A 57,671-nucleotide genomic window follows, 5' to 3' on the forward strand; every position below is an offset into this window, starting at 1 on the left:
AGTCGGCGGGATACTGGACGAATAGCCAGTTTCTATAAATCGCTCACCGCCAGCTAGTTAGCACATGTGCTAACTAGCTGGCGGTGAGGCCAAAAGCGATAACTCCCAAACTAATTATTAGTGCCATCACCAAAAGGCCCAAAAGGCCTAGTACAGATCTTTTGCCGAGCAATGGGGTGGGCTCGGACAGGCGGCGGCGTTTGCGGCGCGAAACATACGGCCGTTGAGAGGAAACAGTAGCAGTAGGCACAGGCGGGAGAGAAAAATGCAGGCACCAATTTATATATTTTTTTATATAAACTAAAAAATCTTGCAAGCTTGTAGTAAGCCGTTCATTTTCCATTAAATTGTTTCTATAAGTACTTGTTTAATAACTATTTCTGCCGATTATTCAAACAGCAGGTTGAGTTGCAGAGGCCGCGAGTATAGCAAACGTCCTACTTCGTAAGTTTCTACTTTCCCAGGCTTACCGTCGGCGGCATATACCATCCAGTTGCCAAACCAATAGAAACGCAGACCATCAGACTCGTTGACGTAACGCGCCCGCCCACGACGCGCAATTTGTCCGCTGGGATGGTAGTAGGTGATCGTGACAAAGCCAGGCCTTAGTTTGTGGAAACGCTCCACTTGCTCCAGCCCCGCGCCGGGTGTGAAGTAGCGCCAGCGGCCTACCATGCGGCCGTGCTTAAAGCGCCCTTTCGAGGTTAATAGCTGGTTGTTAGTATCGTAATAGCTGTACCACGGCCCATGGCGTTCGCCTGCTCGGTCGTGCCGGTTGCGCGACCAGAAACCGATTTTGCCATGCGTCGCGGAACAACAAGTAAGAATCCCTAGCATCACGGCCAATAAGATTGCTTTTAGACCCATGAACACTCATATAAAAGCTTAAAAGCCGCTCCCACATGAATTGGGGGTGGCTTTTAAGATGTAACTAAGTTTTTAGTTATACTACTGCTTTCTCTACCTCCTGCAGGACTTCTTCAACAATCTCGCGTGAGTTGCTCAAGCGCGGCACTTTGTGCTGGCCTCCTAATTTGCCTTTGCCAGCCAGCCAGCGCTCAAATGTTCCGGGGGCCGCGACCGTGACTACGGGCGGAGCCAAGGCAATGTCGCGGTGGCGCTTGGCATCGTAATCGGAGTTGAGTCGGCGCAGCGTTTGGTCCAGCACTTCGGCGAAGCGTGTTTGGTCAGTGGGGGCTTTGGTGAACTCGATAATCCATTGATGGCCCCCGCGTGAGGCATCGGAATTGTCGAAATAGATGGGGGCTGCGGTGAAGTCGCGGACGGTCGTGCCGGTGGCGCTACAAGCGGCTGCAATTGCAGCATCGGCGTTTTCGATGACCACTTCTTCGCCGAAAGCATTCAAAAAGTGCTTGGTGCGGCCGCTGATACGAATGCGGTACGGTGCCAAACTGGTAAACCGCACTGTATCGCCGATTTTATAGCGCCACAACCCGGCATTAGTACTCAGCACCAGCGCGTAGTTTTTGCCCAGCTCGACTTCTTCCAGCTGCAACGTCTGTGGCTGTTCGGCGTCGAACTGGTCGGCCGGGATGAACTCGTAGTAGATGCCGTGGTTGAGCAGCAGCAACAAGTCTTCGCTATCGGGCTGGTCCTGCACAGCCAAGTAGCCTTCGGAAGCATTGTAAATCTCGAGGTACTGCATGTGCTCGCTCGGAACGAGCTGCCGGAACAGGTCGCGGTATGGCCCGAAAGCTACGGCGCCGTGCAGAAACAGGCGCAGATTCGGCCATACCTCTGTAATATTCTCAGCACCAGCCAGTTCTGTAACGCGCCGCAGCAGCACGATCATCCAGGTAGGTACGCCGGCCAGCACGGCAACATCTATGTGCTGCACATGGCGGGCGATCCGTTCAATTTTCTCTTCCCACTCGTCGAGCAAAGCCAACTCCAGGGGCGGCGTGCGCAGGTATTCGGCCCAGGCGGGCAGATTTTGCATAATCACAGCCGACACGTCGCCGACCCGCGACTCGGCGTCGTCGAGGCGGAACGGGTTAGGCGCGTGCGTACCGCCCAGCGAAAGCGTTTTGCCGGACAGGATGCGCGCTTCCGGATACAACGACGTGGCCAGAGCCGTCATGTCGCGGCCTGCGCGGTAGTGGCAGTCATGCAATGATTCGCGCGTAACCGGAATGAATTTGCTGCGCGCATTGGTGGTGCCGCTGGACTTGGCAAACCACGTCACGCGGCCGGGCCACAGCACGTCTTGCTCACCGCGCAGCACCCGCTCAAATTCTGGGTACAGCTCTTCGTAGCTGCTCACCGGCACCCGCTGCGCAAATTCCCGCGCGCTGAACCCGTCGCCAAACCCGTAGCGCATGCCCCAATCTGTGCCGCGCGCTGTGCTTAGCAGCTCTTGTAACACTTGCTGCTGCACCTCGTGGGGGTGATTGCGGAAGTGCTCGATGCTGGTTAAGCGCCGCTGAACGGCCCAGGTTAGTATTTCATTTATCATGTACCGAGTACCAAGTAACCCCTCTGCTGTGGCTAAATACGGGAAAACGACGGTCGCGTATGGTTTTTGCGCTTTATTTTGCTGGCCCCGTGCTTACATATAAGTGTTTGAAAATCAATTGATTATATTTTACGCTTATATTCAAAGTGTTTCCCTAAGTACACGCGGCGCACCGTTTCGTCGGCAGCTAGCTCCTCGGCGGTGCCGGCCTTCAACAGTTTACCTTCAAAAAGCAAGTAAGCACGATCCACGATCGAGAGCGTTTCGTTCACGTTGTGGTCGGTGATAAGGATGCCGATGTTCTTGTGCTTGAGCTTAGCCACAATGCCCTGAATTTCTTCTACCGCAATGGGGTCGACGCCGGCAAAGGGCTCATCAAGCAGCACAAACTTCGGATCGACGGCCAGGGCACGGGCGATTTCGGTGCGGCGCCGCTCGCCGCCGCTGAGCACGCGGCCCAGGTTTTTGCGCACGTGGGTGAGGCTGAACTCGTGTAGCAGTTCCTCAACTTTATCGCGCTGGGCCTGCCGGGGTAAGTTGGTCATTTCCAGCACCGAAAGAATGTTTTCCTCTACCGTCAAGTCGCGAAATACGGATGCTTCCTGCGCCAGATAGCCCACGCCGCGCTGCGCTCGCTGAAACATAGGCAAGCCGGTAATGTCTTCTTTGTCGAGAAAAATATGGCCTTCGTTAGGCTTTACCATGCCCACGATCATGTAAAAGCAGGTGGTTTTGCCCGCGCCGTTGGGCCCCAGCAACCCCACGATTTCCCCTTGCTCCACGGTCACCGACATGTCGTTGACGACGGTACGGGCCTTGTATTTTTTGATTAAATGCTCAGCTTTCAGAATCATCGCGGGCAAAGGTAATGGGTTATAAGAAGTGCGTCATCCCGGCGCGGAAGCGGTCTCTACGGGCGCTACTTACGCACCGCAGAGTCAGTTCCGGCGCCGGGATGACGCAACTTGATTTTTGAGTTGTTAGGCAAGCGGCTTCAGCACCTGATCGCGCAGGGCTTGCTGAGCAGGCGTAGGCGTGGGCGCGGTTTCCACCACGTTTTTCAGCTCCACCTCAAACTCCTGGGGCGTGGCCTGCCGCTCTTGGGGCACGGCTTTGGCACCGGATTGAAACCGGAGCTTCACCGCGGCCCGCGTCGTGGGCTCGACTAGCGGCCGGAGCAGCTTTTCGGCGTTGGCCATGCTCAGGCTGGTGCCGTTCACGGCTAATACGGCATCGCCTTCTTTCAGGCCGAAAGCATTTTGCTCGGGAGTCGTTTCCAGCACTTTAAACTGCTGCTTTTCAGCGTCGTACCCAAAGCCCAAGCGCCCAAAAGCCAGTATTTTGTCGGGCGCGACGGCGGCGTAGTTCCACCCAATTTTGCTTAAATACTCGGCGTATGGAAGTGATTGATTACCAATTACATACTGATCGAAGAATTGCTGAATCGCCGGATTGGTCAAGGCTACAATCTCCGGGATGAGTTCGCTGTCTTCAAACGAGCGGTTGGGGCCGTACTTTTCGCGCAGAGCCAAGAGCACGTCGCGCAGACTCTGACGACCCTGGCTGAGCTCCTGAATGCGAATATCAAGCAACAGGCCGATGAGCGCGCCTTTTTCGTACACGTTCTGGTACATGTCTTTGTAGGGCGGCACCAGAATGTTGCGGCTCATCTCGGTGAAAGACACGGTCTTATACTTCTCCGAATTGTCGATTTTGTCCTTCATCCGCTTCCGGAATTCTTCGGGCGTAATCAGGCCGCCGCGCACTTGTACCAACTGGGCGATGTACTCCGTGACGCCTTCGTAGAGCCACAAATGCTGCGACATTTTGGGGTTGCGGAAGTCAAACTCCCCTATTTCGCGGCTGTGGATGTTGAGCGGCGCCAGCATGTGCAGAAACTCGTGCGAGGCCACTTCCTGCACCATGCTTTGCAAGCGGTCGGCATCCGGCATTTCGGGCAGGAAATACACCGACGAATACGAGTGTTCCATGGCGCCGTAACCGCCGTTTTTGCTTGCCAACGGCGAACCGATGCCCGGGAAATACATGATGAAATGATATTCGGGCACGGGCATTTTGCCGAAAAACTTGGTCAGCGCTTCCGCCATCGGCCGCATTACCTCTTTGATCTGCGCGGCCTTCACCAGTCCGTTTTCCGACATCACCGATACCGAAATACGGGCGCCGCCCGTCGCGAAGCTCGCCGTATCGGGGCGGCTGTATAGGATGGGCGCATCAGCCAGTGTTACGTAGCTCGACGCGGTGAATACGTCCTGCGTAGGCGACTTACGCTCGGTCGCCAACGAGGTAGCGCCGTAGAGTTCCGCGGGTTTGGCCACGGTCACTTGGTAGGGCTGCATTTTGTAGCCTTCGAGGTAGCCGTAGAAACCGTAGTGATTGAGCATGAAGCTCTTACCCGCGTCGATGTTGGTGCCGCCAGGTTGGAAAATAAACTCATCGTCTTGCTTGGCATCCCAGGTATCGTCGACGAGGTATTCGATGCGGGCCAGTTTATCGGCTTTGTCGATCACGAACAGGTCCGGGCCGTCTTGCTTGACTTTCAGGGATTTGCCCTTTTTATCCAGTGCTTTAAAATTGGTCACGAAGCGGCCGTAATCTTTCTTGGAGTACGATCCCGGCACGACGGATGGCATCACGTAGATGGCTTGTGCTTCCTTAATCGGCGGCGTGTCGATGGTGACGCGCACCTGATCGTTGGTAACGTGCTGTAAATCAAGAGTAATTTGATAACCCGCAGCCGGTGATTGAGCGTGTGCAGAACCAGCGGCGGCTAGTCCCAGCCCAAGGGCCAGATAAAGCGTTTTCATCATGAAAAAAGGATAGGAAGAGAGCTTTAAAACGAATGACCAAGGTACACATTGCCCGCAAGCTTACCCTAACACGCAGGTGGGGCCGGCTGGTTCTGTTACCTTGTTGCTTTGCATATTCTGACTGGTCCGATGGCGCGTTTGAAATCCTTGGGTTTGTATGTATTGGCGGTTGTGTTTGTGGGCGCGGGCTTGTTGCATTTTCTGATGCCCGAGCCATACCTGCGCATCATGCCGCCGTATCTGCCCGCCCATTTGCTGTTGGTATACGCAAGTGGCGCTGCCGAAATCGGGCTGGGGTTGCTGCTGCTGCCTAAGCACACGCGCCGTTGGGGCGCCTGGGGGTTGGTAGCGCTGCTAATTGCCGTATTTCCTGCCAACCTGTACATGGCCCAGCATAATGAGGCGCTGTTTCAGCTGCCTGCGTGGGCCGTTTGGGGACGTTTGCCGGTACAAGGCGTCCTGATTTGGTGGGCGTGGCAGTACACCCGCGTGTAGGCAATGGGCTGTTTGGTTTTATAGGCGTGCGCTCTATATTCGCCGCTATTTTAACCTCAACAGTAATGCTTATTCGGTTTATTTCAACGGCTGCTTTTCTGCTGACTGCTTCGCTCACGGCCCAGGCACAACTGGCCAGCGATCCGGCGCGCTTTGCGCAAGGCTACGCCGCCCTTCAGCACGATGCCGCCGCAGTCCGTAATCACATCGACTCGCTCTCTACCGCCTTCACAGCCAGCCCTAAGCTGAGCAAGCGCAGCACCAATAAGTTGCGCAGCTATGTGCTCAACGGTGCCAGCCAAAAAGTCCGCGCCAAAGAATACTTCAGCAAGATTTTTCGGCGGGGTGGCGAAGTAACCCTCGTTCGGTATTACGACCCCGTTGGCCGCTTGGTGTTGGCCGAGCGCTACAACAACGGCCAACTGATTCGATTGGAGCTAAACGAATACAACAGATGGGCTCTGAGGCCAAACAAACCTTACCGCACCAGCCTCTTTGTGCGCGGCGACTATATTTCACGAGTAATCAAGCAGGCGCCTCCAGCAGGTAACGCGACCGAAACCCGGCCCGTCAAACAATATTTTTACAAGAATATCTACCAGCAATAGCGCCCTAGCGTCACTCTAAATAAAGAATAGCTATATCATAAGCTATTGATTATCAATAGCTTATGATATAGCTATTCTTCCCAACGAATATCTTTTACCCGCAGCTGCAGTGATTTCACACCGCGGTATTCGTTGATTTCGATGGTGTAGCACACGTTGAAGGGCAGGCCTTTGGCAATGCGCTCGTGGTATTCGGCCAGGCCAAACCCGATGGCGTCGACGGTATGGTGGCCGTCTTGCGTCAGGGTGAGCTTCAGGTGGGAGTTGCCCACGATTCGGGCCGAATCCGGCGAGGCGTACACGCACTCCGACTCGAAGACCGGGTTAGCGTTGCCAGGCCCAAAAGGCTCCATCTGACGAAGTAGCTTGTAGAAACTGTCGGTGATCTCGTTGAGCCGCAGCAAGCTATCGATTTCGACAGGCGGAATGAGCTGCTCGGGCCGAATCCGGCCGGCCACAATGCGCTCAAATTTTTCGCGGAAAGCCGGCACATTTTCTACGGGCAGCGTCAGGCCGGCGGCGTACATGTGTCCGCCATACTGGTCCAGCAGATCGGCGCATTCACTGATGGCTTCGTGTACGTCGAAGCCCACCACGGAGCGGGCCGAGCCAGTAGCTTTGCCGTTGCTTTCGGTCAGGATGATGGTGGGGCGGTAATACTTATCCAAGCAACGCGAGGCCACAATGCCGACCACTCCCTTGTGCCAGGTTTCTTTGTAGAGCACCGTGGTACTGGCGTTGCGCAGCAGCAGATCGTCCTCGATCATTTGCAGCGCTTCCTTGGTAATGCTGGTATCGAAGCCGCGGCGCTCCTGGTTGGTTTTGTCGACGACGCTGGCTTTGTCGAAGGCTTCTTCCTTGGTTTGAGCCAGCAACATCGCTACCGAACGCTTAGCGTCGCCCATGCGGCCGGCTGCGTTGATGCGGGGCGAAAAGCCAAACACTAAGCTACTGATATTCAATTCACTGTGTAGGCCCGCCAGGTCGCGCAGGGCGTCGAGGCCAGGGCGCTGCGGACGAGTCGGGTCGTTGAGCAGTCGCAGCCCATGATAGGCCAACGTGCGGTTTTCACCTGTAATGGGCACAATATCCGCGGCAATACTAACTACCACTAAATCAAGCAGTTGATAAAGCGGTGCATCATCCAAGCCTAAGTGCTGACTAAACGCCTGCATCAGCTTGAAACCCACGCCGCACCCCGAAAGCTCCTTGAACGGATACTCGCAATCGGCGCGCTTGGGGTCGAGCACAGCCACGGCTTGTGGCAATACAGAACCCGGCAAGTGGTGATCGCAAATGATAAAATCGACGTTCCGCTCGTTGGCATAAGCAATCATCTCAACGGCTTTCACGCCGCAGTCGAGCGCGATGATGAGCGCGTAGCCTTGCTCAGCTGCATAGTCAATGCCGGCCACCGAGATGCCGTAGCCTTCCTTATAGCGATCCGGAATGTAGTAGTCGATGCGCTCGGGGCCGAAGAAGCGCAACAGGTACGAATACACCACCGCCACCGAAGTAGTACCGTCGACGTCGTAGTCGCCATAGACCAGCACCCGCTCGCCTTCGTGCAGGGCATGTTGCAGACGATCTACGGCGCGATCCATGTCACGCATGCGCAGCGGATCGGGTAACTCGCTGAGTACGGGGCGGAAGTAAGCGCGGGCTTCTTCGAAGTCGCACACGTTGCGTTGGCAGAGCAAAGAAATAATAGTCTCGTTGACGCGCAGGGCGTCGGCCAGATGCCGGACTTTGACTGCGTCAGGCGCGGGCTTGCGAATCCATCTTTTTTCCATACTCGGCGGGTACCCGTAGCGGGCGATACCTTCAAAAGTAAGAAGAAAACCGCGCCTGACCCACTCCGGTCCCATCGAAGCGCTCGCAAAAACGTATTTTTACCGGCTCTTTCAGCCTTTCGGTGTCATGAAGAAACTCCGCGCTTTTTACGACAAATACAAGCAATACATCCTCACGGATGCACTTATGTATTTGGCTTTTATCCTGGCGTTGGCGCTGATGTTTCTCTTTTTCGGATAGAAATAAAAGCTGAACGGTACCATTCCGTTCTATAGCGAGTTAGTTGAGCACATCGCCGCGCAGCTTGCGGAAGCGCTTGCGGGCTTCGGCTACGTAAATGCTACCAGGATATTTTACTAACAGATTGTTATACAACTCTTTAGCCTTCTCACGATCCTGTAGGTTTTCTTCCAGAATGCTGGCCGTGAGAAACAGGGCGTCGTCGCTGAGTACGTCGTACTTGGGGTTGCTGGTAATGCGCGCCAACGTGGTGATGGCGCCGTTGTAGTCGCCGGTGCGGCGCTGTAGCTGGCCTTTCAGGTACCAAGCTTCGTCGGTGAGGGCGTGGCCGGGGTACTTTTGCAGCAAATTATCCAAACCCTTTATCGCCTCCGGCAGCTTGTTCTGAAAGACCAATAGCTCAACGGCAGCGTAGTCGCGCAGGGCCACGCCGGCCGTATCCATGGCCGTGTTGTCGGAGATGAGCAAGCTGAGCTGCATGGCATCGTTGGCGATTTCGCGGCTGGTGGCTTGCTTCAGAATATCGAGGTGGCTCTGAGCCAGCTTAAAATCGCCGGCAAAGTAGCTGAGGCGCGCGTTGCGCAGCTTGGCCTCATATCCTACCGGCGAGTCTTTATGCGACTTCTCTACCTGCGAATACAGCAGCGTAGCCTCCCAAGGCTCACCGCGCAGCAGGTAGATATCCGCGAGGTTGATCTTGGCATCGTCGACTACATCGAGGCTGGCCCGGGGCATGTCGATTACTTCTTGTAGCAGCGCCATCGCTTTGTCTTTCTCATCGAGTTGGAAAGCATAAAGCGCGGCCATATTGCGCAATACTGACGCCGTTTCGGGCTTTTTCCCCAGCTCCGTCAGTACCTGCTGGTACTCCCCAATCAGGCCCCGGATTTTGGCCGGGTCGACGGGATATGTGTTGCGCACCTGTTCTTCGCGAGTCTGGACCAGCCGCTGTCGCGCCAACCCGTAAAATGGCCCCGTTCGGTATTCCCGAATGACATACTCGTAGCCCGCGATGGCACTTTCATAATCATTGTTCTGCTGCGCGATGGCGGCCAAATCCATTACCCGGCTGCCTTGGGCGCGCGCACGGCGGTCGAGGGCTTTGGCTTGCACCAATGCGCCCGTGAAATCGTGGCGTTGCAACTGTAGCCACAGCAGCAACTCGCTATAGACCTCCTGCTCCGGATACTTCTGCACGTTGCTGAGCAGTTGCTTTTCCAGCGCGTCGAAGTCTTTTTCTTCGTGCAGGCTGTTTTGGAGCATGTTGCGCACGAAAGGAAGCTGCTGGTTGTCGGTTTGCACGAGGCGCAGCGTTTCGGCCATCAGGTTTTCGTTCTGGCCCGTGCGGGTATAGAGCTGAATGAGTTGCGGAGAAAATTCGGTGTCGTTCTTGGCCAACTCGCGGCCTTTCAGAAACACTTTTTCCGCCAACTCAGGCTGGTTGCGCTTCATAAACTCGGTGGCCACTGGCACCACTTGCACCGGTTTCAACTGGCTAATCACCCGCTCATATTGCTTGGTCATGGCCGCTTGGTCGCCGGCCGCAGCATACACGCCCCCGAGCGCTACACCGTACGAGGCTTCTTCCGGAAACTGCCGCATCCCTTTCTTGACCAGCTTCTCAGCGTCCTTGAATTGCTTCAAGCCCAACAGCGAACTCAGGTAATCAGGCAAAATATTGGGCGCCAGTTGTTCGTCGGGTCGTAAGCGACTGAAGAGGAAAGCGGCTTTTTCGTTTTCGCCTTTGCGGGCATATTCCTTGGCCAGCGCAATGTCGCCGCCTTCGTTTTGGGCCTGAAGCGGACAGCTCGCACCTAGCCATAAACTAAACAGCAGGAATAAGAACACACAACGATTGCGCGGGGAGGGCTTGAGTAACGGACGCATAGCAAAGAGAATCCGGTGAGGGTAGCTTTCGATAAACCGGCGGCGGAGCAGTTTCATTTCATCTTACGCGAAAAACCTTGGCTCCTCTTCTGCTTCCACAGACAGGTAAAAAGCAAAAGGGCCGCACCCTAAGGTACGGCCCTTTTGCAAGGATCAGGACGGAGCGGTTAGAAGAACTTCGTGCGCTCGTCTTTGATGTTGGCTTTGTCTTTCACGGCCTCGTAAATGGCACCATCAAGGCGCGCGCTACGCTGGGTGGTGAGTTGCTTGCGCACAGCGGCAACGTCAGTTTTGGCAGCAGACTTCTGCACGCTTACCGGCTCGACGATCAGCACGCCTTGCTCGCCTTGGAACGGCGCAGATTTCTGCCCTGGCTTCAGGCCGAACGCTTTGCCTACTGCCACTGGCTCGGCACCTAATCCCTGAATTACGCCAGAGCCCAGTGTCACGTTCTCAGCTGTTTTCACTTGAGCAGTAGGACCGTAAGCAGCAGCGATTTGCTCCAGCGTGCCCTTCTTGCTCTGCAGCTTATCAATTATCTGCTTGGCTTTCAATTCGTTACGAACCAATGCTGTGAGTTCCGGCTTAATGCTGGCTACATCGGCAAAGCCCTTCTCGCGCTGGCCGGTGAGCACGGCAATTACGTATTGGTCGCCAATTTCGAATACTTCCGATACGTCGCCCACTTCGGTTTTCTTACCGCCTTGGCCAGCTCCGTAAGCCCAACGCACCAATTCGCGAGCGTTTTGCAGGTTGTTTACAGCGCGGTCGCCGCGGCCGAGGCCTTTGGCTTCTTGCTTCTGCAAAGACTTGTCCTTCGCAACGGCCTTGCGGAATGAATCGAGATCTGTGGCTTCGCCTTTCAGCTCCTGCGCCTTCTGGTAGGCGGCTTCGCGGGTAGCATCCGTGGGCGTAATCTTCTTCTGCACAGCAGCTATCTGATACGTCTGGGTGGTTTTAGGAGCCGTTACCTTGATGATGTGGTAGCCAAACGAAGTCTCAACGGGGTTGGGCAACAAGCCAGCCGAAGTGGCGGCGAATACCGCCTTCTCAAACTCCGGCACCATGCGGCCTTGCGTAAACCAACCCAAGTCGCCGCCGGTGGCAGTGGTACCATCGGTGCCGTATTGGCGTGCCATAGCAGCAAAATCAGCCCCGCCTTTGATCTTCGCCAGAATATCTTTGGCTTTGGCCAGGGCCGCGGCTTTCGCTTCTGGCGTAGTGCCTTCCGGCTTGATGAGGATGTGGCTGGCCCGAGCAGCAGGCTGCGTACCGGCCTTCTGACCTGTTACTTTGAAGATGGAATACACGCCGTTTTCGGCATAAGGGCCATACACTTTGCCTACTTGCAGTGGCAATTGCTGGCGGAGCTTCTCCGGCATGTCGGCCGGCGAGAGGTAAGCCGGGTTGTAAGGGAAATCCGGATCAGAGTTCAGCTTGGCAAACAGCGAATCGTTGGGAGCCGTGCTGAATTGGGTAGTCAGTACATCGATGTCTTTGCGAACCGCAGCGCTATCGCTGTTGGATGCCGTTACCGGAACGACCACGTATTCTATGTTGCGGCCTTCTTCTACTTTATAACGGCTTTTGTGCGCGTCAAGGTAGGCTTGCAACTGCTCGTCGGTCACTTTCACGGCCGAGTCCGAAACGGAGAAGTATGGCACGATCAGGTAGCGGAGGCTCGCTTGCGAAGTCTGCGCTTCGTCGTAGCGCTTGGCTTCCGCTGTCGTCACGTAGGTCGACAGCTTGATGAGGTTGTTGTACTTGTTCGACAAGCGCTCTGGTCCGAGGTTGTTCTCGAAGTTCATGAACGCGTCACGAGCTTGTGGCGGCAGCTTGTCGAGGTTTTGCAGGTAGCTCAGCAGCTTGTTGCGGTCTAGCTGACCCGTTTTTGGATCGCTAAACGCCTGGCGGATGCTGGGGTTGATGTTTTTGCCCTGCACCATATCCGTTAGCTCGTCGTCGGTTACTTTCAGGCCCAGCTTATCGAATTCCTTTTTGAAGGCGATGCGATAAATGCTCAGGTTCCAGGCTTGGTCGCGCAGGTACCCCATCGTGGCCTCGTCGGGCTGACGGCCTTGCTGGGCGATGAAAGCCTGCTTAGTTTGCTCCAGCGTATTCTGGAAATCATTGTAGTCCACCTTCTCGCCGGCGACTTCGCCTACCGAGTTATCATTGCGGTTGAACAGGCGGTTTTTGCCCCCGATCAGATCGCCGCCTACCATGAAGAGCAGCAGTCCGATTACGATGGCGCCGACGGCCCAGCCCGATTTTTCCCGAATCGTGTTGATTAATGCCATTTACTTGAAAAAAAGCGCAGTAAGAAAAGTGGAAAGAGGCGCAAAATAACCAGAATCCGCCGGACATTCAAAGTTGCCCGCAGATTCACTGGCTTTGACGGATATTGCTGATTGGCAGAAGGTAGGGCAAGTTTGCCCGATACTCACGCAGGGCGGTTCCGGACTCTAGCGTTGTTTGTTGCGAAGCACAGCCTTGCCCGGTTTGGTAGTAGCTGTGCGCTTGCCGGAAGCGGCTGGTTTGGGTTTGGCAACTGGCAGCGGCGCTTTATCCTCGTCGCGGCCGAGGTAACGGAACACCATCATGCAGACGAACGAGATCATGAACAGCCAATAGTTGTCCATTACCGCGTTCTTATCGCCTTGCAACACAGTTTGGTACACACCGATTACCAGCGCCACCACCGCCAGCGAAAACAAAATAGTGCGCCACAAGGCTCTATCGAAACGCATTGATAATCAATTACTTATTTTTTAGCAGCTCGGACCGAATCTGAAGCTGGCTGTTGTACTGTAAACACGCCCGTCGGGTGGAAAATTCGGTAGTTAGAAAAATCCTGATTGGCCCGTAACCCGTTGCCCGTCAGGGTCTCGGTCGGCGTTTCAACACGCACCGCTGTGGTGCTATCGGTGTAGATGATGGCTTTCTGCTGATCAAAAAAGACTTCTTCCGTGAACATCTTCTGATCTTTCTCTAGGTTGTGCACCCGCACGTCGCCCCGCACGATGTACAGGTTCTTGAGCTTGTCGTACTTGCCATAGTTTCCACGTAACGTATTGACTACCTTACGGTTACCAGAAGCACTGTCGCCTTGTCCATAAAAGGTAACCATAACGTTTTTCGGCCAGATCTGGTCACCGCTTTCAAACTGTTGCTGCACGGGCGCCGTCAGCTTAATCTGGAGCTTGGCCGAGTCGCTCACGAGCATCACTACGTTGCTCGTTTCGATGGTCGGGCCTGTATACACGATTTTTTTCTTGACCTCGGTGGCTTTGTCTTTACAACCCAGCCCGAGGCTGGCTGCTACGAGAGTGGCGGCCAGCAGCCACGACCAACTTGTTGGTTTCGTGTCTTTCACGTTGATAGCTTATTCAATTCGGCGCTTGATAAACCAGCGGTTGTTCAGCGTTACGCCCAGTTGCATACGTACGTAATCCTCTTTGACGTTGCCGTTGGGGCTCTCAGCCGTACGTTTGGTATTGCCACGCTGCCCGTAGGTAAAGGCCATGTTAATGGTCGTGTTGTCTAAGACCGTAGCTGTAGGCAGCGGGAACGCAAAGCCCCAGCTCACCGAACGGTCGTAGAGGCGCTCGCCAGCGGGGCGATAAGGTAGCTCAGCTACCGAAATGCCCGCCCGATACGTAACCCGCTTGAAGTAGCTGCTCACCGACGAAGGATCAGGGGCAAATTCGCCGCCCAAGCCTGCCCGAAACGTATTGCTAAGCGGAATGCCAACGGTACCGCCTTGCAAGCCAAAAGCCCGGAACTTCGACCATTCTTGCCGCGACAAGTCGAGGTTGATGCTCCAGTTTTTGTTGTTGTCGAAGCCAATGCCAAACTGCTCCATTGCCGGCACTGTTGCTTCGCCTTTCTGGTTGGTGAGCAACGTGGTGTTTTCCGTTTGCAGGCCCGCCGCATCTTCGCGCTCAAGCGACGTATCGCGCTTGCCGTTCAGGTTGGACTGAAAGCTGTATACACCGGCCAGATTGTAGTTGAGCTTGCTGTTGACTTTGCCGCGGTAGTGCGCACCCGTCCGAAAGGTGAAATCCGAATAACGCACGCGCTCTCGGATGATGACTTTGCTAAGACCCGCCGCTGAGATAGCGTCGGCCGGTGCTACGCTGGTTCCGGTTGTCAGGTCGATATTGCCAAACACATACGAAGCCGTAACCCCCAGGCTCAAGCCTTTGGCAACCTGGAACGCCTGCACTATATAGGCTTCCGACAAACCGCCTTCGCCTTTGTACTCTTTATAGGACAAGCCGCCGTTGGGGTCGTTGGGCACTGGTTCCCGCACGGTGCTGAGGTAATTGACGGAGCTGTACGGCTTCAAACCAGCGGCACCAGCCCAACGCTTCGAGATCGGAACGGAGAAAGCCAAGTAACTTAATGAGCCGTTGCCGTCGCGCTGCGAATTGACCTGATTGCGGATCGTCTTGAACTCGCCATTAACGCCGACTTCGTAAGTCGTGCGTGAGGTATAGTACACCAACGCCGGGTTGAGCTCATTCACGTTGATGCCGTTAGGAGCAGCCAAACCGACGCCTCCCATCCCCTGCTGACGAACGCCGCCCGTATTAGGGTTGAAATCGCCTAACCCCAAGCGCGAATACGGCGAGTTGCCGAGGCCTTGGCCTTGGCTATATGGTGCGGCCATCAGGCCAAGTAGCGTCAACCCAAACAGGCTGGCAAATTTAGATTTCAACATTATGCACCAGTATGCGGTAAAGCCCGATCAGAACGAGTTCAGGAACAACAAAGATAGGGCCTTTAAGCCGTGGTTGAAAAAAGCCAGCATCGCCACCGGCCAACAGTATGCCCAAGTTGGGGCTTTGCTGCCGGTAGCTGTCAATCAGGCCGTTAACCTCCGCCACAGCGCCGTTGAGTACGCCGCTCCGAATCGCCGATGACGTATCGGTACCGGTCAGGGGAATATCTACGGTGGCAGCGACGGGTAATTCTACCAACGGCAGACGGCCGGTAAACGTGTGCAAGGCTTGGAAACGCATTCGCAGGCCTGGTGCTATACTTCCGCCCCGGAAGGTATGTCCACCTTCGAGCCAGTCGCATTTAAGGGCAGTGCCGGCATCCACAATTAGCGTATCCTGACCCGGACGCAGCCAGGCAGCCCCGACGGCAGCGGCCAAGCGGTCGGCGCCCAACGTAGTCGGCGTAGTATAAGCATTGGTGATCGGCAAGGGTGTGGTAGCAGAAGCAAACTCCAATACCTTTCTGCCAACCTCCCGGCGCAAAGCTTCCGCCCAGATAGCCGTTGGCTCCACCACCGAAGAAACTACCGCATGCTCCGGTAACAAACGCTGCACAAGTTCTGGCAACGCATTGTCAAGCAGTACTTTACCTACTTCGCGCAGCTCGTTGTTTTCGAAATAGCCATACTTGGCTGCTGTATTGCCAACATCGAAAACCAAAGCACGCATATACAAGTAATTGATTATAAGATATTTACAATTCCACGGAAGAAATAGCCAGCCAAATGAAGGCCACTTTTTCCGTGGAATTGTAAAGCTTATTTTCTAACAGGAGCCTTTGAAGAGGCTGCGGGTTGCTTCCTACAAGAAATACTTCAAGCGAATCACCTCGCGCTCAGTCAGGAAGCGCCACTTGCCGCGCGGAAGGTCCTTTTTCGTCAGGCCGGCGTACTGCACGCGGTCAAGCGCCACAACCTCGTAGCCCAAATGCTCGAAAATGCGGCGAACGATGCGGTTACGACCGATGTGCAACTCAATGCCCACGAAATGCGGGTTGCCAGCTACTACAGCCACGTCATCAATCTCGGCCTTGCCATCTTCCAGTTCCAGCCCTTCGCTGATCTGGCGCAGGTGGTCTTCGGAAAGCGGCTGGCTGAGCTCGGCTTGGTAGATTTTCTTGTTTTTATGCGATGGGTGCGAAAGCTTCTGGGCCACTTCGCCATCGTTGGTGAACAGCAGCAAGCCCGTAGTATTGCGGTCGAGACGACCTACTGGGAAGATGCGTTCTTTTGAAGCGGTAGCCACCAAGTCCATCACCGTTTTGCGACCCTCTGGGTCTTCGGTGGTAGTGATAAAATCTTTGGGCTTGTTGAGCAGTACGTACACCAGCTTTTCCCGCTTCAAGTTGGTCTTGCCATACTGCACGGTATCGGTTGGCTGCACTTGGTAACCCATCTCCGTTACCACTTCGCCGTTGACTTTGATTTCACCAGCTGCAATCAGTGCATCGGCTTCCCGACGCGAGCAGATGCCGGCGTTGGCGATGTAGCGGTTCAAACGAACTTCGTCGTTGCCTTCTTCCTCGTTCCGACGGCGTTTGTTGCCCCGGGTTTTGTCCTGATCGTAGAATTGCAGATTACTATACGCCGGCGCTTCACCAGGTATTTCACCACGTTTGGGCTTATCAGCGCGATTCGAAAGCGGATCGCGGGTCGGGCGCTTGTCGGCTCCGGCGCGCGGCTCCCGCTTATCGCCAAAACGCGATTCGCGCTTGTCACCAAAATCACGTGGCCCGCTGTTGCGGTTACCCGACGCGCCACGCTCACCAGCCGCTGGGCGGTTGCCAAAGCTAGGCCGCTCGCCGAAGCTGCGGTTCCCGAAACCACTCTCGCGGCGCTCACCACGTTCCGGGCGTTCGGGCGCGTTGCGTTGCTCATCCCGGCCATAGCCGCTGGGCGCACTACGGTAGTCAAACGGCCGCGCAGGCCGGATTTCCCGGTCTGGACCTGCTTCTTCTCGCCGCTCATCGCGCCGTGGAGCTTCTTCTCGCGGTGCTGGCGTACGGTCCGTAGGGGTGTCTTGTTCGAAAGGGCTTACCTTTTTAAACTTTCGGTTGCGCTCTCCTGCCGTACCGCGTGGCACCGCTGGTTTGCCTTCCTGCCGGTAAGGCTGGCCGGGCCAGTTGGCTTTGGGCTCATACGGCCGAGCAGGTCGCTCGTCTCGGCGGTCACTGTCGTAGCCGGAGGAAGCGCGACGGTCATCGTTGCGGTTGTCGAAGCGCCGAGGGACATCCCGATCAAATGAACGGCTAGGGCGGTTGTCGTTGTCGCGGTTCATCGGCCGACGATCGGCATTATCGCGATTGAACGGGCGACGATCGCCAGCATCCTGCCGCGGAGCAACGTTTCGTTGGGAGCCAAAGCTGTTGGAGCCTTCGCCGCGACCAAAACGCTTGTCGCCGCCAAAGCTGCCTCCCGATGATGGACGGCCGCCGCCTGGGCGACCAAAAGTAGGGCGCGAGGGAAAATCACGGCCTCTGCCGGCTTCATCGCCCGAACGGTTGCTTGAACCGCCTTCGTTTGGGCGCGCAGAGAATTTGCGGAAGCCGCTGCTCCCACCAGCATTGCTAGTGGAGCGATCGTTGGAGCGTCCACGCCGGCCTGGCGTGTCGTCGTTGTGTTTTTTGCCCATGAGTGTAGGGTGCTTACCGTATCGCTACGGGATGGTAAAATACAAGGTTGGGAGACTGAACCCCAGGAACAGACTCTCTTAGAAAACAGTGCCCGGACTGGCAGCACGGCGCCATAAAAGCAGCCAGCCGAAAGCCCGGGCACGTAGTTGAAGACGACGATCGCGGTTAATCGCGACGCGCCATTTTGGCTTCAATAGAATGTTGGGTGTGTGGTACTGCGCGCAAACGCTCTTTCGGAATCAGTTTACCAGTGCCAATGCAGACACCGTATGTACCGTTTTTGATGCGGGTGTACGCATTTTCCAGCTGCTGGATAAACTTCATCTGGCGTGAAGCCAGCTGATTCAGGCTTTCCTTTTCAGCTGTGTCGGCACCGTCTTCCAGTACTTTCGACGACGAGGCTGTGTTGTCGGTACCCGAATCGTTACGACGGCTCAGAGTTTCTTTGATGAACGTTACTTCTTTGCGGGCTGCTACAAGTTTCTCCTGGATGATTTGTTCGAACTCAGCCAGTTCTTCCCTTGAATAGCGCAGGGGTGCTTCACTCATGTCGGTTCAGGAAAAATAATGTATTGAAAATGAGACCGTTATCCGGTGATTTCTAGAGATAAATTGCGATAGTACGTTGCTTTAACAACAGCTTTTCCAAATAAGTTTATTACAGACCAACTGGTCAAAGTCATACTTACCGCTATCGGTTTCCTATCTAACCCGGTTATTTGGCCGCAAAGTTAATGTTTTGCCTGACAATTATCCATTACTAACCAAAGACTCAGTAAGTAAGCTCCTCTAGTCTTAATCTCTAGAATCCTAGCATATGGATAGCGGCTACCGCAGCTTCTACTCCTTTGTTGCCGTGCTTGCCTCCTGCCCGATCCCAAGCTTGTTCAAGTGTGTTGGTCGTGACCAACCCAAATATCACGGGCTTATTGAATTTCAGGCCGACGTTCGTAATGCCGTGGGCCACGGCATGGCAGATGTAATCATCGTGTTTGGTCTCGCCCTGAATTACTACTCCCAAACAGATCACGGCATCGATTTCTTCGTGCTGGGCCAGCAATTGGGCTCCTAGTGTCAGTTCGAAGCTCCCCGGCACTGTATTGCGGAAGATGTTTTCTTCTTTAGCCCCGTGCTTCAGCAATGTTTCGTAGGCTCCTGTGCTCAACACGTCTGTAATCTCCCGATTCCATTCTGCCACCACCAAGCCAAAACGCTTGTTCGTGATGTCAACAAAATTATCGGAAGTGTATTCGCTCAGATTTTTCAAGGAGGTAGCCATAGGATTTGGGTCTAGATGCTGCTTTGGGTTGAAGTAAGCGCTGTTATAAAAACAAAACTGCGCTTCTCCTTTCGGAAAAGCGCAGTTGTCAGTTGCTGACTGATTTCTTATTTGCCTGCCAAACCTTCAACGCGTGCCTTATACTGGCGGGCCTCGTTGACTTCCGGCGCATTCTGGTAGTCGTTGATGATTTTGTCGTACGCCTTGATGGCACCGTCATAATCTTTAGCCAGTTCTCTTGCTGTTGCCTCCTTCATAAGATAGCCAGGTGAGAAATACTCGTTGGCATTATGAGTAGCTGCTTTTTCGTACAGGTCGGCGGCTTCTTTGCTTTTGCCAAGCTCTAAGTTAGCATCGCCTAGCAGAGCGTAAGCCCGCGCTTGCACCAGCAAATCATCCGAACTAAATCCTTCCAGATAATCGATGGCGGCTTGATAACGGCCTTCCTTCAAGGCACCTACGCCAGCGTAGAAGTTAGCCAAGTTGCCAGCCGGTGTATTTCCGTATTCCGAAGCAACGGATTCCAAACCGTCGTATTGACCGTCGCCTTTCATTGCTTTTTTCAATGAATCGGCTTCCCAATAGTTAACTGCCTGATACATAGCCACTTGCCCTTTCTCGTCCTGAGAATTGCGCCATGTATACCAGCCGAAAGCTCCAACTACTGCCAGCACTACCAGTGCCAGCACACTCAGTAGAATAGTCTTGTTACGACGCAGAAAATCTTCTGAATGGGCCAAGCGAGCCGCTAGTTCATCCGGATCTTCCAGCAATGGATGTTCTGGGTGCAGTGCGCCTACTGGCTGATTAGGATCGGCCGGCACTTGAGTCTGCTTCTGTTGAGCCAGCGGACTGTTGCGCGTATAAGGAATCTTTGACATTCGTAATTCAGAAATTCGGCTGTGAAGCCGGGTCAGAATCCGCTGAGTTAGTCGCGGATGTAAGGATAATCTTGCTGCACGTACACATCGTGGTACAGCTCTTCGGCGGCGGGGTACGGAGACGTTTCTGCGAACTCCACTGACTCCGCAACTTGGGCCTTGATCTTTTCGTCGATGGCAGCCAGTTCCTCTTCGGTCGCCATACTGTGAGTCAGAATTGTGTGGCGAACCGATTCGATGGAATCGCGCGAACGATAATCTTCTACCTCTTCCTTCGTCCGATACTTAGCAGGGTCACTCATGGAGTGGCCTTTGTAGCGATACGTTTTGAACTCCAGGAAGGTAGGGCCTTCACCAGCACGTGCCCGTTCGGCTGCTTTGGCAACTGCGTTGTGAATGTCCTCTACATTCATCCCATTCACTGGCTCGGAGGGCATGTCGTATGCTTCTCCTAGTGTGTAGAGTTCCGTAACATTTGAGGTCCGTTGAACAGAGGTACCCATGGCATAACCATTGTTCTCCACAACGAAGATCACGGGTAGCTTCCACAGCATGGCCATGTTGAAAGCTTCGTGCAAAGCTCCTTGCCGCACTGCGCCGTCACCCATGTAGCAAATGCACAGGTTGCCAGTCTTGTTGTATTTCTCGGCAAACGCGATCCCGGCACCGAGTGGAACTTGCCCACCAACAATGCCATGCCCCCCGATGAAGTTCACGTTCTTATCGAACATGTGCATCGAGCCGCCTTTGCCTTTTGAACATCCTGTTACTTTCGCAAACAGTTCAGCCATGATGGCGTTGGGCGACGTACCAAGAGCCAGCGGATGAGCATGGTCACGATAGGCCGTTATCCATTTATCATCTTTGGTCAACGCGCTGACTGCGCCCGCTACACAGGCTTCTTGGCCAATGTAGAGGTGACAGAAACCTTTGATCTTCTGCTGGCCGTATAGCTGGCCTGCTTTCTCCTCGAACTTACGCATGAGCTGCATCTGCTCATACCACTGCAAATAAGTTTCTTTCGGAAAAACAGGCTCGCTGGGTGTCGTTGCCCGCGGCTCATCCGTAGAAGATTTTACTTTCTCGTTTGTAGGTGGCATCATCTGATCCGGCGGCGTAACTGTATCGACAGCTGCGGTCGGGTTAGTTTCTTTCTTAGTTTCCGCCGACGATTTTTTCGCCGAATTGGAAGCTTTTGGGGTAGCCTTTACTTTCGTCTCCGCCATCGTGCTTTCAGTTATTCGCGTTTGGGATGCGAAAGTACGTAAAAGGATTGCAATTCCGAACTGAATGACTCTTGAAACATTACACCTCTTGTTCTTTAAAAACTACGATGAGGCTACGCTGCAGCTATCGCCTCACATCAATTGTTTTATAGGTGACAATGGGAGTGGCAAGACCAATCTATTGGATGCAATTCATTATTTGTCTTTGACCAAAAGCGCATTTACTACTTCTGATATTCAAAGCATTAAACAAGGCGAAGAGTTCTTTTCTATTCGGGGAAAGTTTTCTACTCCCGAAGCCGAAGACACTGTTCAATGTAGTTTTCGCCTTGGCCAAAAAAAGCTTGTCACACGCAACAAGCATCCGTATGAACGGCTTTCTGATCACATTGGCCGTTACCCTGTTGTCTTGATATCGCCCTATGATACCGATTTGATCCGCCAGGGTAGCGAAGAACGCCGCAAGTATTTCGATAGTCTAATTTCTCAGCTCGATCACGAATATCTCGAGTTGCTCATCTCTTACGCTTATCTACTTCGGCAACGCAATTCGCTGCTTAAGCTAGCAGCTGACCGGCAGAGTTATGATCGTGATTACCTTTTGGTCTTAGACGAACAATTAGCCCCACTAGGCAAACGGATTGTTCAGATTAGACAAGAGTTTTTGGCTGACTTCGTTCCTGTTTTCCAGCGCCACTATTACCAACTCGCAAATGACCGGGAAGTAGTCAATATTGACTATAAGAGCCAGCTACCCGACGCCGACTTCGCTCAGCTTCTTCGCACACACGAGCGAAAAGACTTGGCCCTTCAGCGCACTACTGTTGGCCCTCATAAAGATGACTTTCTATTTCTGATGAATGAATTACCCGTCAAGGGATATGGATCGCAAGGCCAGCAGAAATCATTTGTTATCGCAGTGAAGTTAGCTCATTTCGAAATTGCTGCAAGCCGGAAGAAACATAAGCCTCTTCTCCTTCTAGACGACATTTTCGATAGGCTCGACGAAACGCGCATAACTCGTTTGATGCAGCTTGTCGCAAACCAGACTTTTGGCCAAGTATTTCTAACAGACACTCACCTCGACCGCACGGATCGAATTCTATCCAATTTATCCGAACAGATCTTGCGCTTTAGAATCGAAAGCGGCAAAGTAATTCCCCTTTAAATTTTAATGGGGCGTACCTTTATGCTTATGGCCTTCGCTCTTTTATAAAGGCTTTCGCGCGCGTTAATAAACGTCTCAATTGTGAAAAAGCATAAGCTTTCCGAAAATTCTAGACAAGCAGATACACTGCCTTTAAAGGATGGTATAAAGGCTTTGTTGAAAGCTTACCGCCTTCAAGGGAAGCTTAACGAAGTGTTTGTTGTTTCTAGCTGGGAGCGTATAATGGGTCGGTCAGTTGCTCTCAAAACCCAGGAGATATATATCAGCCATGGCAAGCTGTTTGTCCGCCTGTCTTCTGCGCCTTTGAAGCACGAATTAGTCATGGCCAAAACTCAGGTTATGGAAATGATTAATTCTGAAGTTGGTGAACCTGTTATTCAAGAGGTAGTTTTCCTTTAGCAGTATCATGAGCAAACTGATTTATGCTATATAGGCATTGCTAATTTCTCTTTAGTCTTAGTTCTGAGGTTTTGTTGACTCTGTTGAGTAAGACGAAAAGTGGTTACCTCCCGAACGGGCTTTCGTATTGTTTCGTCTCAAGGCAAGACCACTTTAAGGCTTGGCGCTTGAACAGCACTGCTGTTACTGGACTATATTTTCTTCTATAGGGTAACCTGATCCTGGCCCCTTATTCTTAACACAACTGCATCTTTTTACTAAGGCGCTGGATTAAAACACCTGCTGTCTTTGCTCGTCAGGTGTTACGCAGCATAGGTGAATACGCTGCACGTTACTCCTGTTGCTTTAGCGTTCCTTTTCCAGTGATTGAGACCGAGCTTAACGTATCCACTTTCTATATATGAAAGCATATCGTTGGCTTAACGTTATGCTGCTTGCATTCGGTCGAGCTATGCTTGCTTAAGATCGCAGCACGATGCCGGCTGAGCTTTTAACTTCTAATATCTAAGCTCATATCACGGCGTCTAGTACTGCTCTGTTGCTGCTGTTAAAGAGCGCTTATCCTATACCATTATAACTCACTTTGCTCTTACTTAAGAAGCATGAATTAAGACTCACAATACTGGCTACAATAGCAAACACTTCCCCTCTGCCAGAGCAGCATTTTCGCTTTATTGCTTTGGGACTTTGGCGAAGCTTTAAAAATATCAACAGCCAAAATACTCGGTGCATCCTCAATCACTTTCATGCTATTTTGGAGCAAAGCTTTACCCGCTTCAATTTCTCCTTTGATCCTACCCAAGAAGCCACTAGGGCTCTCGGCTAAAACTATAACTCGCACTTTAGGATGCGAGATCTCCTTTTCCTTACCTGACCACCGGTACTCTTAATTTTTAAACTTAGGCGACAAACAGCAGCTTCTTACTTCATTCGTTTAGGTAACTGACCGTTTGATGGCATTACACTAGAAACGGCCCTAAATGACAAAAATGTTTCACGTGGAACATTTTTGTCATTTAGGGCCGTACACTTTCAACAGAAGCTCATTATAGGCTTCCAGAAGGGTTATATACTTAGTTTGTAGAGCAAGTAGCTGCTTAACTGGATCATTATCAACCGGGTGTAACAAGTCGGGCTTAGGTGTAACACCCAAAGAAACGAATCTTGTTACATTATTTGATACAAATGGCGACGAGGGTTGTTGCGGTTGTGTAATCTCAGCAGAGAAGTCATGTCCGATTATATCACCAATTCGCTTTACAAATCCGTAATCAAGTGTCTCTTCTTTAAATTTACGATATATAGTAGGACGTGTAATGCCTAGTTCATCAACTATACGCGTAATAGAAATACCGCTGTTTTTGATAGCATCTTGAAGGATTTCGCCTTGGTGTGGCATGCTTGGGTAGGGTGGAATAGTTAAAGTGTAAAGATGACAAATATGTATCAAAACACAAGAATCAATATGTAATAAACATTAAATGTTACATGTGTAACAGAAACATGTATTTGTATACTGTAACAGCAAATTTGTTACACGTTACAAATAATATGCGATACACATGCAACACAGACCCATGTTACACCACTGTAATAAAAGCATAAACCCCTACCTATTGGACAATAGGTAGGGGTTTATGCTTTACAACCCGACTAAGACAATGGAGGAGCAGAACCAGTCAGTCTTTATGGGTACCGCTCGTTTAACAACTGGATAGCCTTATCTGGATAATCAGTTGTAATGCCATCAACCTCTAAGGTGATGAGGTGGAGCATATCGAAAACATCGTTTACAGTCCAGGGAACAACAGCGATAGCGTACTCATGCAGGTAGTCAATATCCTGCTCTGACAGTAGGGTGAACTCAGGGCCATAAACCGTGGGCATGAAACCTAATTCGAGTAAATGGCTCTCTGTGTCTCGCTCATCCTCCACTAACAAAGACAGTGAAAATCTCTTATCAAGCTGGTGGAAGTGCTGAAGGATTCGCTTATCGAAGGAGAGAAAAGTAGTACGATTCAGAACGCCACAAGCGCGCACAACCTGTAATACGAGCGTTGCAAAAGCAGCAGGCTCAGGATGAAAAATTCCGTCACCTGCAGGGCTGGATTTTATCTCAATACTGTAGAGCACTGGTTTCCTGCCTAAGTGAAGACAATGCCTCTCGATAGCTTGAATTGCTTCCTGTAAAAGCGGCTTATAAACAGCCAAGGTCTGCTGATTGGGGAAGCGCTCGGGTTGAGATAATCCGCAGTTATACGCTCGAATAATACTGTAGGGAAGTTGAAATAAGTTGAGTGATTTCTCTTGCGATGGATCGATGCGATTGCCTTTGGGATCAAAGCACAGAGCGGCTGACATCCAAGGTTCGTGCGATACCACTACTTGACCATCCTGAGAGATCACGACGTCGAGCTCAATAGCATCTACGCCAATCTCTAAAGCGAGCAAAAAGGCAGGAATAGTATTCTCAGGAAGCAGGCCCCTGCACCCTCTATGGCCGTGAATCTGGGGCCTGTGATGGTGCGCAGAAGTGGATTGAATAGGCATACGTTCTATACGATGCTTGCTGTAGACCCGATAACGCTAGCTATTGCGCAGGCACCTCGTCCATTCACATCATAGACTTACAGTACTCTAACACGCTAAAGCGGCTTGCGCTTATGAACGAAAAGCAGAAACCTTCGCGTTAGGAGCATATTTGCCCATTCCTTTGCTTACTACATGAAAAAACTGCTGTTAATATTTCTTTTGCTGACGCTAATCGGAGGTGGATATTGGTTGTACGACCGGCTGACAGTGGGCCCCGAGCGGTCGTTGTACCAAGCATTTCAGGCTACGCAACAACACGATATGATAGCCTTCGAACGCTATGTTGATGTCGAGAGCGTTACTAGTGATCTTGTTGATCAGGTGGCCGCACAAGGAGATGTGCTGGGTCCGCTCAAAATAAGTGGACTAGGGCTACAACAAGCCGTGCAACTGCTGAAGCATCAGCTCGTGGCAGCCGCGCGTGAGGAGGCCCAAGAATATGTACAAACCGGTTCTCTGAAAGCTACCCAAACTGCGCCGCGCGGAGGGTTGGGCAACATCTCCATATTGGGATTTGCGGGTAAAATTGTGAGTGCAGATAGCAAGCTCAAAGGGGTGAAATACGTGAAGCGCCAAGGCAGGGAAGCGTTGGTGGGCATTGAGTTTACACAGCCTCACTTTGATACGACAATGGTACTGGAGCTTAAGATGCTTGACCAAGGGGACCATTGGCAGGTCAAGCAGATTACCAACACAGGACAGTTGCTAAAGCAAGTTATGCGGCGAGAAAAGCAGGCCGTGATAGCAGAATAGAAAGCTGACCAAACATGATTTGCGAAATCAAAGCCAACAAAAAAGCCCGACACTAAATGTGTCGGGCTTTTTTGTTGAAGCTGGTATGTGTTAGAACCTACAGGTTGGATTTGCCCCGGCCTGAGATCAAGTAATAGAGAATTAACCCCAGGAAAGGCATGAACCATATGATGGCAAGCCAAAGGATTTTTTTGCCTGTCGTCCAGGGTTGACGAAAGACATCGATGAGTGCCAGCACATCGAGAACCAACAGGATGATTCCCCACAGAGACAAGCTACCGCTGTCGCTGAAACGGCTGCAACCAGTGGCTACAAGGGTGAGAAGTAAGAACGAAGCAGCAACCGACAACCGGGTTGCAATAGGAGCAAATCTGTTCATGATACCGAGGATTGAGTTGGAGAGAGCGGTTTTGGCAGTTTCTACGCACACTCTTCAGATAAGATATATACGAACCTACAGATTTATATATAAGTAATTGATAGTCAAGTACTTATAAAAAGTATTGTTGAATTTTATCCACGAAATACGGTCCGACCTGCGGAATTAGAGCCAGCGTGAGAAGCAGGCCGTACAGCGCGCCGTAAAAGTGGGCGTCGTGGTTGATGTGGTCGCCCATGCGTCGGCCTTGGTAGTAAGAGTAAGCCAAGTACAGCAAGCCCCAAATAAAACCCGGAATCGGGATGGGCAACGGAAACATAATGATGCCCGCCGTTGGCTGAAAAAGCACACCGGCAAAAATGATGGCGGCCACCCCACCCGAGGCACCTAGGCTCCGGTAATCGGGGTCGTTGCGGTGCTTGAAATAGGTTGGGATATCAGAGATGATAATACCCCCTAAGTAGAGTAGCAGAAAGCGAAGCACCCCGCCGCCTGGGCCAAATTGCTGCACAAACACTGATTGGACAACCTGCCCAAAAGAATAGAAGGCGAGCATGTTGAAGATGAGGTGCATCCAGTCGGCGTGCAGAAAACCCGAGGTCAGTAGGCGATACCACTGGTTTTGCCGGGCCACGATGAAGGGCGAAAAGATCCAGCTCTGCATAAAGCCCGGATTAGACCAAGCATACATGGAAATGCCGGCAGTCAGAACCAGCAGGATTATAGAAGCGTCCAGCGTAAGCATGAGATGAAAAGTAAAAAGATGATAATGCTGCCCTCAAATCGCTCAAAATGTTTTGATCGAGTCTTTCACAGATCAAAAGCTGTGCGTCGCCTGAGGAGTAAGAAAAAGGCGTAAAACGGCAGCTTAGCTTTCTCGGTCCATGAGTTGCAGTGCTAGGTGGCGCAGCAACTCCTTGCGCTCACCGGGTGCCTGCACCCGATCGAGGTGCTGGAGCGCGTCGAGGAAGAAGTCGTTAATGCGGGCTTCCGTTTGGGCACGCACATTAAGCTGATCGTAAATGGCCGTGATAGCCTCAATCTTTTCCGGCGCGTCAAGCACCGGTTGGCCGATGTACTGCGCTAGTTTGGCTTGTTGAGGTTCGTTGGCTTGAGCAAGCGCGGTGAGCAGCAAAAAGGTCTTCTTATCAGAAACGATGTCGCCGCCTACGCGTTTGCCGAAAGTGGCGGCGTCGCCGTACACATCCAACAAGTCGTCGCGGAGCTGAAAGGCGATGCCGATGTCGGTGCCGAATTGCCGCAGGTGATTCGCATCGTCGGTGGAAGCGCCCCCAAGTAGGGCACCAAGCTCAAGACTAAAGCCTAACAACACAGCCGTCTTGAGCCGAATCATGTAGAGGTATTGCTCCAAAGACACGCGTTCGAGCGTCTCAAAATTCATGTCCCACTGCTGGCCTTCGCACACCGCGGCGGCCGTCTGGCTAAACTTGCGCAGCACGTCCGGCAGCAGAGTAGGGTTCACGTCCAAGAATAGCTCGTACGCCCGCACCAGCATCACATCGCCGCTCAGGATGGCGACGTTCGGATTCCATTTTTCGTGTACCGTAGGCTTGCCCCGACGCAGCGGAGCCTGGTCCATGATGTCGTCGTGGAGCAACGTAAAGTTGTGAAACACCTCGGTAGCCAGCGCCGGCTTCAGCACCGGCTCGAGGTCATCGGTGAAGAGGTGCGCGCCAAGCAGCGTGAGCAACGGCCGAATGCGTTTCCCACCCAAGGCCATGATGTAGCGAATGGGCTCATAAAGCGCTTCGGGTTCGTTGCCGTAGCGCAGCTGGGCCAAGCCAGCGGTTATTTTGTCCGAGAAAAAAGAGAGGTCCACAGGGGCAAATAAGGGTTGCAGGAAGAAAGGTACGGACTAAACCGCTGGACAGTCGGTTTGTGAAGACGAGGCTTAAAGTCGCTTGCCTTACCATGAGGACAGCCCTTCAACGCGGCAAGCCCTTTTCATCCGCACTTATTGGGCAGGTGAAAAGGGCTTGTTACCTCTTGCAGTGAAAGAGCTGCGGGCTACCGTCGGCGGCTACCGCCTTTTCCGCTGCGCTCTCGCTCAGGGCGGTTGTTGCCGCCGCTACGGCGACTGCCGCCCCGGCTACTCCGCTCGTCCTGTTCGCGGCGCTTCACAAAGTCCGGCCGATTATCGACGAGTTCGAAATCAATGGTTCGATCGAGCAGGTTGGCAGCTTTTACGGTCACCAACATCTCATCGCCGAACTGAATGATGCGTTTGGTGCGCTGGCCCACGACGCGGTAGTTGTCTTTGTCGAGCTCAAAAAAGTCGCCGGGAATCTCGCTGAGCCGAATCATGCCTTCGCACTTGTTCTCTTCAATCTCGACGTACATCCCCCATTCGGTGAGGCCCGATACGACGCCTTTGAACTGCTCGCCGATGACTTCCGACATGAATTCCACCTGCTTGTATTTGATGCTGGCGCGCTCGGCGCTGGCCGCAATTTTCTCGCGCTCCGACGAGTGTTTGCACTCTTCCTCTACGGGTTCCACATCCACGTTTTTGCCGCCTTCCAGGTAATGCTGAAGCAGGCGGTGAGCCATCATGTCGGGGTAGCGACGGATGGGCGACGTGAAGTGCGAATAATGGTCGAAGGCCAGGCCAAAGTGACCTAGTGGCTCAGTGGTGTATTTGGCTTTCGACATGGTACGGACAGCCAGCGTCTGGATGACGTTTTGCTCGGGGCGGCCCATCACTTCGTTCGACAAATCGTTTAGCTCATTGCTGAGCTTCTTGGGGTTCGTCAGGTCGAGATCGTGCCCAAACTTCTTCGCGAAGAGCGCAAAGTTTTGCAGACGATCCGGATCGGGAGCATCGTGCGTACGGTACACCATCGTCATCCGCGGCTTGCGGCTCTTGAGCTTAAACACAAACTCGGCCACCTTGCGGTTGGCGAGCAGCATAAACTCCTCGATCATTTTGTGCGCGTCCTTCCGCTCCTTCACGTACACGCCCTGCGGCTTGCCGTTTTCGTCGAGACGGAACTTCACTTCCTGCGTTTCGAAGCTGATGGCGCCTTGTTTGAAGCGTGCCGCACAGATCTTCTTGGCCATGTCGTTGAGGACGTTGATTTCCTCCGCGTAATCGCCTTCCTTACTTTCAATACGCTCCTGCGCCTCTTCGTAGGAGAAGCGACGGTCGGAGTGAATGATGGTTTTGCCAAACCACGAATCGTAAAGCTTGCCGGTCGAGTCGAGTTCAAACACAGCCGAGAAGGTCAGCTTATCTTCCTCAGGGCGCAGCGAGCACAACCCGTTCGACAAACGCTCGGGTAGCATTGGAATAACCCGGTCGACGAGGTACACCGAAGTGGCCCGATGCTTGGCTTCGCGTTCCAATTCAGAAGTGGCTTTCACATAATGGGTTACATCAGCGATGTGCACACCTACTTCCCAATGGCCGTTTTCGAGTTTGCGCAACGACAAGGCATCGTCAAAATCCTTGGCATCGGCCGGGTCGATGGTGAAGGTGGTGATGTCACGGAAGTCGCGGCGCCGCGCGATTTCGGCCACCGGAATTATGTCAGGAATTGCTTCCGATTCGGCTTCTACCTCGGCAGGAAACTCAAACGGCAGCCCAAACTCCGCCATGATCGCGTTGATCTCGGCTTCATTTTGACCCGCTGGTCCGAAGCTCCGTACCACCTCACCCATCGGCGAGCGGCCAAAGTCATTCTCCGGAAACTCCGTGATGCGCACCAGCACTTTTTCGCCGTTGCGGGCATCGTGCAGATTCTCGAAAGGCACAAACACGTCGAAGTACATCTTGCGGTTGTCGGGCTTCACAAACCCGATGCCGCCTTGCACCTGCAAGCGCCCCACTACCTCGGGACGCACCCGCTTAAGCACTTCCACCACGTCGCCCACCGGCCGGCCGTCGCGGGAGCCGCGCAACCGTACTCGAACCGTATCGCCGTGCATGGCAAACTTTAAGCGATCGGTGAAAACCCGCACGTCGGACTCACTTTCCTCGCTGATGACAAATGCATACTTGTCGGTGGCCAAGGCTACGGTGCCAGTAATCGTATCCGTGGTTTCTTCTCGCTCGGGGCGCCGGCGCCGTTCGGGGCGCTCGGTATCCGGAAAGTCGAAGCCGGCTTCGCGGCGACGGTGTACTACTGGGTCTTGGCCAAATTCGGTTTCTACGTCCAGCGGTTGGCTGTTTGCTACCGGCACGATCGGCTCGGCGCTGCGGCGGTTTCGGCGGCTGCTAGCGGGCTCCGTAGCGGCTTGCTGCGCGGCGGGGTCGGTTAAGCGATAATCGTCGTTTTGGATCAGGGTAAGCTGCCCTGCCGTGCGCAACGCTTTGAGGTGCGCAAAAATCTGTTCCCGCTCCTCTTTGGTCGTAACGCCAAGGCGGCGGGAGATCTGCCGGTAAGAGATGACCTTCCCAGGATTGTCAGCAAAAATTCGGTAGACCAGTTGTTTGGATACCGCGAGGGGTGCGTCTTTGGGGGCACGAGCGGCTTTCGCGGAAGCGCGGGGTGCCGCTGATTCGTCTTTTCTTTTCATTAGAAAAAGGGTGCCGCCAGTTATTGCGTTTTCTCAGGCGGCCCAAGGAATTTATAGGTGAAAGCAGCTTCTGATAGGTGCTTTCGGTAATACGTAAGAACAGCAAAACTGCTTCAGACAGCAGTTTGGTCGCACAAGGGCAGACGGCTACTCTAGCTGAGCAGCGAATGAATATAGCTTCTACGCAATTATTAAACTAATAACTGATTTACCGGCAGCAAAGCGCGTTATCAAACTGTTGCTGCGAGGCCGAAGGCGCCAATTTATCATTGGCAGAGTTGTGCCGGCTGTGGTAGCAAATCAGTCAACAAGCGCGAGCGGCAGAACGTTCTATCCGGCCATTACCTGACGGCGGGCTACGGCGGCGCGGATATCCGCTGGCTCATCCTTCGGAATGGCATTCAGCAGGGTGCGCGTGTAGTCGTGCTGCGGATGGGCATACACTTCGGCGGCCGGTCCGCTTTCCACAATCTTGCCTTGGTTCATGACCAGCAACCGATCCGACATAAAGCGCGCCACCGACAGGTCGTGGGTAATGAACAGGTAGGTAATGCCAAAGTCGCGCTTCAACTGGTTGAGCAGGTTGAGCACTTGCGCCTGCACCGATACGTCGAGCGCCGACACCGACTCGTCGCACACGATGCACTTGGGCTGCAAAGCCAGCGCCCGGGCAATGCAGATGCGCTGCCGCTGCCCGCCCGAAAACTCGTGTGGATAGCGCAAATAATGCTCCTCACGCAACCCAACAGTACGCAGCAGCTCCAACACCCGCTCCTTCTGTTGTTGGCGCGTGCCTCCCACTTTGTGCACCTGCATCGGCTCTTGGATGGCTTCGCCCACGGTCATTATGGGGTTAAGAGCCGCGTACGGATCCTGAAAGACCATTTGAAACTCCCGCCGCCGCCGCCGTAGCTCCCCGGTAGGCAACGTGGCCAAGTCGGTGCCTTCAAACAGGATGCTGCCCGACGTGGGTTCTACCAAGCGCAGCAGCGTACGGCCCAAGGTGGTTTTGCCGCAGCCCGACTCCCCCACGAGCCCAATGGTTTCGCCGGGATAAATATCGAAGCTTACACCATCCACGGCGCGCACTACTTCCTTGGTGCGGTTGAAGAAGCCTTTGCGAATGGGAAAATGCACGTTCAGGTCGCGAACCTGCAGCAACGGCTGCGCGGCTAACTTCGGGGTTGCTGGTTCTGCGGTACGAGCTTCTAGCGATGGCGAAGGTTCATCACCAGCAATGAAAGCACAGGTTTCTGCCCCGGCCGCCACGTCCGAAATGACTCCTGCATCGGGAATGATCTGACCACTTTCCAGGAACGGAGCCGTTTCGAAACCGGTGAAAGTATCCGTTGAAACCGGCGCAGAATGTTCCACGGGGAACGTTTTGGTGGTTTCACCTGAATTCCGTAACTGTTGGGCTACGGCCTCTTCTTCGGTTGCCGGAGCACTTACTGGGCTTTGAACTGGCAATGCAACTAATTGTCCATCAGCCTCTTCTCGCATGAAGTCAGCTACTACTGGCAGGCGTGTTTTACCCACCGACAACTTAGGCCGACAAGCCAGCAAACCCTTGGTATAAGGGTGCTGAGGGTTGGTAAAGAGGTCTAATACTGCACCCTGTTCCACAACTCGGCCACGGTACATCACCAAAATGCGGTCGGCGATTTCGGCCACCACGCCTAGGTCGTGGGTGATGAAAAGCACAGCCGTGTTGTGCTCGCGCCGGAGGTCATCGATGAGTTGGAGCATGCGTGCCTGCACCGTTACGTCGAGGGCCGTGGTGGGCTCGTCGGCAATCAGGATGGCAGGGTTGCAGGCCATCGCCATCGCAATCATGACACGTTGCTTTTGGCCGCCGCTGATCTCGTGTGGATAGGCACGCAGAATTTTTTCGGGGCGCGGCAGCTGGGCCATGGCAAACAACTCTATTGTGCGCGCTTCGGCCTCTTTTTCAGAAAGCCGAGTGTGCAGCCGTAATGCTTCCACTACCTGACTCCCGCACGTATACACGGGGTTTAGGGAAGTCATGGGCTCCTGAAAGATCATCGAGATTTCGTTGCCGCGCACTTGGCGTAGTTGCTCGTCGGGGAGCGTAAGCAAATCAACCTCCCCAAACTGCGACGACTGAAAGCAGGTCTTCCCTCCTGCTATCTGGCCGGGCGGCATCGGAATCAAGCCCATCAAGGCCAGCGAAGTCACCGATTTTCCCGATCCCGATTCGCCTACGATTGCTACCGTTTCGCCGCGGTGCAGCTGAAACGATACTTCATTCACCGCTCGCACATCGCCGCGGTGCGACTTAAAATCGATGGTCAAGTTGGAGACTTCCAGCAGCGGGGTTTGGGGCATTTTCAGCAAAACAGAGGAGAATTCAAGATCTAAATTTACCGCAAATGTTCCAGAGTAAGTTGGCAGCTTGAAACGTTGTTCACGAACAATAAGATTGTAAAAGGCGGTCATGCAGAGCGTAAGCGAAGCATCTCTCCCGCAGTACTTACTCTAGTAGAAACAACGAAACAGTAGAGATGCTTCGCTTACGCTCTGCATGACGTTCTGTGGTAATGGGTGAAGTTTTCAAGCAACGTATTTCGGCTTTCTGACACAGACAAAAAGCAGCGGTGCGCCTCCACTGCCGCATGTTATGGCTAGTAGAGACGCACCACTTACTTTATCTAACTATTTTATAGTCAATCAATTATGCTTGTTGAACCGATTCGATGGAAGGCGCCTCGTTGTTGTGCTCCGTCAGGTGGGCATCGTTGGCGTGCTCGTGGTTAAAAAACCGGTTCTGGTTGAGCAGAATCAGCACCACGCCCACGAAAATGGCCGAGTCAGCAATATTGAAAATGGGCCAGAGCGACAGGTGTGTACCGCCGATCAGGGGCCAATTGGCTGGCAAAAAACCCTCGTAGATATCGGCATACAGCATGTCGATCACTTGGCCGTGAAACCACGGCGTAGGCGCTCCAAACGGGGCATTGTTGTAGATGATCCCGTAGAAAATGCTGTCGATCAGGTTGCCGATGGCGCCGCCCAAAATGAGTGCAACGCACCAGATCAGGCCATTAGAGGCTTTGCGTTGCCACAGCTTGAAGATGTAGTAGCTGATGCCGAACATCGCCAGCAAACGGAAGCCCGTCAGCAGGATTTTGCCGTACGGCGGCGGCAGTTCCACGCCGAAAGCCATGCCCGGATTGAGCGTGTAATGCAGCTTGAACCAGTTGCCGAAAACCGGAATTTCGCCGGGCATGCCGGGCAGCATGTAGGTGTGCACAGCCCACTTGGACACCTGATCGATGACAATGACCAGCAACGCCAGCAGATAATATTTCCAGTACTTCATTCTTGTGCTAATGGTACAAGCTTTGGTAGGCATTTTGTGCCCTTTTGAGCCTGATTTGCGGGATTTTGAACGGTTATGAACGCTCCGAAAAGTGGTTTGTGCGCTGTTGTGCTTACGGCTTTTCGGAGCTATTCTTAATCAAGTATCAATCAGTTAGTTACAACCTCCAGCCGAACCGGCACGCTGTAGTCGTCAAACTCCAGCACGGCGCCGTCTTTCAGGTCGCCGGCAAGCGTCAGGGCGAGGGCCTGGGTTTCGGTGCGGATGTAGTCGCCGAACGACTGCACGGCGGCCACCAGCTCCGGCTGATCGGCGCCGAGCGTTACCCGGATTTTGTCCTGCACTTCGAGGCCGCTGTCCTTGCGTAGGTTCTGCAAGCGATTTACCAGCTCCCGCGCCACGCCTTCTTGACGCAGCTCGTCGGTCAGCGTCACGTCGAGGGCCACCGTAAGCGGACCATCGGACGCCACGAGCCAGCCCGGAATGTCTTCCGAGCGGATTTCCACGTCGTCCAGAGCCAGCGTAACCGGCTGACCTTCAACTTCTACGGCCAGCGAACCAGCTTTTTCGAGTTGGCTGATCTCTTCGGGTGTCATCTGCTGGATGCGAGCCGCTACCGTTTTTAGGCGCGCGCCGTATTGCTGGCCGAGGCGCTTGAAGTTGGGCTTCACTGATTTCACCAGCACGCCGCTCGTATCGTCCAGAAATTCAACGTGTTTCACGTTTACCTCGGCGCAGATCAGGTCTTCTACCTTCCCTACCTGCTCGCGGGTGTTTTCGGTAAGTACGGGTACCAAAATGCGCTGCAATGGCTGCCGCACTTTCAGCACCGACTTCTTGCGAAGCGAGTGCGTAAGTGAGCTGATGCGCTGGGCCAATTCCATGCGCTCTTCCAGGGCTTTGTCAATGCGCTGTGTATCAGCCTCTACCAAAAGCGTCAGGTGCACCGATTCGGGAGCCAGCGGCGTGTTTTTGGCCACGGCTTCGGTACGCATGCCGTCGGTCATGTTGCGGTAGAGCCACTCGGCGAAGAAAGGCGCGATGGGCGCCATCAGCTGCGAAACGACCACGAGGCACTCCTGCAATGTTTCGAAAGCCGCACGTTTATCGGTCGTCAGCTCGCCTTTCCAGAAACGTCGGCGCGACAGGCGCACGTACCAGTTGGAGAGCTGATCGGTAACGAAATCCTGGATGGCGCGAGCCGCTTTCGTGGGGTCGTAGTTGTCTAAATGACCCCGTACTTCCAGGATCAGCGACTGTAGTTTCGACAGAATCCAACGATCCAGCTCGCTCAACTCCGAGAGCGGCACGCGGTCAAATTCGCTGGTCTGAAACTCATCCAAGTTCGCGTAAAGCGCATAGAAGGAGTACGTATTGAACAGCGTACCGAAGAAGCGGCGCTGCACTTCTGTCACGCCGGCCGGGTCGAACTTGAGGTTGTCCCACGGTGGCGCGTTCACGATCATGTACCAGCGCGTTGCGTCGGGCCCGAACTGGCCAATGGTGGCAAACGGGTCTACGGCGTTGCCGAGGCGCTTGCTCATCTTGTTGCCGTTCTTGTCCAGCACTAACCCGTTGGCAATCACATTCTTAAAGGCCACCGAATCTTCCAGCATCACACCCAAGGCATGCAGCGTAAAGAACCAGCCGCGGGTTTGATCGACGCCTTCGGCGATGAAATCAGCGGGGAAATTTTTGTGGAATTTCTCGGCGTTTTCCAGCGGGTAATGCCACTGCGCATACGGCATCGCGCCTGAATCGAACCACACGTCAATGAGATCCGTCTCGCGGTACATGGGTTGGCCGCTGGGCGACACCAGGAAAATATCGTCCACGTAGGGCCGGTGCAGGTCGATTTTCTCGCCTTCCGCCAGCGGGTTGTGGGTCATGATTTCGGCGGCTACGGCCTTGTCAATCTCCGCCCGCAGCTGCGCAATGGAGCCAATGCAGATTTCCTCCGAGCCATCTTGGGTGCGCCAGATGGGCAGCGGCGTGCCCCAGTAGCGCGAGCGCGACAGGTTCCAGTCGACCAGGTTTTCGAGCCAGTTACCGAAGCGGCCGGTGCCAGTGCTTTCGGGCTTCCAGTTGATGGTTTTATTAAGCTCGATGAGCCGATCTTTTACCGCTGTCGTCTTGATAAACCACGAATCCAAAGGATAATAGAGCACGGGCTTATCGGTGCGCCAGCAGTGCGGGTAGGTGTGTTCATAGCGCTCCACTTTGAAGGCTGTACCGTCGCCTTTCATCTTGATAGCGATGCTCTCGTCCAGGGTTTTATAGTCGGCGCCGGAGTCGTCGTGGCCGTCGTAGTTCTTCACCCAACGGCCGCCAAACTCGCCCATTTGCGGCACATAACGGCCCGTCCGGTCCACGATGGGGCCGAGCTTGCCTTCTGCATCGGGCACGAGCAGCGCCGGGATGTCATTTTGCTGCGCCACGCGAAAGTCATCGGCACCGAACGTGGGCGAGATGTGCACAATGCCGGTGCCGTCTTCGGTGGTTACGAAGTCGCCGGGGATGACGCGGAAAGCTCGTTCTTCACCTTCAAACGGCGTAAAATCAAACAGCCGCTCGTAACGGATACCAACTAGATCATTGCCGGAAAATTCACCTTCTACTTGCCATGGCAACACTTTGTCGCCGGCTTTATAATCTTCCAGCGAAGCATGCGCGCCCTTTTCGGTAAAATAGCGATTCACCAAATCCTTCGCCAACACTACCCTGATGGGCTGGTAAGTGTAAGGGTTGAAGGTGCGAACGAGTTGATAGCGAATGTTCTTGCCCACAGCCAAGCCCGTGTTGGCGGGAAGAGTCCAAGGCGTGGTAGTCCAAGCGAGAACGAATGTATCTTGTTCACTTTCAGAGTTATCCACAGATGTGAATAACTTTTCCGACTTCTCGTTACGGATGACCTTAAACTGCGCTACCACCGTCGTGTCCTTCACGTCGCGGTAGGTGCCGGGCTGGTTCAGCTCGTGCGACGACAGGCCCGTACCGGCCGCTGGCGAATACGGTTGGATAGTGTAACCTTTGTACAGCAACCCCTTGTCGTACAGCTTCTTAAGTAGTGCCCAGCAGCTTTCGATGTACTCCGGCTCGAAGGTGATGTACGGGTCGTTGAGATCAACCCAATAGCCCATTTTCTCGGTCAAGTCGTCCCACTGCGCCTTGAAGCGCATCACCGTTTCGCGGCAGCGTTGGTTATAGTCTTCGATCGAGATCTTCTTGCCGATGTCCTCTTTGGTGATGCCCAGCTCCTTTTCCACCTGCAACTCGATGGGCAGGCCGTGGGTATCCCAGCCGCCTTTGCGCGAAACTTGCTTGCCCAGTAGCGTTTGGTAACGGCAGAAAATGTCCTTCACCGTGCGGGCCATCACGTGGTGGATGCCGGGCGCACCGTTGGCCGAAGGCGGACCTTCGTAAAACACATAGGTCGGCTGGCCCTCGCGGGTGCTGACGCTCTTCTCAAAAATGCCGTTCTCTTTCCACCATTGCAGGATGTCGGTGCCTACCTGGGCGTAATTGAGCGGCTGTTTGTACTCGGGATATTTCATGTTCGGGGCGTAACTATATCAAAATCAGAACGTCATCCTGAGCACAGCGAAGGGTCTCTACACGGAGGGTATTCCGCACGGTAGAGATTCCTCGTGCCTCGGAATGACACGATATTGGGCTTCTTATGATTCCAAACGGCGCTGCACGGTCATGCGGTCGAGGTTGAGTTCGGTGTCGTCGTCTTCTTCGTGGTACGAGTCGTCGTAATGCTGAAGCATGGATTTGTCGATGGTTTCGTCTTTGCCGTGTTCAAACGTAACGAGCAAAGAAGGCAGCAGAATCAGGTTGGAAAAGTTGGTAATCAGCAGCGAAGCCGACATCAGCAAACCCAGCGCTTTGGTACCGCCGAACTCGCTGAAGGCGAAGACGCTAAAGCCCAAAAACAAGGTAATGCTTGTGTAAATCATACTAGTTCCCGCCTCGCTCAACGTCGTGGTAATAGCAGCTTTCACGCGGCGACCGTTTACGGCCAGCTCCTGCCGGAATTTGGCCAGCAAATGGATCGAGTTGTCGCCGTCAATGCCCAACGCAATGCTGAAAATAAGCGCCGTGCTGGGCTTCAACGGGATGCCGAAATAGCCCATCAGGCCGCCCGTCAGAATGAGGGTAACCAGATTAGGTATCAGCGTGAAAAACACCGACTTCACCGACCGAAACAGCAACAGCACCACCAAACCCACCAAGGCGAAGGCAATTATCAGGCTCTCTTTTAGGGAGTTAATCAGATATTCGTTACCCTTGGTAAACAGGATGGTCGTGCCGGTCAGCTTTACGTCCATGCCTGTGCCGTTGAAGATCTCCCGGATTTGGGGCTGAATCTGGCGGGAGAGCAACGTATCGAGGTTGCGGGAGCCGATGTCCGCGATTTTCAATGAGATACGCGCCCGCTGGCCCGTCGAGTCGACGAAGGAGCGCAGCAGCTTGTCGTTGCCGCTACCCTTCGACTGGGCCTTGGTTAAGTAGCTGAGTACAAAGTTCTTCTCCGAATTATCGGGCAGGCGATAGTACTCGGGGCTGTCGTTATAAAATGCTTGGGTTGAAGCTTTTAGGAATGTAACGATGCTGACTGGCGTGGTCAGGACGGGCTGGGTGCGCAGAAACTTCTCGAAACGGTCGATGCGCTCCAGGTTTTTGAGCTTGAAAATGCCGCGTTTCTTGCCCGTGTCAATCACGATTTCCAGCGGCATCACGCCGTTAAAGTGCTGCTCAAAGAACTTCAGATCGCTGTTCACGGAGCTTTCCTTCGGCAAATCATCGACCATGTACGACACCGATCGTACCCGCGAAATACCCAGCAAGGAGATCGCTACCATCACCGCTGCCAAAGCGTACACCGTGCCACGCCGATCGAGTACCAAATGCTCGAAGAATTCGAGTAGCTTGGTAAGTGGCTTAGCATCAAGGTGTTCTAGCTGCTTCGGCGTAGGCGGCGGCAGGTACGTGAATACGGCCGGAATCAGGATAAACGAGATGATGAACGCCACAAAAATGTTGATCGTGGCCACCAACCCGAACTGGTAGAGAATGGCAATGTTGGTGAAGCAAAACACCACAAACCCGATGGCCGTGGTGGTGTTGTTCATGAGCGTCACGAGGCCGATTTTGCGAATCACGCGCGTCATGGCCAGCACTTGGTTGCCCGATTTGCGGTAATCGTAGTGGTAGCGCGACAGCAGATAGGTGCAGTTCGGAATCCCGATTACGATCAAGATACTGGGAATCAGGCCCGTAAGCAGGTTAATTTTGTAGCCCAGCAGCACCATTGAGCCTACGCACCAGATCACGACGACCAGTACCACCAGTATCGGGAAGACGACCGCGGCCCAGGTGCGGAAGAACATGAACAGCGTGACGGCCATCACAAGCACCGTCAGCATCACGAAGAACTTCATCTCGCCGGCGACTTTGCTGGTCATCGTGGAGCGCACGTACGGCAGGCCCGCGTAGTGCAGCCGGATGCCGGTTTTCTTCGTGAACCGCTCGGCGTGGCCCAAAATGTCATTCATCACCGCTTGGCGCCGCGACGAATTAAGGTATTTCGGGTCCATGGTCAGGGCCAGCAGCGTGGCGCCGGTGGTGGGGCTGATAAGCTGGCCCTTGTAAAACTCCACCTGGTTGACCACCCGCATCAAACTATCGAGCTGACGCTGGTTTTCGGGAAACTTCTCGAAGATCGGCTTCACGGTAAACTGCTGATTAGCAGTGTCTTTGCGAAGCGCAATGAGCTTCGTTACCGATAGCACACCACTGACGCCTTCGACGCGCGAGAGCGTATCGGTGAGGGCACGCAGCTCGCTAAAGTTGCCGATGCGGTAGATGCTGCTGTCCTGAAGGCCCAGCACGAGCACGTTGCCGTCCTCGCCAAATGTCTTCTTAAACTGCTGGAAATAAACCATTTCCGGATCGTCCGGACTTACCACTTGGGCAAAGTCGTAGGTCATCTCCACGTCCTTGGCTTTCCAGGCCATGAACACAGTGATGACAGCCAGCAGCAGGATGAGCAGGCGCCGGTTCTTGATAACGAAAAGAGCGAGTTTACTCCACATAGACCGCTAAAATGGAGCAAAGGTACGCAATGCGCCGCAGCTAGCCGGTGAAGCGCCGGCAAGTATATCGAGTTGGATTAAACCTACTTACGAAACGGTTTGTTAGGCTAACAAAATAATGTCTGGAATATAGGCAACTTCCTATGCCGCTATTCCCGTAAAGGCAGCCTTACCAAGTAGTTGCATTGTCGGTTTTTTGGACTTAGCAACGAATCGATTTTCCGTTTTTCACTAATGACTTTGTATCAAACGCCGGAAGCGGTGCTCACCTATCTTCCTGGCACTGAAACCCTTTGGCTGAGCTATAGCGCCACGAACGTGTCGGCGGCTTTCCAACTGGCCTTCGAGCAGACGGTAGCAGTAATGCGCAGCCAGAAGGTGGGCAAGCTGGTGTTGGACCTGAAGGATAGTGCTTCGCTGCCCTCCGACGACGAGCAAAACGTGCTGGATCCCATCGTCCGGAAGCTGCCTATCGAGTTTGACCAACCCACCTTTATTGCGGCGGTGCTTTCCGTGCAGCAATACCAGTCGCAGGTGGGCAGCTACTCGCCGGCTTCGGCGCAGCTAGTGCCGCTGGGTCCGGTCGAGTTCAACTACTTTACTTCCCGCCGCGACGCCATCGCTTGGCTCAGTGATAATTAACCGTTTACTACGCCCCACCCAATTCTATTCACCCACCCAAACAGAAAGGCCCCGGAAGCATCTTCCGGGGCCTTTTTCTTGTACACACAAGTATTTTATAATCAAATACTTATAGGTTTTCTAAAATTCGCTTGAAGCTCACGGCATCACCGATGTAGCGGCCCAGCTCCGAGATCGGCATGCGGGTTTGCTCGCGCGAGTCGCGGTGCCGGACGGTTACGGTATCGTCTTCCAGCGTCTGGTGATCGACGGCGATGCAGAAGGGCGTCCCGATCAGATCCTGGCGGGTGTAGCGCTTGCCGATGGCGTCGCGGTCTTCGTACACGAGGCGGAAATCATGGCGCAGGTCGTTGAAGATGGCCTCTGCTTTTTCGGGCAAGCCATCTTTGCGCACCAGCGGGAAAATAGCCGCCTTGATTGGGGCCAATGCCGGATGCAGCTTCAGGAATGTGCGGGTTTTGGTTTGCTCCTTCTCCCCTTCGCCTTCCGTGATGGTTTCTTCGGTATAAGCCTGACACAACGCTGCCAGGAACAGGCGGTCGGCGCCTACCGACGTTTCCACCACGTAGGGCACGTAATTGCCGTAGGGTTTGCCGGTAGCTTCGTCGAGGTCGTTGTCGAAGTACTGCTGCTTTTTGCGGCTCAGGGCCTGATGCTGCGACAGGTCGAAGTCGGTGCGCGAGTGAATGCCTTCGATTTCCTTGAAGCCAAACGGGAATTCGTACTCGATGTCCACGGCCGCGTTGGCGTAGTGGGCCAGCTTGTCGTGGTCGTGAAAGCGCAGCTTATCGGCGGGCAAGCCGAGGGCTTCGTGCCAGCGGCGGCGCGTTTCCTTCCACTTGTTGTACCACTCCATCTCGGTGCCAGGCCGAATGAAGAATTGCATCTCCATCTGCTCAAACTCCCGCATTCGGAAGATGAACTGCCGGGCCACAATCTCGTTGCGGAAGGCCTTGCCGATCTGGGCGATGCCAAACGGCACCTTCATGCGCGCCGATTTCTGCACGTTCAGGAAGTTGACGAAAATGCCCTGCGCCGTTTCGGGCCGCAGGTAAATCAACGTCGAATCGCCTTCTACCGAGCCCACCTGCGTCGAAAACATCAGGTTGAACTGGCGCACTTCGGTCCAGTTGGCGGTGCCCGATACGGGGCATTTAATCTTCTCATCTACAATGAGTTGTCGAACCCCAGCTAAGTCGTTATCTGTCAATAGCTTACCCATTTCAGCCAACAAGGCGTCGGCGCGGGGCTTGTCGCCGGCGTTTTCGTACTCGGCGGCTTTGTCTTCGAGCAGCACGTCGGCGCGGTAGCGCTTCTTGCTGTCGAGGTTATCGATCATGGGATCGGAGAAGCCATCGACGTGGCCCGACGCTTTCCAGGTGAGCGGATGCATAAAAATCGCCGCGTCGATGCCCACCACGTTGGGGTTGAGCTGCGTCATGGCGCGCCACCAGAGTTGCTTGAGGTTGTTCTTCAGCTCGACACCATTGGGGCCGTAGTCGTACACTGCCTGCAAGCCGTCGTAAATTTCGGACGACGGGAATACGAAGCCGTATTCCTTGGCGTGGGCCACAATGTCCTTGAGTTGGGTATTTTCTAAAGTAGGTTTCGGATTCGGGTTGCTCATGGGGCAAAGATAGTAGCGCGAAGGTCAGTCGGCGGCGCCGGCTCCGCTGTAGAAGGCAGGCGTCGTAGCGATTGTAAAGAAAACAGTCTGCGCGGAGCAGGCCGCTACCCCACCCCTACTTATTGAACTTTCTCCACGATTTTCGGTACAATGCCTATTCAATTTTCCGGAATTTCGTCGCAGCCGTAACAATTTCATAATCTTGCCCCGCCCAAAGGCCCTCCTACCTTTGGTTGCCCGTATCGTTTTTTCACCAATTCCCCCCCTATGTTTGGCTTAGAGCCTCATGTGTTGCTGCTGCTGCTTGCGTGCCTTGTTGCAGCCTGCGCCTTCGAATTTGTTAACGGTTTTCACGACACGGCCAACGCCGTTGCCACGGTCATCTACACCAATACGCTACGCCCCTGGGTAGCCGTGGTGTGGTCGGCCTTCTGGAATTTCATCGGCGTGTTTGCCGGTGGCATTGGCGTGGCCATGGGTATTGTGTACCTGCTGCCCGTCGAAAGCCTGGTCGATCAGAACGTTTATCATGGCATTGCCATGGTGGGCGCACTCATTCTTTCGGCCATCATCTGGAACGTCGGAACGTGGTATTATGGCCTGCCTTCGTCGAGCTCTCACGCGCTGATCGGCTCGATTCTGGGCGTCGGTATTGCCTTCACCTTCCTGCCCGACACGGCCAGCGCGGCCGTCAACTGGGCCAAAGCCGGCGAAACCATGCTGGCCCTGATCATCAGCCCGATCTTCGGCTTTTCGCTGACCATCATCATGATGTTTCTGCTCAAGCGCTTTGTCAGGAGCAAGGCCATCTTTAAGGAGCCCCACAAGCGCAAGCCACCGCCCCTCTGGATTCGCCTGATCCTGATCACGACCTGCACGCTGGTGAGCTTCTTCCACGGCTCCAACGACGGCCAGAAAGGCGTAGGACTTATCATGCTGATACTCATTGGCATAGTCCCGACCTTCTTCGCGCTGAACCAGGATCTGAACCCGCTGGACATGCGCGATTCGCTGGTGAAGATTGAGCAAGTATTGCAGAAAGTAAACCCACAAGATCTGGACGCCGACGACCGGCAGCTGCTCGCCGAAGCGCAAACCCAAACTAACGATCTGGACCGGATTTTTGCCAGCAAGACGTCTGTTGATCAGTTGCCGCGCAACACACGTTTCGAGATTCGCCGCGACATTTTGCTGCTGAATAACCGCGCAGCCAAGCTCATGGGCAGCAAGCGCATCAGCATCAGCACCGCCGATCGCACGATGTACGAAGGAGCCATCAAGGAAATGAAATCCTTCACTGATTACGCGCCTTCGTGGGTGCTGCTGATCGTGTCGCTGTCGTTGGGGCTAGGCACCATGATTGGCTGGCAGCGCATCGTAAAGACCATCGGCGAACGTATTGGCAAAGAGCACCTTACGTATGCCCAAGGTGCTTCATCAGAATTAGTAGCGGCCCTCATGATTGGTGTCAGTACCAACTATGGCTTGCCTACCAGCACCACGCACGTTCTGTCGTCGGCCATTGCCGGCTCGATGGTAGCCAACCGCGGCGTCAAGAACCTGAACCCCCAGATGGTGCGCAACATTGCCCTGGCCTGGGTACTCACGCTGCCTGTCACGATGTTTTTGGCGGGCGGTTTATTCTTGCTCTTCCGCGCTGTTTTATAGCGAAACTGCTATTCTTTGAAACACACAAAAAGCCGCTCCAATCAGAAGCGGCTTTTTTGTTGAGTTGATAGCCGATGAACATTAAGTTTTCCACAGGCTAGTCAGACGAACCGGAATCAAAAAGCACCTAACTACCTAAGCTATTAGGCACTTATCCACTTTTCCACACCGAAAATTGGTGTTTTTGTGGATAACTACCTGCCTAAGAGGGCCATTGCACTTCGAGATCGTCGTTTATAAACACCCCGAAGTTGACGAACTGAAGCTGATCTTCATCAAAGTAAAGGTCAATCATTTCCTTCTCGTAGGAGAGACGGGTTTCGCCAGTATCCATCTTCTCGACCTCGGGCGTTTCGAGACCGTTGCGGCTCATCAGCTCCTGTACTTCCTGCACGCTTTTGCCATGCACAGACTCGCCGAAAAGGCGCATGCCCGGATGGTCGGTTTCGATGCAGCTGAGGCGGTAATCGTCTTCGCGATCGAAGTAAAGCGAATAGCCTTCTTCGAGGTAGTTCCAAGCCTGGTGTTCAAACTCGTCGTCGTCTTCGGCTTCTTCGATTTCTTCGGGCTCTCCCATCAGGGTGCGCACTTCGTCCATGGAAGCGCCGAATTTCAGCGGCCCCATGCCCGTGCCGAGGATGATTTCGTGTTCTTCTGTGCTGGAGGATTGTGGTGATTGGGGAGTGTTCATAGCGGTGGCCTCTGGTGAAAATTGGGGTTAAAGGTAGAAGTTCTTATTTGCCGTAGCGCTGCTCAAAGTCGAGGCGCTGGTGTATGTAGTCGTGGTGCTGCCGCGCCTGATCCCATTTTTCTTTGAAAATAGAGGCCGCCACGGCCTTGTCGGCGTCTTCGGGTGAGCGGGGTAGCTCAGCACGGCCGTGCGCTCCGCTCTGCCCCTTTTTGTCGGCGGGCACCGGACCGGCGTATTTCTTGCCGCCGCGGTGGTTGGCGTAGCGGCGGGCGCGGGTGTAGCCCATCTGCAAAAACTTGCGGGCCATGTCGGCACCCACAAAATCCTGGGCTTTGAGGTAGTCGAGAAACAAGGCGTAAATCTGCTCCGACGATTCGCGGGCGATTTCCGGGGTGCGAAAGCGCCAATGCGGCAGGATTTCGCCCTTGTAAGGCTCCACCAACAACACCCCCTGCTCGCCTTTGCCGACGCGGTAAAGCTCTGGGTGCCGCCGAAAATCGGTTTGGTGAAAATCGAGGGTGTAGTCGAAGGGCATACGGCAGGTGCAAGCGGTTTTGGTGCGGGTATACGCAAAACCAGCGCCCAGTAGCCGAACTATCCACTTTTCCACACGGCGTACCGTGGAAAAGTGGATAGTCGCCGATTTTTCGCGCCCGGCGGTTTTTGTTTCCGGGCCGCACTGCTTTTCCCTGTGCTCCCGGCCAACTGGCCCGGACTCAACTTTTCAAACCGAGCCGGCCCACGAGCTTTTCCACATGGTTAATAACTTTTGAAATAAATTTTTTAAAAAATATCTCTTTGTTCCCAGTCGTTAGGGCTGTGCATAAGTGGATAAGCGAAAAAGGTTATTAACAGGGCTGATAACTTGTGTACAAGTCCTCGTTTATGCACCGGCTATCAACAGGGTATGTTGATTATAAATGATTGATTATAAGATACTTGCATCAATTATTCACAATCCACAGCGTTATCCACGAATCCACAATTCACACCTTTTCCCCATTGTGAATTGTGGAGTTTTCGGTGCAAAGTTATCCACCCTTATCCACGCCTCAATTGGCCTGTAACGGGAGTGAGATGCGCAAAAAACGTTATCCGCTTTTTGTCCACCGCTTATCCCCATGTTTCCCCAGTGTTATCCACAGATTTCCCCATTGTGATGGCGCTACGTGGATAAACCTGTGGAATGCGTGTGGAAAAAGGGCGAAAAAGCCCCTCAGTAACTTGAATTCGCAGGTCAGGGGTGTGGATACTTCAGCTTGGGAGCCAAAAAACAGGTCAAATACCGTTCTTCCGGCCCCGCAGCGCGCCGCTAAAAAACAGTAACTAACGCACGAAAAGAGGCGAAAACCGGCCCATAACTACCGGCGTGGCGGCGGCGAACAGCCTAGAAGCTTAGCTTGATGGCCTCTTCCTCCCAGCCAGCGCGTACTTGCTTGGTCTGAGGATAGATATAAACGGGCTCAGCGGGCAGCAGCAGTTTGGGATCGCCGCCGCGCCAGGAGCCGTTGGCGTCGGCATCGATGAGCACCCGAATGCGGTAAGTGCCCGGTGTCAGGAAGTCGAACCGAAACGTATTGCGCGGGCTATCCAGCGACTGCACCAGTTGATACGTGTTGTCGAGCAGTTGCAGCGTGTAGCGCTTGTACTTGGTTTGGATGGTGCCGCTGAGCGTTCCGAACGGAGATTGCTCGGTGAGGCGCAACGGAATCGGGCGAAAACCCAGCCGTGACCCCGTCACCGAAGTGATCGCGGTGCTGTCGAGCACCAAGGAGATCTTGTTTTTAGCTTTGGTATTCAGATTGATAATCAACTGGTTGCGCTCGGAATTGAGCGAGCCATCCTGCGGGGCGCGTAGCGGCCGACGCGAGGTAGAGTCTTCGACCAGCGTACCAAAAGGCTTGTTCGCTGCCAGGCGAACCGGTTCGTTGAACTGAATGCGCAGCTGGCCCTGCCGATATACTTCCCGGCCGCCGCCCTCAAGGGAATAGGCCGGGCCGCGACGGGCGGGAGCAGTACCCTGAAAGCGCACGTTGAGGGTATCGCGGCCGGTGTTGCCCACGCTGTCGGTAGTGGCCAGAATGTAGCGGCCTTCGGGGAGGGCAGGCGTTTTGTAGAGAATGACCGACCGGCCTTTTTCTGCCATTTGCACCGCTTCGGTGAGCTCGGGCGTCGTGGCCGAAGCGTTCAGCGGTGTGAGCGAGGCTTGCTGGATACCTTCGTTCAGGCCGATTTTGTAGTTGTTGAACCCAGGCTGCTGGGAAGTAATCAGCGCTTTGCGAGCATCCGGGCGCACCAGCTCGAAGCGCAGGCTATCGACGCCAGGCCGAACTGTGAGCAAATCGGGTAGGTAAGCAATCTTCTCCCCTTCTTCGTAGCGACCACTCTGGTTTTTGTCGGCCAAAGCATACATGCGGTACTTGCCTTCTTTAAGGTTGCGCAAGGCAAAATTTCCGGTCTTATCAGTACGCGCCAAGTAATACGGCTTGCCGCGGCGCACACCCAGGGTATCGGCTTCCGGATACAGAATTACTGAGGCTTCGTTGGCCGGTTGGCCCGTAAGCAGGTCGTGTACAACGCCTCGCACCGAGCCCGAATCCAGCTGAGGGCCGGTGCTGAAGCTGAATAGTACATCTTTGGCCGGCGTGCTTTCGGTGATATCCGAAACGGCATCGCCAAAGTTGAAGGAGTACGTGGTATTCGCGTCAAAAGGCTTCTCAAACGTGAGGCTAATGGCGTTGCGCTCCTCCCGCACTTTGTAGTGGTTGGCGTCCGGAATGACGGGCGCTACAATCAACTTCTTCTGCAAGTCCTTTACCTGCACCGACTCCGAAAACACCAGCCGCACCGTTTGTTCCTTCACGTTGCGCGCCCCGTTGGCGGGCGTCGTACTCACCAGCTTGGGCGCCACCGTGTCGCGGGGGCCGCCTTCAGGAGAACTGACGGCCGCGCAGCCACCGAGCAAAGAACTAACAGACAGAAGAAGCAGCAGATCAGCGCGAACGAACATCGGCGGGCGAAGGCAGTGGAAAAGTAGAAAATCAGCGTTTGCTAGCTACGTAAATCAGGCTGGAATATTGCCCGTTGTGCTGCGCGGCGTATTTATTGGACTGAAAACCAGTCTTTAGCACCGTAAGCAAACCACCGCCGCGCTCGGCACGGTGCTTTTCACTGAGCATGCTCACATAGTAAGCATCCAGCTCCATCGGCAGCGTTTCGCGCACGATCATCTTGTGCTTTTTGAGCAGTTGCGTCATCGTTTTGGGCGCGAAATGGTACAAGTGCCGGGGCACATCGTACGCCGCCCAATCCTGGCGATAGTGCTGAGCATCAAGGCTATCGACGTTGGGCACGGCTATGATCAGCACGCCATCGGGCTTGAGCAGGCCGATGAGCTGGCGCAGAGTTTCGTTGAGCGTGTGTACGTGTTCGAGCACGTGCCAGAGCGTAACGGCATCGAAAGTGCCGGCCTCCAACGAATCGAGACTGCCGGAGCCGATGGGCTGGCCCACGCGTCGTGCCGCTTCTTCGCGGGCACGCGCATTGGGCTCAATACCCGCTATTTGCCAATGGCTTGCTTTGCAGGCGGCCAAAAAATGGCCCGTGCCGCATCCGTAATCCAATATTTTGCCTTTGCGCGGCGCGTGCTTGTTCAGTAAGCTCACCTTGCGGCGCATCGTGAAAAAGCGTGCGATGCGGTAGGCTTGGTTGATGACGCCCGCCGCGGCACTGTTGTGCGACACGTAGTCGTCGGACTCGTAATAGCGCCCGATCTGGTCCGCATTGGGCCGCGGATTGGTAAACTGAAAACTGCACGCCTCGCACTGCACAATGGCGAAGCTTTCCTTACTCACCGACTTGTCTTCGACTACCAGCTTGTTGCGAAAGTCACTTTTCCCGCACACCGGGCATTTATCCAAACGTTCGTAGGACACGGATTGAAATTATGGAGGCAAAACTTTGAGTGCGGAAGCCCATCAGGAGAACCAATACGGTACCCCAATTTGCCTCCGCACTCAAAATTCAACATTACTTACCCAAGTACACCATCAGGACCGAAATATCGGCCGGCGATACTCCGCTGATGCGCGAGGCTTGACCAATGGTTTCGGGTTGTACGCGCAGGAGCTTTTCGCGGGCTTCGTGCGAAAGGGCGGGCATTTGCTTGTAATCCAAGCGGCCCTGAATCACGAAGTTTTCCAGCTCCAAGAAGCGTGCAGCCTGCTGGTATTCCTTCTCGATGTACGTTTCGTACTTGATATTGATAATAGCTTGCTCTAGGCTATCTTCTTGATATACAGATAGTTGTAAAGCAAGCGCCGGAAGCACGCTGGTCAAGTGAGCCAGCTCCACGTTCGGCCGACGCAGCAAGTTGATCGCGCGCGTTTTTTCCGTGATGGGCGCCGAGCCAATCGATTCCAGCAACCCATTGACTTCGGCAGCTTCCACGGGCATATTCTTCAGCAGCTCAAGCACTTCCGTGGTCTGGCGAAGCTTTTCTTCTACGCGCCGCATGCGTTCTTCCGATGCTAAGCCAAGCTTGTGGCCAAGCGGCGTGAGGCGGATATCGGCATTGTCTTGGCGGAGCAAGATGCGGTGTTCGGCCCGCGACGTAAACATGCGGTAGGGCTCGTCGGTGCCTTTGTTTACCAAGTCGTCGATGAGAACGCCGATGTAGGCTTCGCTCCTTTTCAGGATGAAAGGCTCTTTGCCGTGCACGCGATTATGGGCGTTGATACCGGCCATAAGGCCTTGGCAAGCAGCCTCTTCGTAGCCCGTAGTACCGTTGATCTGGCCGGCGAAGTAGAGGTTTTTGATGCGCTTGGTTTCCAGTGTCAGGTTGAGCTGGGTCGGCGGGAAGAAATCGTACTCGATAGCATAACCCGGCCGGAACATCTTGGCGTTCTCGAAGCCCACAATCTTGCGCAAGGCGCGGTATTGCACGTCTTCCGGCAACGACGAGCTAAAGCCATTCACGTACACTTCCACCGTGCTCCAGCCTTCGGGCTCCACAAAAATCTGGTGGCGGTCCTTGTCGGCGAAGCGGTTGATTTTGTCCTCCACCGACGGGCAATAGCGCGGTCCCAAGCCCTTGATGCGGCCCTGAAACATGGGCGACTTCTCGAAGCCCTCGCGCAGGATGTTGTGCACCTCAGAGTTGGTGTAGGTGATGTAGCACGGGCGCTGGGTGGTCAGGCGCGGCGTGTCGAGGTAGGAGAATTTGCTCGGCTCCTCGTCGCCGGGCTGCACTTCCATTTTGCTGTAATCCAGCGAGCGGCCATCGACGCGGGGTGGCGTGCCGGTTTTCATGCGGCCGGCTTCAAAGCCCAGCTCTTTCAGCTGCTCCGTAATGCCCGTGCTACCGCGTTCGGCGGCGCGTCCGCCGCCAAAATTTTTCTCCCCAATGTGGATCAGGCCATTGAGAAACGTACCGTTGGTCAGCACCACGCTTTTTGCCCGAAACTCGATGCCAAGCTGGGTGCGCACGCCGACGACTGTGTCGTTTTCGACCACCAAGCCCATAACGGCTTCCTGCCAGAAGTCCACGTTGGGCGTTTGCTCTAGGGTCATGCGCCATTCTTCGGCAAAACGCATGCGGTCGCTTTGCGCGCGCGGGCTCCACATGGCGGGGCCTTTCGAGCGGTTTAGCATCCGGAACTGGATCATGGTTTTGTCGGTCACAATGCCCGATTGCCCGCCCAGCGCGTCAATTTCCCGCACGATCTGGCCTTTGGCCACGCCGCCCATCGCGGGGTTGCACGACATCTGCGCAATTGTGTTCATGTTCATGGTCACGAGCAGCACCTTCGAGCCGAGGTTGGCTGCCGCGGCCGCCGCTTCGCAGCCGGCATGGCCCGCTCCTACTACAATGACATCGTATTCCTGCTCAGTGAACATAATCGGGGGTGTTATTTGGGAACTGCTGGGGAGAACAGCGGAGAAGTAAGTTTTGTGCCAGATCTAAAAACTAGTTCCTGTTTCTGGTTCAGGAAGAGTCAGTTGTCCGGTAGCGTGCCCTAGAAAACCAAAAACCGCCCCCCGTTTCGGTCGAAACGGTTGGCGGTTTTGAGGTGGTTACCAGAAAGTACCTAACGCAACGCGCTCAGAACGTGCGCAAAGATAGGCAGTCGTCTTCTTTTTTGCGCATCGCCGTCTGGCTCAGCAAGTCTTTGTCGGCGTAGCCAAGCAGGTGCAACACTCCGTGAATCATGACGCGGTGCAGCTCATCGCGGAACGCGACGCCGAGTTGCTGGGCATTATCCCGCACCCGTTCTACGCTGATGAACACGTCGCCTTCGATAATGTCGGCGTCGTCGGCGTTGTCGAAGGTGATCACGTCCGTGTAGGTATCGTGGTCGAGGTACTCGACGTTGACTTGGTGCAGGTACTCATCGGAGCAGAAAATGTAGGTCAGGTGCACGATTTCGTGTTCGTGTACTTCGGCTACGCGTTCTATCCAAGAGGTAAGTTCCTCAGCATCAGTTAGTTCGAAATCAACATCTTCTACCAAGAACTCAATGCCATGAACCTCATACGGTTCATCCATCGGCTCTTCGTCGTGGTCGGGGGGCAACGAGGTCATGCCGCAGTCTGGTCGGAAGAAGTAGTAGCAGCCGATTCGTCGGCCGTGTCGGGGCTGAGCATAAAAGTGAGCTGCACGTTGCGGCCGTCTTTGTTAAACTCCACTTCGTCGGCCAAATGGCGAATCAGGAAGATGCCGCGACCGCCGGGGTTTTCGAGATTTTCGGGAGCCGTAGGGTCGATCAGGTTGGTGTAATCAAACCCGTTGCCTTCGTCTTCCACTTCAAACTTCACCCGGTCTTTATCGACGTACAGCGACAAATAGACGTTTTTGTCCTTGTCGAACTTGTTGCCGTGGCGAATTGCGTTGTTTACCGCCTCCGTGACGGCCACCATGATATTGCCGTAAATATCGTCTTCAATGTGGAAGGTATCTTTCGAGTTATCGATGAAACTTTCTACCACGCGGATGTTCTCAACGAGCGAAGGAATCTGAATTTTGACCTGCTTCATAAGGGAGGGTAAGGGGGCAGCGGCGGTAAAAATAGCGAGGTGCTACTTCATTTTCTGAAAATATTCACTCACCTCGCGCTGGTAGTACGGCGTGAGGGCTGGTGGCACGGTGCGGAGCAACTCGGTTTGCCGGTCTTTCTGGCGTTTGTATTTGTCAAAAGCAGGCGGAAAAACAGGTGGTCGATTTTGGGCCGTCTGCGCTTCGCGCTTGTCATCCTGGTCCCGCTCGCGGGCCGATTTCTCGGCTTCCAGCAAACGAGTCAGGATTTGGCGCTGGCGCATAATGGTCTGCTCCGTCAGCCGCTTATTTACGAGGTCGGTCTCGGTTTGTTCCATCATTTTTTTGATGTCGCCGGTTCCGCCCGCGCCCTCCTGGCCTTTGCCATCTTTCGCATTTGGGCCGCCGGGCTTGCTTTGCTGCTGCATTTTTTCCAGGTCACCCATGGCTTGCCGCAGCATTTGCTGTTGGGCTGCGAGCTTGGCTAATTCTTCCGACATGGCCCGACCCGATTTGCCGCTTTGCTGAAGCTGCTGAATCTGTTGGTTGAGTTGTTGCTGCATGCGTCCCATCTGGCCTTCGCCGGCGGCACTACCCTTCTTTTTTTTGCGGCCCGATTTGCCGCCGCCTTGCTGCTGTTGCTGCTGGCCTTGGCGCTGTTCTTCCTGCATTTGCTGCAAAGCCGCGTCCAGCATAAGCGCCAGGTTGTTCATCGACGTCATGGCCAATTGCTGGCTGCTGGTAGCGCGGCTTACGTTACGCTGCCGAATCTGGTCGAGCGATTCGTCCATGCGGCCGTTCATCTCCCCTACTTCGCGGGTTACAAATGACTGAATCTGAGCCGCCTTTTTGGCCAGTGCGTACAGCGAATCCTGAATCACGGCTGCGTCGTCTTTGAGCTTGCGCTGCTGCTGGCTCAGCTGCACAAAGCGCGGGTCGGTCTGGTCGACTTGCCGAAACTCCTTCATCACGCCTTCCTGGTCAAACGAGAGCTTGAGCAGGTTTTCCAGGATGTCGCGCAGGTCGTCGATGTTTTCCTGCTGCTGATCGCTTTCTTCCTCGCTCTGCTGGTCCTTCATTTTCTGAGCCATCTGCTGCATTTTCTGCGCGGCGTCTTTTTGGCTCTGGCTGGCTTTCTGGTTCTGGTTTTTGCCTAGCTCCTGCTGGCTTTCTTCCATTTCCTGCTCCACCTGCTGCTGCTCCTGTTTCATCTCGTCGGCGCCGTTCTCATTTTCGAGCTGCTCGTCGATTTTCTTCAGGTCCTGCAGGTCTTTCTTGACGTCTTCAAACTGCTGCTGCATCTGGGCTTGCTGCTGCTTTAGCTCCTGCTGCTTTTGTTGCTGCTGTTGCTTGTCGCCTTGCTGGTTAGCTTTGTCGTTTTTCTGGGTTTCGTCGGCCAGCTTCTGCTGCTCTTTGGCTAGCTCATCGAGCTTGTTGGTCGCCGATTCCATCTTCTGCTCGTATTGCAGCTGCTTAAACATCTCCAGAGCCCGCTCCAACTCTTTCTGCAACGTATTCTCCTTGTTTTCAAGCTGTTGCAAAAGCTTCTGCATTTCGGGCTGTACCATATCCTGCTGCTGTTCCAAAAGCTTTTGCAGCTGCTCGTAAAGCTTCTTGGTTTCGGGGTCGAGCAGGGTTTCCATGAGCTTCTTCAGTTCTTCGGCCTTCTCTTTTAGCTGCTCGCTTTTGGGGTCAAACTGGTCCTGCTTCTGGTTCATCTCCTCAAACATCTTCTTGACCTCGGCCATCTGCTGGTCCATCTGCTGCTTCTGGTTCAGCATCTCTTCCAACTGCTTGCGATCCTGGAAGTTGAGGTCGCGCTTGGTCTTGAGCTTGTCACCGGCCTTGGCCAGTTCGCGCTCCAGCTTTTTCGACTGCTGCGCGCTCTGGCTTAGTTGGTTCTGCATGGACTGGGCCTGCTCGTTCAGCTGTTTTTGCAACTCGGTGCGGGCCGGCAGCTTGAACTCAGCCTGGCGCGTCCGGGCGCTTTTGGGGCCGTGCACGCCGTCGTTGTCCCATACCTGCACGAAGTATTCGAGGCGGTCGCCGGGCTTCATGTTGAGCGGCTGCAAATCCCATTGGTAAGCATACGTCTGAGCCGAACCGCTTTGCAACGGCAGCGCCCGCGCTTTGTAGCCCGCATTTGGGTTCTGGGCCGACGTAATGCGGTAATGCAGTTGCAAACGCGTCAGGCCATAATCGTCTCGCACTGAGCCCCCTAGGGCCAAGTAGCGCAGTGATGTCGTGTCGGCAAAGCTCTCTTCCGTCACCTCCGGCACTTGATCCTGAATGGCCGTAATCTGGTACTGAATAGGGTCGCGGTTGAGGCTGATGGCATTTTGCAAGCGCACCGCGTACTCCTGCGAGCGCATCACCCGATGCGTAACAACAAATTGATTATCAGCTTCTTCTGCAATTACCGTTTCGTCCGGATTTTTGAATTGCAATTGCAGCTTATCGGTGGCGGCGGTAGCAAATTCCCAGCGCACGGTGCTGCCTTCGGGCACGGTCAGGTTGCCGCTGTTGCGGATGGTTTCGGCCAGCTTGCCGATGTATGCCGGGTAGGTTACCTGCATGGAGAAGTCGCGGAGGTTGGGCCGCTCACGCACCAGCAGGTTGTAGTCGTCGGAAGTGAAGCCCGCGGCGGCTAGCTGAAACGCCACGTCTTTTTGCAACTGCTTGAATTCGAAGCTGTAGTGGTTGCCTTGCTCTTTGGTCAGACGCCGTTCGCGGCCGCCGTACACGATGTTGATTTCGTTGGGCAGTACTTCGCCTTCTATGCGCACGTTCAGCTTATAATCTTCGTTGCGAAAGGCCCGTAAGTCCTTGTTCTCCAGAACAAACTGAAACGGTGCGGGTGGCGAATACGCTTGACGGTAGTGTAAAATGCGCTCCGTACCCTGCACAAACAGGCTTGGGTACACCAGCAGCACCAGCACAATGATGCCCGCCGGAATGGCCACGTATTTCCACAGCGGCCGCGTCTGCGTTTGGATGTTGATGCCATCGGCAAATTCCAGACCTGTAAACTGCGCCGCCCGCTGCTCTAGGCTCGCCGCGATAAGGGCGTTTTCCTGGGCTTTGCCTTGTAACTGCAAGGCATTCAATAGCTTATCCTGAACCTGCGGAAACAGGTCGCCGACGCGTTGAGCGGCTTGCTCGTCGGTAAGCAGGCGGCGCAAATTGGTAAGGGCTGCCAGCGGCTGCCAGATCCAGTGCACAAACGCGTACACTACCAACCCCAAAAAGCCAAACAGCAGCCCGCCCCGTACCCACGTGGGCAGGTAGAGGAAGTATTCGAGCAGGTTGAAAACGACAAACAGCGTCAGCAACAGGCCGCCGGCCACCAGCGCACCGCGCACCAGCAGGCTTAGGTAAAACTTGCGCTTAAAAGCATCCAGTTGCGTGAGCACCTGTTGCAGAGCCGGCAAGTGGGCAGTTGAAGGGAGCGTAGCTTTTTCCACGGACATAAACACAGACCAAATCGGGCTCAGACAAGATACAGCTTAAACGGCAGCCCCGACCAGAAAAGTGCCGCGCAAGCAAGCCTCGCCCTTATAACTCCACAAACGCCGGGCAGTGATCCGAGTGCACCACATCGGGCAAAAGACCAGCGTTTTGGATGCGCGGTTGCAACTGCTCATCGACCAGCACATGGTCTAGGCGCCAGCCCACGTTGCGGGCCCGGGCGCCGGCTCGGTACGTCCACCAGGAGTAGTGGCCCACCGCATCGCCGTGGTGGTGACGAAACGAGTCGGTGAAGCCGTCGGCGAGGAAGTCGGCGAACCACGCCCGCTCCTCCGGCGTGAAACCAGGGCTGTTTTGGTTGGCCTTGGGGTTGTGCAGATCGATGTCGCGCTGGCAGCAATTGAAGTCGCCGACAATGACGAGCGGCGGCACCGTAGCCCGCAGTTCGTGCACGTACTTGCGGAAAAAATGCAGCCACTCAACTTTGAACGCCTGCCGCTCCGGTCCGCTCGTGCCCGAAGGCATGTAGGTATTGATCACCGAAAATCCATCGAAGTCCAGGCGCAGCACGCGGCCCTCGCTGTCATAACAATCAGTACCACAACCGATTACGATATTGTTGGGTTTTTGCTTCGAAAAGGTAGCTACGCCGCTGTAACCGGGCTTTTCTGCCGGATGCAAACAAGCGTGATACCCAAGGGCCTCAAAACCAGAGATATCCAGTGCCTCACGGCCTGCTTTAATTTCCTGCAAGCACAGGACGTCTGGCGCCGCGTTTTCCACCCAGCTCAGCAGGCCTTTGCTCAATGCCGAGCGTAGCCCGTTGACGTTATATGTGATGATTTTCAAAAGGAAAACTTCGGTGATAAACAGTTAAAAACCCAAACCAGCCGTCCTCCCGAGCGAAAGCGAGCAAACTCTTCCGCACTAGTTTTTACTATTTGTGCAGAGGTCCTTTGCTTTCGCTCGGGAGGACAGGCAAGTGGCAAAACGCCAACCAGAAACAGTTGGAAAGCTTTGGTTATTCCTCGTCTTCCTGTTGCTGAAAATACTCGAGCATATGCCATTTGAGCATACGCTCTTGCTCTTTGAGGCTGGCAAAAGGCACTGGCCGCAACAGTTTGTAATGCGGCCAGCCATCTTCATCGATGCGCTCTAGCTCGTAGTACCCGCTGATGCTGAAGAGCTTACACGTAGCAATGTGCATCAGGTCCTGTTTTTGTTCTTTGGTAAACGGACCTGCGCCCTGCCCAAGCTCCTGCACGCCGATAAGCAGCAGCAGCGCATTGAGGTCGGGTTTTTTGCCGAAGCGCTCGCGCATTTGGTTCATCAGCTCCCACCAGCGCTGCTCAAACTGCGCTTCGGTTTCTTCCGGATTCAGCATGACTAGGCGCTGTGTTCGGCGTGCGGCGGAGCCGGCACGGCCCCCTCCTCTTTCAGGACTTCCCAGTACTCCACGGCGCGGCGGAAATGCGGAATCACGATGCTGCCGCCGATAATGTTGGCAATCGCAAATACCTCATACAGTTGCTCTTGCGTGACGCCTTCCTCGTAGCATTTGCCAACGTGGTACTTGATGCAATCGTCGCAGCGTAGCACCATGGAACAGGCCAGCCCCAGCATTTCCTTGGTTTTTACATCCAACGCGCCTTCCTGATAGGTGTTGGTGTCGAGGTTGAAAAAGCGCTTAATGACCTTGTTATCAGCCGCCATGATCTTTTCGTTCATGCGCTGGCGATAGTCGTTGAATTCGGTGACGAGGCTCATAAATGGGAAGTAAGAATGATAAGCTGGTGGCTAGCGCTGAAACGTTCTTGCGCTTGCGAAGCGATGGCCCACAACGGAGATGGAAATTTAGAACACGAAAGTAGGCACAAATGATCCAGCGGTTTGGGCAAACCGCTGGCCGGCGCTACCTTCAAGCTGCGGTTTTTTCGCTTCCTGATGCCTACGCCCAACCCAACCGTTTTGTGAACATACAAACCGCTTTTGCCGATTTTGTATCGCTCATTTTTCCGCGGGTATGCCTAGCGTGTGAAGAAGCCTTGCGCCGTGGCGAGCAGCATATTTGCACCAACTGCCGCGTCGAGCTGCCCTACACCGGTTATCATACGCTTGCGCCGGCTCAGAAC

At 54.2% G+C, this 57,671-nt stretch carries 47 protein-coding genes (2 of these 47 running past the window's edge); 9 read left to right on the forward strand and 38 right to left on the reverse strand.

Going from position 1 to position 57,671, the window contains the following annotated elements; all coding sequences use genetic code 11:
* Window positions 1-25, forward strand: the final stretch of a protein-coding gene (locus H9I52_RS18715) for a TIGR00266 family protein (protein WP_187455120.1). Its footprint begins 758 nt before the window's first position; 25 of the gene's 783 nt are visible here — the last part of the coding sequence; its start codon lies off the left edge, out of view; the stop codon is at window positions 23-25.
* A 362-nt stretch (window positions 26-387) separates the two neighbouring features.
* Here H9I52_RS18715 and H9I52_RS18720 read toward each other — a convergent pair whose 3' ends face one another.
* The 4 genes from H9I52_RS18720 to H9I52_RS18735 all read right to left on the reverse strand — a co-directional run bounded on the left by H9I52_RS18720 (window position 388) and on the right by H9I52_RS18735 (window position 5,307).
* Window positions 388-867, reverse strand: coding sequence for a toxin-antitoxin system YwqK family antitoxin (locus H9I52_RS18720; protein ID WP_187455121.1), 480 nt, complete (start codon window positions 865-867; stop codon window positions 388-390).
* Between the two features lie 76 nt (window positions 868-943).
* On the reverse strand, window positions 944-2,476 hold the full coding sequence (locus tag H9I52_RS18725; RefSeq protein ID WP_187455122.1) for a GH3 auxin-responsive promoter family protein: 1,533 nt from the start codon (window positions 2,474-2,476) through the stop codon (window positions 944-946).
* 122 nt (window positions 2,477-2,598) lie between these two features.
* Window positions 2,599-3,330, reverse strand: a complete 732-nt coding sequence (gene lptB / locus H9I52_RS18730) for an LPS export ABC transporter ATP-binding protein (RefSeq protein ID WP_187455123.1) — start codon at window positions 3,328-3,330, stop codon at window positions 2,599-2,601.
* Between the two features lie 126 nt (window positions 3,331-3,456).
* Window positions 3,457-5,307 carry a peptidase M61 gene (locus tag H9I52_RS18735; RefSeq protein ID WP_187455124.1) on the reverse strand — a complete coding sequence of 617 codons (1,851 nt, stop codon included), beginning with the start codon at window positions 5,305-5,307 and terminating at the stop codon, window positions 3,457-3,459.
* Between the two features lie 108 nt (window positions 5,308-5,415).
* Between H9I52_RS18735 and H9I52_RS18740 the strand changes: the two genes are divergently transcribed.
* Together H9I52_RS18740 and H9I52_RS18745 are read left to right on the forward strand one after the other, a co-directional pair.
* The gene (locus tag H9I52_RS18740; protein ID WP_316248051.1) at window positions 5,416-5,802 is read left to right on the forward strand and encodes a MauE/DoxX family redox-associated membrane protein; all 387 of its coding nucleotides are present in this window, start codon (window positions 5,416-5,418) and stop codon (window positions 5,800-5,802) included.
* A gap of 65 nt (window positions 5,803-5,867) precedes the next feature.
* Entirely contained in the window at window positions 5,868-6,410 is a 543-nt protein-coding gene (locus H9I52_RS18745; RefSeq protein WP_187455125.1) for a hypothetical protein, read from the forward strand.
* A gap of 71 nt (window positions 6,411-6,481) precedes the next feature.
* Here H9I52_RS18745 and recJ read toward each other — a convergent pair whose 3' ends face one another.
* The 12 genes from recJ to pdhA form a co-directional block, all read right to left on the reverse strand.
* Entirely contained in the window at window positions 6,482-8,203 is a 1,722-nt protein-coding gene (gene recJ / locus H9I52_RS18750) for a single-stranded-DNA-specific exonuclease RecJ (RefSeq protein ID WP_187455126.1), read from the reverse strand.
* 280 nt (window positions 8,204-8,483) lie between these two features.
* Window positions 8,484-10,331: a tetratricopeptide repeat protein gene (locus H9I52_RS18755; protein WP_187455127.1), complete on the reverse strand. Its 1,848-nt coding sequence runs from the start codon at window positions 10,329-10,331 to the stop codon at window positions 8,484-8,486.
* 167 nt (window positions 10,332-10,498) lie between these two features.
* Entirely contained in the window at window positions 10,499-12,631 is a 2,133-nt protein-coding gene (locus tag H9I52_RS18760; RefSeq protein ID WP_187455128.1) for a peptidylprolyl isomerase, read from the reverse strand.
* Between the two features lie 165 nt (window positions 12,632-12,796).
* The gene (locus H9I52_RS18765) at window positions 12,797-13,081 is read right to left on the reverse strand and encodes a hypothetical protein (protein ID WP_187455129.1); all 285 of its coding nucleotides are present in this window, start codon (window positions 13,079-13,081) and stop codon (window positions 12,797-12,799) included.
* 14 nt (window positions 13,082-13,095) lie between these two features.
* The gene (gene lptC, locus H9I52_RS18770) at window positions 13,096-13,707 is read right to left on the reverse strand and encodes an LPS export ABC transporter periplasmic protein LptC (RefSeq protein WP_316248053.1); all 612 of its coding nucleotides are present in this window, start codon (window positions 13,705-13,707) and stop codon (window positions 13,096-13,098) included.
* Window positions 13,708-13,716: 9 nt separating this feature from the next.
* A complete protein-coding gene (locus H9I52_RS18775; protein ID WP_187455130.1) occupies window positions 13,717-15,057 on the reverse strand; it encodes an OmpP1/FadL family transporter in 1,341 nt (446 codons plus the stop codon).
* A complete protein-coding gene (locus tag H9I52_RS18780) occupies window positions 15,044-15,787 on the reverse strand; it encodes a type III pantothenate kinase (protein ID WP_187455131.1) in 744 nt (247 codons plus the stop codon). Before H9I52_RS18780 ends, H9I52_RS18775 begins: the two co-directional genes overlap by 14 nt.
* A gap of 132 nt (window positions 15,788-15,919) precedes the next feature.
* The gene (locus H9I52_RS18785; RefSeq protein ID WP_262386127.1) at window positions 15,920-17,749 is read right to left on the reverse strand and encodes a pseudouridine synthase; all 1,830 of its coding nucleotides are present in this window, start codon (window positions 17,747-17,749) and stop codon (window positions 15,920-15,922) included.
* Between the two features lie 166 nt (window positions 17,750-17,915).
* Entirely contained in the window at window positions 17,916-18,299 is a 384-nt protein-coding gene (locus H9I52_RS18790; RefSeq protein ID WP_139515244.1) for a TraR/DksA family transcriptional regulator, read from the reverse strand.
* A 253-nt stretch (window positions 18,300-18,552) separates the two neighbouring features.
* Complete coding sequence (gene ribH, locus H9I52_RS18795; RefSeq protein WP_139515245.1) at window positions 18,553-19,029, reverse strand: 6,7-dimethyl-8-ribityllumazine synthase; 477 nt, start codon at window positions 19,027-19,029, stop codon at window positions 18,553-18,555.
* 107 nt (window positions 19,030-19,136) lie between these two features.
* Window positions 19,137-19,910, reverse strand: coding sequence for a tetratricopeptide repeat protein (locus H9I52_RS18800; protein ID WP_139515246.1), 774 nt, complete (start codon window positions 19,908-19,910; stop codon window positions 19,137-19,139).
* Between the two features lie 47 nt (window positions 19,911-19,957).
* Window positions 19,958-21,010, reverse strand: coding sequence for a pyruvate dehydrogenase (acetyl-transferring) E1 component subunit alpha (gene pdhA, locus H9I52_RS18805; RefSeq protein ID WP_139517728.1), 1,053 nt, complete (start codon window positions 21,008-21,010; stop codon window positions 19,958-19,960).
* A gap of 190 nt (window positions 21,011-21,200) precedes the next feature.
* On the opposite strand from pdhA, the gene recF reads away from it, so the two are divergent.
* Complete coding sequence (recF, locus tag H9I52_RS18810; protein WP_187455132.1) at window positions 21,201-22,304, forward strand: DNA replication/repair protein RecF; 1,104 nt, start codon at window positions 21,201-21,203, stop codon at window positions 22,302-22,304.
* Between the two features lie 81 nt (window positions 22,305-22,385).
* Complete coding sequence (locus tag H9I52_RS18815; protein ID WP_230471326.1) at window positions 22,386-22,703, forward strand: DUF721 domain-containing protein; 318 nt, start codon at window positions 22,386-22,388, stop codon at window positions 22,701-22,703.
* 1,012 nt (window positions 22,704-23,715) lie between these two features.
* Here H9I52_RS18815 and H9I52_RS18820 read toward each other — a convergent pair.
* Window positions 23,716-24,102 carry a helix-turn-helix domain-containing protein gene (locus tag H9I52_RS18820; RefSeq protein WP_187455133.1) on the reverse strand — a complete coding sequence of 129 codons (387 nt, stop codon included), beginning with the start codon at window positions 24,100-24,102 and terminating at the stop codon, window positions 23,716-23,718.
* A gap of 287 nt (window positions 24,103-24,389) precedes the next feature.
* Window positions 24,390-25,253: a glycerophosphodiester phosphodiesterase family protein gene (locus H9I52_RS18825; RefSeq protein ID WP_187455134.1), complete on the reverse strand. Its 864-nt coding sequence runs from the start codon at window positions 25,251-25,253 to the stop codon at window positions 24,390-24,392.
* Window positions 25,254-25,427: 174 nt separating this feature from the next.
* On the opposite strand from H9I52_RS18825, the gene H9I52_RS18830 reads away from it, so the two are divergent.
* Window positions 25,428-26,048 carry a hypothetical protein gene (locus H9I52_RS18830; RefSeq protein ID WP_187455135.1) on the forward strand — a complete coding sequence of 207 codons (621 nt, stop codon included), beginning with the start codon at window positions 25,428-25,430 and terminating at the stop codon, window positions 26,046-26,048.
* Window positions 26,049-26,145: 97 nt separating this feature from the next.
* Here the strand turns inward: H9I52_RS18830 and H9I52_RS18835 are convergent, their stop codons facing one another.
* From H9I52_RS18835 to H9I52_RS18870, 8 genes are all read right to left on the reverse strand, one after another.
* Window positions 26,146-26,427 (reverse strand): PLD nuclease N-terminal domain-containing protein, encoded by a 282-nt coding sequence (locus H9I52_RS18835; protein ID WP_139515252.1) that lies wholly within the window; start codon window positions 26,425-26,427, stop codon window positions 26,146-26,148.
* Between the two features lie 112 nt (window positions 26,428-26,539).
* Complete coding sequence (locus H9I52_RS18840; protein ID WP_316248054.1) at window positions 26,540-27,172, reverse strand: rhomboid family intramembrane serine protease; 633 nt, start codon at window positions 27,170-27,172, stop codon at window positions 26,540-26,542.
* 123 nt (window positions 27,173-27,295) lie between these two features.
* Entirely contained in the window at window positions 27,296-28,267 is a 972-nt protein-coding gene (locus tag H9I52_RS18845; protein WP_187455136.1) for a polyprenyl synthetase family protein, read from the reverse strand.
* A gap of 188 nt (window positions 28,268-28,455) precedes the next feature.
* Window positions 28,456-30,966: a ribonuclease R gene (gene rnr / locus H9I52_RS18850; RefSeq protein WP_187455137.1), complete on the reverse strand. Its 2,511-nt coding sequence runs from the start codon at window positions 30,964-30,966 to the stop codon at window positions 28,456-28,458.
* A gap of 330 nt (window positions 30,967-31,296) precedes the next feature.
* On the reverse strand, window positions 31,297-33,315 hold the full coding sequence (locus tag H9I52_RS18855; RefSeq protein ID WP_187455138.1) for an ABC transporter ATP-binding protein: 2,019 nt from the start codon (window positions 33,313-33,315) through the stop codon (window positions 31,297-31,299).
* A 346-nt stretch (window positions 33,316-33,661) separates the two neighbouring features.
* The gene (locus H9I52_RS18860) at window positions 33,662-34,309 is read right to left on the reverse strand and encodes a lipoprotein signal peptidase (protein ID WP_139515256.1); all 648 of its coding nucleotides are present in this window, start codon (window positions 34,307-34,309) and stop codon (window positions 33,662-33,664) included.
* Window positions 34,310-34,458: 149 nt separating this feature from the next.
* The gene (ileS, locus tag H9I52_RS18865) at window positions 34,459-37,863 is read right to left on the reverse strand and encodes an isoleucine--tRNA ligase (protein WP_187455139.1); all 3,405 of its coding nucleotides are present in this window, start codon (window positions 37,861-37,863) and stop codon (window positions 34,459-34,461) included.
* 123 nt (window positions 37,864-37,986) lie between these two features.
* On the reverse strand, window positions 37,987-40,410 hold the full coding sequence (locus tag H9I52_RS18870) for an efflux RND transporter permease subunit (RefSeq protein ID WP_139515258.1): 2,424 nt from the start codon (window positions 40,408-40,410) through the stop codon (window positions 37,987-37,989).
* Window positions 40,411-40,644: 234 nt separating this feature from the next.
* Between H9I52_RS18870 and H9I52_RS18875 the strand changes: the two genes are divergently transcribed.
* The gene (locus H9I52_RS18875) at window positions 40,645-41,052 is read left to right on the forward strand and encodes a hypothetical protein (RefSeq protein ID WP_139515259.1); all 408 of its coding nucleotides are present in this window, start codon (window positions 40,645-40,647) and stop codon (window positions 41,050-41,052) included.
* 109 nt (window positions 41,053-41,161) lie between these two features.
* On the opposite strand, the gene H9I52_RS18880 is transcribed toward H9I52_RS18875, so the two are convergent.
* Complete coding sequence (locus tag H9I52_RS18880) at window positions 41,162-42,679, reverse strand: glycine--tRNA ligase (protein WP_139515260.1); 1,518 nt, start codon at window positions 42,677-42,679, stop codon at window positions 41,162-41,164.
* 267 nt (window positions 42,680-42,946) lie between these two features.
* Here H9I52_RS18880 and H9I52_RS18885 point away from each other — a divergent pair, with 267 nt between their 5' ends.
* Entirely contained in the window at window positions 42,947-44,347 is a 1,401-nt protein-coding gene (locus H9I52_RS18885) for an inorganic phosphate transporter (protein ID WP_187455140.1), read from the forward strand.
* A gap of 202 nt (window positions 44,348-44,549) precedes the next feature.
* Here the strand turns inward: H9I52_RS18885 and H9I52_RS18890 are convergent, their stop codons facing one another.
* The 11 genes from H9I52_RS18890 to H9I52_RS18940 form a co-directional block, all read right to left on the reverse strand.
* On the reverse strand, window positions 44,550-45,038 hold the full coding sequence (locus H9I52_RS18890) for a hypothetical protein (RefSeq protein WP_139515262.1): 489 nt from the start codon (window positions 45,036-45,038) through the stop codon (window positions 44,550-44,552).
* 43 nt (window positions 45,039-45,081) lie between these two features.
* Window positions 45,082-45,573, reverse strand: coding sequence for a DUF4385 domain-containing protein (locus tag H9I52_RS18895; RefSeq protein ID WP_187455288.1), 492 nt, complete (start codon window positions 45,571-45,573; stop codon window positions 45,082-45,084).
* A gap of 852 nt (window positions 45,574-46,425) precedes the next feature.
* On the reverse strand, window positions 46,426-48,048 hold the full coding sequence (locus tag H9I52_RS18900; RefSeq protein ID WP_187455141.1) for an Ig-like domain-containing domain: 1,623 nt from the start codon (window positions 48,046-48,048) through the stop codon (window positions 46,426-46,428).
* Between the two features lie 31 nt (window positions 48,049-48,079).
* Window positions 48,080-48,973 (reverse strand): class I SAM-dependent methyltransferase, encoded by an 894-nt coding sequence (locus H9I52_RS18905; RefSeq protein ID WP_187455142.1) that lies wholly within the window; start codon window positions 48,971-48,973, stop codon window positions 48,080-48,082.
* 94 nt (window positions 48,974-49,067) lie between these two features.
* Window positions 49,068-50,936: a tRNA uridine-5-carboxymethylaminomethyl(34) synthesis enzyme MnmG gene (mnmG, locus tag H9I52_RS18910; protein WP_187455143.1), complete on the reverse strand. Its 1,869-nt coding sequence runs from the start codon at window positions 50,934-50,936 to the stop codon at window positions 49,068-49,070.
* Between the two features lie 205 nt (window positions 50,937-51,141).
* Window positions 51,142-51,621, reverse strand: a complete 480-nt coding sequence (gene ybeY / locus H9I52_RS18915; protein WP_187455144.1) for an rRNA maturation RNase YbeY — start codon at window positions 51,619-51,621, stop codon at window positions 51,142-51,144.
* Window positions 51,618-52,073, reverse strand: coding sequence for an ATP-binding protein (locus tag H9I52_RS18920; protein ID WP_139515267.1), 456 nt, complete (start codon window positions 52,071-52,073; stop codon window positions 51,618-51,620). The genes ybeY and H9I52_RS18920 overlap by 4 nt, the downstream gene beginning before the upstream one ends.
* A gap of 42 nt (window positions 52,074-52,115) precedes the next feature.
* The gene (locus tag H9I52_RS18925) at window positions 52,116-55,541 is read right to left on the reverse strand and encodes a DUF4175 family protein (protein WP_187455145.1); all 3,426 of its coding nucleotides are present in this window, start codon (window positions 55,539-55,541) and stop codon (window positions 52,116-52,118) included.
* Window positions 55,542-55,626: 85 nt separating this feature from the next.
* Window positions 55,627-56,388, reverse strand: coding sequence for an exodeoxyribonuclease III (locus H9I52_RS18930; protein ID WP_187455146.1), 762 nt, complete (start codon window positions 56,386-56,388; stop codon window positions 55,627-55,629).
* 172 nt (window positions 56,389-56,560) lie between these two features.
* A complete protein-coding gene (locus H9I52_RS18935; RefSeq protein ID WP_139515270.1) occupies window positions 56,561-56,923 on the reverse strand; it encodes a hypothetical protein in 363 nt (120 codons plus the stop codon).
* A 2-nt stretch (window positions 56,924-56,925) separates the two neighbouring features.
* Window positions 56,926-57,306 (reverse strand): carboxymuconolactone decarboxylase family protein, encoded by a 381-nt coding sequence (locus tag H9I52_RS18940; protein ID WP_139515271.1) that lies wholly within the window; start codon window positions 57,304-57,306, stop codon window positions 56,926-56,928.
* A gap of 203 nt (window positions 57,307-57,509) precedes the next feature.
* Here H9I52_RS18940 and H9I52_RS18945 point away from each other — a divergent pair, with 203 nt between their 5' ends.
* Window positions 57,510-57,671 carry the 5' portion of a ComF family protein gene (locus tag H9I52_RS18945; protein WP_316248055.1) on the forward strand. Its footprint extends 546 nt past the window's final position, so 162 of the gene's 708 nt are visible here — the first part of the coding sequence; the start codon lies at window positions 57,510-57,512; the stop codon falls past the right edge of the window.

The organism is Hymenobacter sp. BT491 (assembly GCF_014349165.1).
Lineage (GTDB): Bacteria > Bacteroidota > Bacteroidia > Cytophagales > Hymenobacteraceae > Hymenobacter > Hymenobacter jejuensis.

Coding starts and splice junctions, on each gene's coding strand:
- H9I52_RS18720 (WP_187455121.1), bottom strand. CDS start 867: ATGGGTCTAAAAGCAATCTTATTGGCCGTGATGCTAGGGATTCTTACT.
- H9I52_RS18725 (WP_187455122.1), bottom strand. CDS start 2,476: ATGATAAATGAAATACTAACCTGGGCCGTTCAGCGGCGCTTAACCAGC.
- lptB (WP_187455123.1), bottom strand. CDS start 3,330: ATGATTCTGAAAGCTGAGCATTTAATCAAAAAATACAAGGCCCGTACC.
- H9I52_RS18735 (WP_187455124.1), bottom strand. CDS start 5,307: ATGATGAAAACGCTTTATCTGGCCCTTGGGCTGGGACTAGCCGCCGCT.
- H9I52_RS18745 (WP_187455125.1), top strand. CDS start 5,868: ATGCTTATTCGGTTTATTTCAACGGCTGCTTTTCTGCTGACTGCTTCG.
- recJ (WP_187455126.1), bottom strand. CDS start 8,203: ATGGAAAAAAGATGGATTCGCAAGCCCGCGCCTGACGCAGTCAAAGTC.
- H9I52_RS18755 (WP_187455127.1), bottom strand. CDS start 10,331: ATGCGTCCGTTACTCAAGCCCTCCCCGCGCAATCGTTGTGTGTTCTTA.
- H9I52_RS18760 (WP_187455128.1), bottom strand. CDS start 12,631: ATGGCATTAATCAACACGATTCGGGAAAAATCGGGCTGGGCCGTCGGC.
- H9I52_RS18765 (WP_187455129.1), bottom strand. CDS start 13,081: ATGCGTTTCGATAGAGCCTTGTGGCGCACTATTTTGTTTTCGCTGGCG.
- H9I52_RS18775 (WP_187455130.1), bottom strand. CDS start 15,057: ATGTTGAAATCTAAATTTGCCAGCCTGTTTGGGTTGACGCTACTTGGC.
- H9I52_RS18780 (WP_187455131.1), bottom strand. CDS start 15,787: ATGCGTGCTTTGGTTTTCGATGTTGGCAATACAGCAGCCAAGTATGGC.
- H9I52_RS18785 (WP_262386127.1), bottom strand. CDS start 17,749: ATGGGCAAAAAACACAACGACGACACGCCAGGCCGGCGTGGACGCTCC.
- H9I52_RS18790 (WP_139515244.1), bottom strand. CDS start 18,299: ATGAGTGAAGCACCCCTGCGCTATTCAAGGGAAGAACTGGCTGAGTTC.
- ribH (WP_139515245.1), bottom strand. CDS start 19,029: ATGGCTACCTCCTTGAAAAATCTGAGCGAATACACTTCCGATAATTTT.
- H9I52_RS18800 (WP_139515246.1), bottom strand. CDS start 19,910: ATGTCAAAGATTCCTTATACGCGCAACAGTCCGCTGGCTCAACAGAAG.
- pdhA (WP_139517728.1), bottom strand. CDS start 21,010: ATGCCACCTACAAACGAGAAAGTAAAATCTTCTACGGATGAGCCGCGG.
- recF (WP_187455132.1), top strand. CDS start 21,201: ATGACTCTTGAAACATTACACCTCTTGTTCTTTAAAAACTACGATGAG.
- H9I52_RS18820 (WP_187455133.1), bottom strand. CDS start 24,102: ATGCCACACCAAGGCGAAATCCTTCAAGATGCTATCAAAAACAGCGGT.
- H9I52_RS18825 (WP_187455134.1), bottom strand. CDS start 25,253: ATGCCTATTCAATCCACTTCTGCGCACCATCACAGGCCCCAGATTCAC.
- H9I52_RS18830 (WP_187455135.1), top strand. CDS start 25,428: ATGAAAAAACTGCTGTTAATATTTCTTTTGCTGACGCTAATCGGAGGT.
- H9I52_RS18835 (WP_139515252.1), bottom strand. CDS start 26,427: ATGAACAGATTTGCTCCTATTGCAACCCGGTTGTCGGTTGCTGCTTCG.
- H9I52_RS18840 (WP_316248054.1), bottom strand. CDS start 27,172: ATGCTTACGCTGGACGCTTCTATAATCCTGCTGGTTCTGACTGCCGGC.
- rnr (WP_187455137.1), bottom strand. CDS start 30,966: ATGAAAAGAAAAGACGAATCAGCGGCACCCCGCGCTTCCGCGAAAGCC.
- H9I52_RS18855 (WP_187455138.1), bottom strand. CDS start 33,315: ATGCCCCAAACCCCGCTGCTGGAAGTCTCCAACTTGACCATCGATTTT.
- H9I52_RS18860 (WP_139515256.1), bottom strand. CDS start 34,309: ATGAAGTACTGGAAATATTATCTGCTGGCGTTGCTGGTCATTGTCATC.
- ileS (WP_187455139.1), bottom strand. CDS start 37,863: ATGAAATATCCCGAGTACAAACAGCCGCTCAATTACGCCCAGGTAGGC.
- H9I52_RS18870 (WP_139515258.1), bottom strand. CDS start 40,410: ATGTGGAGTAAACTCGCTCTTTTCGTTATCAAGAACCGGCGCCTGCTC.
- H9I52_RS18875 (WP_139515259.1), top strand. CDS start 40,645: ATGACTTTGTATCAAACGCCGGAAGCGGTGCTCACCTATCTTCCTGGC.
- H9I52_RS18880 (WP_139515260.1), bottom strand. CDS start 42,679: ATGAGCAACCCGAATCCGAAACCTACTTTAGAAAATACCCAACTCAAG.
- H9I52_RS18885 (WP_187455140.1), top strand. CDS start 42,947: ATGTTTGGCTTAGAGCCTCATGTGTTGCTGCTGCTGCTTGCGTGCCTT.
- H9I52_RS18890 (WP_139515262.1), bottom strand. CDS start 45,038: ATGAACACTCCCCAATCACCACAATCCTCCAGCACAGAAGAACACGAA.
- H9I52_RS18895 (WP_187455288.1), bottom strand. CDS start 45,573: ATGCCCTTCGACTACACCCTCGATTTTCACCAAACCGATTTTCGGCGG.
- H9I52_RS18900 (WP_187455141.1), bottom strand. CDS start 48,048: ATGTTCGTTCGCGCTGATCTGCTGCTTCTTCTGTCTGTTAGTTCTTTG.
- mnmG (WP_187455143.1), bottom strand. CDS start 50,936: ATGTTCACTGAGCAGGAATACGATGTCATTGTAGTAGGAGCGGGCCAT.
- ybeY (WP_187455144.1), bottom strand. CDS start 51,621: ATGACCTCGTTGCCCCCCGACCACGACGAAGAGCCGATGGATGAACCG.
- H9I52_RS18920 (WP_139515267.1), bottom strand. CDS start 52,073: ATGAAGCAGGTCAAAATTCAGATTCCTTCGCTCGTTGAGAACATCCGC.
- H9I52_RS18925 (WP_187455145.1), bottom strand. CDS start 55,541: ATGTCCGTGGAAAAAGCTACGCTCCCTTCAACTGCCCACTTGCCGGCT.
- H9I52_RS18935 (WP_139515270.1), bottom strand. CDS start 56,923: ATGCTGAATCCGGAAGAAACCGAAGCGCAGTTTGAGCAGCGCTGGTGG.
- H9I52_RS18940 (WP_139515271.1), bottom strand. CDS start 57,306: ATGAGCCTCGTCACCGAATTCAACGACTATCGCCAGCGCATGAACGAA.